Genomic DNA, 52,878 nt, shown 5'->3' on the forward strand with positions numbered 1-52,878 from the left:
ACCATCCCGAACACGACGTTCCCCCGTACGGTTGTGCGATGTTGAGCGGGCGCATCGTACCGACCGCCGCGTTCACCCGTACGCACCGCCCGTCACCCGTACGCAGCGAAGAATCATATTTCACTCACAGTCAGCAGCCGTTTACACCAGGACCCTTGGGACACACGGGCTCTCGACGGATCTGCTGTGCACCAGTACCGTCACAAACCCCCCGCGCGGCGACTATCCACTTGGCGCGCCATCCGCATCATGGACGACCATAGGGGTGCGGAAAGCAAGAAAGACCGCTGTGAGAGGAGGCGTCCATGGGATCGGTACGCAAGGCGAGTGCCTGGCTCGGCCTCGTCGACGACAACGAGGACGAGCGTTACTACGACGACGACTACTCCGACGGGACCGAGCCCGGGGAGGCCTGGGTCACCGACCCACGGGTCAAGGTGGCCGCGGACGTCGCCGAGGAGAGGGGCCGCCGCATCGGCACGGTCACCCCGGACAGCTTCCGGGACGCCCGCGCCGTCGGCGAGCTGTTCCGCGACGGGGTTCCCGTCATCATGAACCTCACCGCCATGGACGCCGCCGACGCCAAGCGCGTCGTCGACTTCGCGGCGGGCCTGATCTTCGGCCTGCGCGGTTCCATCGAGCGGGTGTCCAACCGGGTGTTCCTGCTGAGCCCGGCCGACACCGAAGTGGTCAGCGGGGAGCCGGCCGCGCACCGGTCGGACGGTTTCTTCAACCAGAGCTGAGGCGGGGCCGCTCACCGGCCCCGCCTCCCCGTGAGGTCCCGGTCGGCCGGAACTACCGGAACGCGTCGATTCCGGTGAGCGCCTTGCCCAGCACGAGCTGGTGCATCTCGACGGTGCCCTCATAGGTGAGCACCGATTCCAGGTTGGTCGCGTGCCGCATCACCGGGTACTCGAGCGAGATCCCGTTGGCACCGAGGACGGTGCGGGCCGTGCGGCAGATGTCGATGGCCTCGCGAACGTTGTTGAGCTTGCCGAAGCTGACCTGCTCGGGACGCAGGCGGCCGGCGTCCATGCGCCGCCCCAGGTGGTGGGCGAGCAGAATCCCCTTGTGCAGTTCGACCGCCATGTCGGCGAGCTTGGCCTGCGTCAGCTGGAACCCGCCGATGGGCCGCCCGAACTGCTCCCGCGTCTTCGCGTAGTCGACGGCGGCCTCGAAGCAACTGCGCGCCGCGCCCATGGCGCCCCAGACGATCCCGTACCGGGCGTGCGAGAGACAGCTGAGCGGGCCCCTGAGTCCGGTCGCCCCGGGCAGGACGGCGTCGGCGGGCAGCCGTACGTCGTCGAGGACCAGCTCGCTGGTGACGGAGGCGCGCAGCGACCACTTGTGCTTGATCTCGGGCGCCGAGAACCCCGCGCTGTCGGTCGGCACGACGAACCCGCGGATCCCGTCGTCGGTCCGCGCCCACACCACGGCGACCCCGGCCACGGACCCGTTGGTGATCCACATCTTGCGTCCGCTCAGCACCCAGTCGCCCCCGTCGCGCTTGGCGTAGGTGCGCATCGAGGCGGGGTCGGAGCCGATGTCGGGTTCGGTGAGCCCGAAGCAGCCGATGACCTCGCCGGAGGCCATCCGCGGCAGCCACCGCTGCTTCTGCTCCTCGCTGCCGAAGCGGTGGACGGCGTACATCGCGAGGGACCCCTGCACGGAGACCAGGGACCGGATCCCGGAGTCGGCCGCCTCCAGCTCCAGACAGGCGAGCCCGTACTGGACGGCGCTCGCGCCCGCGCAGCCGTAGCCGTCGAGGGACATGCCGAGCGCGCCGATCCCGCCGAGCTCCCGGGCCAGCTCCCGGACGCCGGGCAGCTCGCCCTTCTCGTACCAGTCGGCGACGTACGGCAGCACGCGGTCGGCGGCCCAGGCGCGCACCGTGTCCCGGACGGCCAGGTCCTCCGGCTCCAGGAGGTCGTCGAGGCCGAGGGGGTCGGCGGGGTCGAAGGGGGGCAGCTTCGCGGACGCGGACATGGGAGACCCTCCGGGACACTTTTACCTAGCGCTGCTAGTCGCGGCTCGGGCCGACGTTACGACGCGGCCCCGCACACGTCCACCCCGGTCCGGCGGACGCGGCTCAGACCTTCAGCCCGGAGGCGCGGGACTCCACCGCCTCCCGGGGCGCGGGCACCTCCACGGCCGTCTCGCACTGCATCGCCCGCGGCAGCCTGAGCGCCATCGCGGCGCCGACCAGCAGCAGGCCCGCGCTGACCAGCAGGGTCACGTGCAGTCCGTGCACGAAGGCGTGGCGCGCCGCGTGGCGCAGGGCCGCCCCGGCGGGCCCGCCGAGCCGGTCGGCCACCTCGTACGCCTCGCCCAGCGAGTGCGACGCCGCCGAGGACGCCGCCGCGGGCACCCCGGGCACGCCGGCGGTGCCGGGCGCGTAGGCCGCGTTCATCACGCTGCCGAGGAGCGCGATCCCTATCCCGGCGCCCAGCTGGTACGAGGTCTCGCCGATCGCCGCCGCCCCGCCGGCCTGCTGCGGCGGCGCCTCGCTCAGCATCGACTCGTAGGCCCCGAACAGGGTGGTCTCCAGTCCGAAGCCCAGCAGGACGAAGCCGGCGAGCAGCAGCGGGGCGTTGTCCTCGCCGCCCATCGCGGTCAGGGACACCACCGCGGCGGCCGTCAGGCAGAAGCCGGAGCAGACCATGCGGCGCGGGCCGAACCGGCGCAGCATCCGCGCGCCCGCGAGGCCCGCCGCCATCGCCGCGAAGGTCAGCGGCAGCAGCCGCAGTCCGGTCTCGAGCGGGGAGAGTCCCAGCACGAGCTGCAGGTACTGGGCGGCGATGAGCTCGAGCCCGACCAGGGCGAGCATCGCCAGCACGATGCACCCCACCGACGTGCTGAACGCCGGTCGCGCGAACGTCCGCAGGTCGATCAGCGGGTGCGCCCGGCGCCGCTGCCGACGGACGAAGACCACCAGCAGCGCGGCGCCCGCGAGGAGCGGCAGCACGGTCCCCACGCTGCCGACGGGTGCGCCGCCGCCGAGCCGCTTCACGCCGAGGACCGCCGCGAACAGTCCGACGGCGGCCAGCAGCGCGCCGACCACGTCCCAGGGGCCGTTGCCGTCGCCCTTCGACTCCGGCAGCAGGATCCGCCCCACCGGCAGGCTGACCAGCATCAACGGGATGTTGACCAGGAAGACCGAGCCCCACCAGAAGTGCTCCAGCAGGAACCCGCCGAGCAGCGGTCCGACCGCCGCGCCCACCGCGGCGACCGCGCTCCAGACGCCGATGGCCAGCGCCCGTTCGCGCCGGTCCGGGAAGACCTGGCGCAGGATGGACAGTGTCGCGGGCATGATCATCGCGCCGCCGACGCCGAGCAGCGCCCGCGCCGCGATCAGCACCTGGGGGGTGTCCGCGAGGGCCGCCGCGCCGGAGGCGACGCCGAACAGGGCGTAGCCGAGCAGGAGCACGCGTCTGCGGCCGACCCGGTCGCCCAGCGTGCCGAACAGGATCAGCAGCGAGGCGCAGACCAGCGGATAGGCGTCGACGATCCAGAGCAGCTCCATCGCGCCGGGCCTGAGGTCCTCGGTGACGGCGGGGACCGCCACGTGCAGCACGGTGGCGTCGACGGCGACCAGCAGCAGGCTGACGCAGAGGACGACGAGCACCACCCAGCGGTTGGCACCGGCCCCGGTCCCCCGACCGCGTGGTGCGGCGGAGGCCGTGGTCGTCCCGGACATGTGCGTACCTCCCAGATGTTCCCTCGCCGCCGGCGGGCTCACGGGGTGGGGGACTCCCCCCGCGACTCGGCCGGAGAGGAGCGGTGGTCTCCGGCCCGCGCATCGGACGGCGAGTGACACGTCAGAGTACGCGAGGGAACGCCCGGGTCGAGTGGCGGGCCTCTCACCCGGGCGGCGGATCGGTGTGGCGTGCGCCACTCCCCTCCGGGGCGCGCCCCGCCCCGCCGGGCGGGCCGGTGCGGCACCCGGTCGATAATCGAGCCCGTGACCGATCTTGACACGCGCGCCGCACCGGCCCGCCTCGGAGCGCTGCGCCGGGCCGCCCCGGCACTCCTCGGGTACGCGGCCGTGCGCGCCCTGGGCCTGGCCGTCCTGGCCCTGTGGAGCGCGGCGCGCGGCAAGGACGCGTACACCTTGCTGACCGCCCGCTGGGACGCGCTCTGGTACACGCGGGTGGCCGAACTCGGATACGGCTACGAGGTGCGGCTCCCGAACGGCGACGTGCACTCCAACCTGGCGTTCTTCCCCCTGCTCCCCTGGCTGGAACGGCTGGTGGCGGCGGTCTCCCCGCTGTCGTACGCCGACGGGGGCTTCGTCGTCGCCCTGCTCGCCTCGCTCGCCGCGGCCTGGGGGATCTTCGCGGTGGCCGACCACGTGTACGGGCCGCGGGCCGGGGTGTGCGCGGTGCTGCTGTGGGCGGTGCTGCCGGTCGGGATCGTGCAGTCGATGGCGTACAGCGAGTCCCTGTTCACCGCGCTCGCCGCGTGGTCGCTGTACGCCGTGCTGACGGGCCGCTGGGTGACGGCGGGTGTCCTGGCGGGCCTGGCCGGGCTGACCCGGCCGGTGGGGCTGGCGGTGGTCGCGGCGGTCTGGGCGGCGGGGATCGTCTCGTTCGTGCGGGATCGCAGCACGCCCGCGCCGCACGGCGCGCGCACCGGGCCGGGCGCTCCCGACGGCACGGAGCTCCGGCGCGCCGCGCCACCGGACGGCGCACGCGCCTCCTCGGGCGCCGCGACCCGTACCGGTGCCGACGGCGCCGCCGCGCCGGCCCGCCCGCGCCGGGTCCTCGGCATGCTCCTCGCCCCCCTCGGCGCCGCCGGTTACGTTCTGTGGGTCGGGCACCGGACCGGGAACGGGCCGCTGGGATACCTCGACGTGCAGGCCGGATGGCGGAACGGGTTCGACGGGGGGTACGCCTTCGCCCGCTTCGTCGCCGAGAAGTTCACGTCGTTCCCGTCCGCCCCGGCGGGGCTCGGGCTGACGCTCGGGGTCGGCCTGGTGGTGTGGCTGTACGTGATCTGCGTACGGCAGCGCCAGCCGCTGCCGCTGCTGGTGTACGCCGGGGTCGTCACCGCGCTCGCCCTGTGCGCGTCGGGTTACTTCGGCTCCAAGCCGCGTCTGCTGCTGCCCGCCTTCCCCCTGCTGCTGCCCCTCGCCCTGGCCCTGGCCCGGCTGCGCACCTCCCGGTCGGCACCGGTCGTGGGGGTGGTCGCGGTGGTCTCGGCGGTGTACGGCGCCTTCTGGCTGAACGGCTCCGGCCCGCCCTGAGCCGCCCGGACGGCCGATGAGCACCGGGAAAATTCCGCACCAGGCCCCGGTGAACGAATTCAAAAGCGCAATAAAACCGTCACCCCGAATGATCAAAGGAATTGAAGGCCGCAGCGCCCGGCAGATTGCGGATTCGCTGGAAATAAACGCTCGCCTGAGAGGAATGCCACATCACATCGTCATCACAAAGCCGCTGATTCGGCGGGAATCTGCGCTCACTCGCTGTAACGTCGATTGGGTGCGTACCGAACGGAAGCCCACCCGTCTGGACCGGGTGTTCGCGAGGCTGGATCGTGAGCCGGAACGACCGGCTCACATCGGCGTGCCGCGGATGAGCCGGCACCGGATGGTGCTCTTCGGCGCCACCCTGGCCTTCTACCTGGCGATCGTGTGGGCCGTGGTGATCACCTCCTGGCTGGTCCGGCTGGACTGGCGGGTGATGTTCTTCCGCCCCTACCAGCAGTGGCCCGAGCTCCACGCCTTCGTCGACTACTACGTGGTGCTCGGCCAGCGCGGCCCGACCGCCGTGATGGTCGCGGCCTGGCTGGGCTGGCGTTCCTGGCGGCAGCACACGCTGCGTCCGCTGCTCGCCCTCGGGGTCTCCCTGCTGTTGCTGAACGTCACCGTCGGCGCCGCGAAGTACGGCATGGGACGGCTCGGACCGCACTACGCGACCGAGATCGGCTCGAACGAGATGTGGCTCGGCGGCGATATATTTCCCAGCGGCCACACCGCGAACGCCGTGGTGACCTGGGGAATCCTGGCCTATCTGGCCTCCACCGGGAGGGCGCGCCGCTGGCTGTCCGCCCTGTCCGCGGTGACCTCGCTCGGCGTGGGGCTGTCCACCGTCTACATCGGCACGCACTGGCTGAGCGACGTGCTGCTGGGCTGGGCCGCGGGCCTGCTGATCCTGCTCGCGCTGCCCTGGTTCGAGCCGCTGATCGCCCGCGCCGAGAGCCGGATCTTCGCCCTGCGCGACCGCTGGCGGGCACGTCGCGGGCGTACGGCACCGGCGGCGGTCCGGCCGGTCGGGGCGCCGGTCGCGCCGGGACCGCCCGCCGGCCTCGGGGAGACCCCGGCCCCCGACCCGGTCCCCACCGGCGAACCGGTCCCCACGGGCCGCGCGGCCGCCCGCCCACACGCCTACCTGGCACCGGGCCCGCACACGACCCGCGCGGAGCGCACCCCGGTCACCCCGGGGGGCAGCCGCCGCCCGCAGCACTCGGAGCGTCACCCGCGCGGCACCACGTCGGCGACCCGTCCCTGACGGGCGGCACGACCGTCCGGTGCGCGCGCATCGGCCCCGGTTCCCCGCGGAACCGGGTCCGATGCGCGTCTCAGCCCTTCCAGGCCCGCGCCACCCGGCCGTCCCTCACCTCGAAGTTCAGCCGTCCCACGCGGTACTCCATGGTGATGATCGCGCCCGGCGGCAGCGCCCGCACCGTCGACCAGCCGCGCTCGCGCGCGAGGTGCTCGGCCCGGTCGGCGGCGAGGCCGACATAGGCGTCCGGACTGTCCTGGGGTTCCGCGGAGGGCGTCGGAAAGGGTGCCATGCGGTCACGCTATGCCCTGCCCGGTGAGCGGGGAAGTCCGCGCCGGGAACACCGGGCCGGATCCCCCGGCGGTCACACTTCTGTCACAAGATCACGACAGGCGTTCGCGCCGGCACCCTCACCCGGACGGGCGATTCCGTACGCCTTCCGCAGGTATTCGAACGCAATTCCCGCGTGTCACGCCACGGCCGCGATGGCCCCCGGCGGAAAGTTCCGGGGGAGATATCCCCGGGACCCCCATTCGCTTTCACCGCCGCGCATGCCCACGGACGCCGACGCACACGGAAAACACCCGGATCCGTCACACGATCCGCCACGCCCTCTGTCGGAACGCACGCAGGGCGAGCATCATGGCGTGGGCCCGGGGGTACGTGTGGCGCGGGCTCGGGCGGGCCCGCGCGCGACGAGCGAAGGGGCGAGCGATGGGGACGCAGACCGTGCAGGCGGCGCGACCGGCGCACCGACGCGGGCGGGTGGTGATCGACTGGCTGACCACCACCGACCACAAGAAGATCGGCCACCTGTACCTGATCACGTCGTTCGTGTTCTTCCTGATCGCCGGCGTGATGGCCCTGGTGATGCGCGCCGAACTGGCCCGGCCCGGTCTGCAGCTCGTCGACAACCAGCAGTTCAACCAGATGTTCACGCTGCACGGCACGATCATGCTGCTGCTGTTCGCGACCCCCAGCTTCGCGGGGTTCGCCAACGAGCTGATGCCCCTGCAGATCGGCGCGCCCGACGTGGCCTTCCCGCGGCTGAACATGTTCTCGTACTGGCTGTTCCTCTTCGGCGGTCTGATCGTGCTCGGTTCGCTGCTGGTGACCGGGGGGCCGGCGGCCTTCGGCTGGTTCGCCTACGCGCCGCTGAACAGCGTGCAGTACTCGCCCGGCCTCGGCCCGGACCTGTGGATCATGGGTCTGGCCCTGTCCGGGTTCGGCACCATCCTCGGCGCGGTCAACTTCATCGCCACCATCGTCGGGATGCGCGCCCCCGGCATGACGATGTTCCGGATGCCGCTGTTCACCTGGAACACGCTGTTCACGTCGATCCTGATCCTGATGGCGTTCCCGGTGCTCGCGGCGGCGCTGCTGGTGCTGGAGGCGGACCGGCGGTTCGGCTCGCACGTGTTCGACGCCGGCAACGGCGGGGCGATCCTGTGGCAGCACCTGTTCTGGTTCTTCGGGCATCCCGAGGTCTACATCATCGCGCTGCCGTTCTTCGGCATCATCACGGAGATCATCCCGGTCTTCAGCCGCAAGCCGCTGTTCGGCTACCTGACGCTGGTCGGCGCCACCATGGCCATCACCGGGCTGTCGGTCGTGGTGTGGGCGCACCACATGTTCGCCACCGGCGCGGTGCTGCTGCCGTTCTTCTCCTTCATGAGCTTCCTGATCGCGGTGCCGACGGGGGTGAAGTTCTTCAACTGGACCGGCACCATGCTCAAGGGCTCGCTGTCCTTCGAGACACCGATGCTGTGGGCCACCGGGTTCCTGGTGTCGTTCCTGTTCGGCGGGCTGACCGGGGTGATCCTGGCGTCGCCGCCGCTGGACTTCCACGTCACGGACTCGTACTTCGTGGTCGGGCACTTCCACTACGTGGTCTTCGGCACCGTCGTCTTCGCGACCTTCGCCGGGTTCTACTTCTGGTGGCCGAAGTTCACCGGGAAGATGCTCGACGAACGGCTCGGCAAGATCCAGTTCTGGACGCTGTTCGTCGGCTTCCACACCACGTTCCTGGTGCAGCACTGGCTCGGCGTCGAGGGCATGCCGCGCCGCTACGCGGACTACCTCGCGGCGGACGGCTTCACCGCGCTCAACACCGTCTCGACCATCGGCTCGTTCCTGCTGGGCGTCTCGACGCTGCCGTTCCTCTACAACGTCTGGAAGACCGCCAGGTACGGCGAGAAGGTCGGGGTCGACGACCCGTGGGGGTTCGGCCGCTCCCTGGAGTGGGCGACCTCGTGCCCGCCGCCCCGGCACAACTTCACGACGCTGCCCCGGGTCCGTTCGGAGTCGCCGGCGTTCGACATGAACCATCCGGAGTACGCGGCCGTGACGCCCCAGCCCGAGCCAAGGCGCGAGCAAGCCGGTCGTGAGCCGTCCTGAGCGCGTCGGTCAGCTCGACCGGTTCCAGCACCTCGAACTCGAAACCGAGCAGCATCACGTGGACGACCATCACGTCGAGGCTCGCGGCGCCGGTGCGCAGGAGGCAGCTCTCCGGTCCCTCCGCCTCGAGCACGCCCGCGGAGGGCGAGATCCGCTCGGCGGCCTCCTCGACGGGCACCAGCAGCCGGACCACGGCGTGCGAGGCGTACACGCGCGTGGAGACGCCCTGGGAGACGTAGGCCGCCAGGTCCTCCGCGGGCGGCTCGCGGGGCACGAAGCGCGGCCCGTGCGGCGGCCTGGGGGTGACGCGGTCGGCGCGGAAGGTGCGCCAGTCCCCGCGGTCGAGGTCCCAGGCGACCAGGTACCAGCGGTGTTCGGAGCAGACCAGGCGGTGCGGCTCCACCGTGCGGCGGGTCACCGTGCCGTCGTGACCGCGGTACTCGAAGCGCAGCCGCTCGGCGTCCCGGCACAGGTGGGCCAGCTCGGTCAGCACGGCCGGGTCGACGGCGTCGGCACGCGGCCCGCGCAGCATCGGCACGGTGAAGGCGTTCAGGGCGCCCACGCGGCGGCGCAGCCGGTTCGGCAGCACCTGCTCCAGCTTGGCCAGCGCCCGTACGGAGGTCTCGCCGATGCCCTCGACGCCCTGGCCGGCGGCGGTGCGCAGCCCCACCGCGACGGCCACGGCCTCGTCGTCGTCCAGCAGCAGCGGCGGCAGCTCGGCGCCCGCCCCCAGCTGGTAGCCGCCGCCGGTGCCGGGGCTGGCGTGGACGGGGTAGCCGAGCTCGCGCAGCCGGTCCACGTCGCGGCGGACGGTACGGGCGCTGACCCCGAGCCGTTCGGCGAGATCGGCGCCGGACCACTCGCGGTGGGCCTGGAGCAGGGACAGCAGGCGCAGCAGACGTGCCGAGGTCTCCAACATGGGGCGAGTCTGCCACCCGTTGCGGACGGCTCCTGTCCGCGAGGGGTCGGGGTTCGTACGCCGGCTGCGGCACCTCGAGGCAGGTGCGGGTAGGTGTCGCAGGCGGTGCCGACGGGCCGGCCGCCGATGTCGGCACGCCCGCGCGGGAGACGCGGGAGGCGCCCGCGTAGCCCAGGACGGTGTGGCGACCAGGGCGGCGGCCTCCTCCTCGTCGACGATCTCGTGCACGCACTCGTTGGTGCCGACGCCGCTGCCGCCGCCGTCGCACGGGCGCACCTCGACGCGGCGGCCGTCGACGCCCCCGCGGGCGTCGAGCCGGTCGGACCGGGCCCGGGCGCCGTCGCGCGGGCCGGTGGAGGCGCCGCCGCCGACCGGGCTGGTGGCGCTGGTGACGACGCCCACGCGGACCGGCTCGGCCGTGCCCCGGGCGGTCGCGGGCGCGCGGTCGCCGCGCTCGAAGTCGCTCTCGGGCAGGCGGCTGCCGCAGGCGGCGGTCAGGGCGAGCAGCGCGGCCGCGACGAACGCCTCAGCAGCCCGGGAGGGCCGGGGCCGAGCCATCGCCGCTCAGTCGCGCCAGCGCGCACAGGGACCTGGCGGACACCTTCCAGGTGCCGTCCTCCTCGACGGCGGTCCCGGAGGCGTCCGGGAGGACGGTGGCGCCCCTGAGGGTCAGGGCGAACGTCACGTCCGCCTCGGTCGGCGAGGTGAACGTGACGTCGGTGACCTTCGCCTCGACCTGCCGGATGCGCTCGTCCCCGCTGAACGCCTCGAGCACGGGGCCCAGCATCCGGCCGTTCTCCAGGAGGGCCTTCTTCTCGTCCAGGGAGGTCTGGGGGGCGAAGAACTTCTCCCAGTTCCGCCGGATCTCCTGTTCGGCCGCCGCCCGGTCCGCGGGCGCGCTGGCCGGTGCGCTCGCCGTCCGGTCCGCCGGCGGTGCGGGGGGCGGGCTGTCGCCACCGCCGTCCCCGCACGCCGCGAGGGCCGGGGCGAGGAACAGGAGCAGGGCGGCCGTGACCGCCGTGCCCCGTCCCGCCGCCCGCCGTGGGCCACGGCCCCTCGCGTTCCTCCGCCTGAGGTCGCTGCCGAGAACCATCTGGTCACCACCGGGTGTCGGGCCGGGCCGTCGGCGCCCGGTGCTCTCAGGGTCGGCTCGCAGGGGGCATAGTGCAACTCACAGGCAGAGTGGGACATGACGGACATCCACCGGCACAGGCACCCACCCCGACGTGTGGGAGCCACGGCGCGGACAGCCCGACTGCGGACCGCGCACCCCGTCCTCCGGGCCGGCCGGGCCGCGCTCGCCGCCACTCGCGTGGAGGAGCCGTACGGCCTGCCGGTGGCGGCGGAACCCGCCGACGCGGACGGGGCCGGACGGTCGGCCGGCGCGCCGGCCGCGGTCAGCGGGGAGCTGCTGAGGGTGCCGGGCGGGACGCTGTGGCACCGCGTGGGCCGCCCGCTGGTCGCGGGGAAGGCGGAGGCGGTCCCGGTGGACGCGGGACCGGTGGCGGACGGCGGTCTGCGGCCCTGCCCGATCTGCGAACCCGCCGAAGCGGCCGGCGGCTGGAGCCCCGTCGACGTCCTCCCTGACGTACGACCTCACGCTCGCCGGACCGTCGGTGGGCGCCGCCGCGGCGCTCTCCGGGATCGGCCTGATCGTGACGTACCGGGCCGCCGGGGCGCTCGGCCTCGCGCACGGGGCGATCGCGGTGGTGTGCGCCGGGGAGGCGGGCGAACTCGGCCGTCCCGGTCGCCCCGCGGGCCACGCGTGCCCCCCGGAACGCCCAGGGCCCCGTCCGGTCGGCCGACCGGACGGGGCCCGTGCCCGGGCGAGGGGGGCGGCTCAGAGATCGAGGCGCAGCCCGGGCACGATCACGTCGGGGTCGGCCCCGACGGTGCTCTTGTTGACGGCGTACAGGTGCTGCCAGGTGGTGCCGTGCCGGGCGGCGACACCGCTCAGCGTGTCGCCCGCGCGGACGGTGTAGTCGCCGCGGGACGCGTCCCGGTCCACGTGCCCGGCCGAACGCGCCGGTCCCTTCGCGGGCCTCGACGCCTTCGCCGGTTCCGACGCCTTCGACGGGGTCTCCTCCGCGGTCACCGGGTCCGCGGCGGGTGCGCTCCCGGACGCCCCCGCGCGTGCCGAGCAGGTCGGCCAGGCGCCCCACCCCTGGGCCCGCTGGACCTTCGTGGCGACCGCGATCTGCTGGGACTTGGTGGCCCGGTCGGCCGTCGGCGCGTAGGCCGTGCCGCCGTAGGCCCGCCAGGTGGAGGCGGAGAACTGGAGTCCGCCGTAGTAGCCGTTGCCGGTGTTGATGTGCCAGTCGCCGCCGCTCTCGCACTGTGCGATGCGGTCCCACACCCCGCCGTCCGCCGCCGTGGCGCTGCCGGTGACGGTCAGCAGTCCGAGCGGCGCGAGCAGGGCGGCGCCGGCCAGGACCGCCGACGCACGGGTCTTGCGAGCGGAGTCGCGGGTGTTATCGGCACATGCGGACATGTAGGTCCTTCCCGAAGGACTCGGGGTCCCCCGAGGCGGAACGCCGCTCGGCGCGCCATGGGGCGCGGGAGCCGCGCTCGCCCCGTCCGCCTTCGGGTCGTGCGGTGGTGCTGCTGCGGTGCGGTCGGCGGACGTACCCGAGCGGTGCTCGTTGCACACGGCGGAGGAATGTAGGGAGCCTCCGGCGTCCGGTTCAACCAACTCCTCGTCGTGCCAGGCCAGTTCGCCATTACCCCGGGTATCGGCGACTTCCGGCCACCCACTTCATTCCTTGATTTCCGGATTTGTCGACCAGTCCGCCCGATGAGCTGTGAGCCACTTCACCCCGTCAACGTCCTTGACGCCGCGAGCAGTTGACGCTGAGTGTCCGGTTCCGGACCGGACGTGACCGTGTGCGCTGGATGGTTCGATTCCGTTCGCTCCGAGGCGTGACTCCCGCCACAGGTCCTCCGTTGTCTTCTGCATGAGCCGGGGACCCACCCGGACCACGGGCCGGGAGCCACCCGGCCTCGCCACGCACCGCATCCCGAGGGAGCCACCCGTGCCGCGCATGCTCGACGTCAGCGACGAGGTACGCGCCGAGATCGGCGACGAAGAAGCCGACCGCCTGCTCGCCGGAGATTCCACCCCGGGCGGTTACGACTGCACCTCCTGCCGCACCCCGGGCGACCCGGAGCAGGAGCGCACCAGCACCGTCCTGTTCATCGGGGACGAGACCGCCGTCCTCGCCTTCGCCCACGCCACCTGCCTGCCCTCGCAGGTCGTCCAGGTCACCGAGGAGCAACTCCGGGGCGCCGTGCGGGCCATCGGCGGCGACACCGCGGGACCGGGAGCGGCCCCGGGAACGGGACCGGGGAAGGTCGCGCCCGAACAGGCCGTGCTCGGTGTGACCAGCGGACTGGTCCTGGTCGCCGGGGAACTGCACCCGGCGCTGGTCGTGGAGCCGACCGCGCCGGTCGCGCGGCCCGGATCGCCCGGTGCGGGCGACGACTTCCTGCCGCTGCTCATCGAGCAGGGCTTCATGCCGCTGACCGAACTGTCGGCCGTGCCGACGGTGCTGCACGGCTGGTCGGTGCTGCTCGCCGCGGGACAGCTGCACGCCGTGCTCCAGCCGGACCCGAACGGCGGCCGGCCGGTGGCCTGGTGGCAGGCGCACCAGCCGCTCCAGGTCACCGAGGGCTGGCGGTCGGCCGCCGGCAAGCACCAGCAGGTGCTGATGTTCGCGGCCCCGGTCGGTTCGATCGGCCGCCAGCCGCGCGAGGACCTGCTGCGCGACGCGCTGGACAAGGCCGCCGCCGACGGGAAGCTGGTCGCCGCGGCCCTGCCGCTCGCCGGCATCTGACCGAACACAACCGGCGAAAGCCGCACAGGGGCCGCATCCCTTGCGTCACGGGGTCGTTTGGACATACGTGCACGCATACGACGTTCCCCGCCGCCAGTCCCTCGCCTCGGTCCCCGCCCCCGGGCGTCCGGCTCAGGTCTCCCGGAGCGGCCTCTCGGCCACGCCGATCTACGACGCCCTCTACACCGAGTACGTCAGGTCCTTCCGCGCGCTGCCGGGCGACCGCAGCGGCGAGGAGGACCTGGGCTTCACCGCCTTCGGGAACATCCCGCACGGTACGGGCCCGTACGGCGGCCACAGCCCGGGGGCGTCCGTCGGCTCCTCCGGGAGCGGCGCGTACGGCGCCTACGGCGCGGGGGCGGGCAGCACCCGTCAGGGCACCGGGCAGCAGCCGCAGTGGCAGCGCGTCGGATCGGTCGGCCGGCACGCGACCGGGATGCGGCACGTGCCGGCCGGGCTGCCGCCGGCTCCGCGCAGGGGTGCCTGACCGGGCACGGCGGACAGCGGAAGGGGCGGCCCCCGAGCGGGGCCGCCCCTTCGCCGTGTCCTCGGCTACTTCTTCCTGCCGCGCTTCTCGCGCACCCGCACCGAGATGTGGATCGGCGTCCCCTCGAAGCCGAACTCCTCGCGCAGCCGGCGCTCGATGAAGCGCCGGTAGCCCGCCTCGATGAAGCCGGAGGCGAACAGCACGAACCGCGGCGGCTTGGTGCCCGCCTGGGTGCCGAACAGGATGCGCGGCTGCTTGCCGCCCCGCACGGGGTGCGGGTGGGCGGCGACCAGCTCGCCGAGGAAGGCGTTCAGCCGGCCCGTCGGGACCCGGGTCTCCCAGCCCTCCAGGGCCGTCTCGATGGCCGGGACCAGCTTCTCCATGTGCCGGCCGGTGCGCGCCGAGACGTTCACCCGGGGCGCCCACGCCACCTGGCCGAGCTCGGTCTCGATCTCGCGCTCCAGGTAGTAGCGGCGCTCCTCGTCGAGGGTGTCCCACTTGTTGTACGCGAGGACGAGCGCGCGGCCCGCCTCCACCGCCATGGTGACGATGCGCTGGTCCTGCACCGAGATGGACTCGGCGGCGTCGATCAGGACGACGGCCACCTCGGCCTTCTCCACTGCGGCGGCGGTGCGCAGCGAGGCGTAGTAGTCGGCGCCCTGCTGGAGGTGGACGCGCTTGCGGATGCCCGCCGTGTCGACGAACTTCCAGGTCTTGCCGCCCAGTTCGATCATCTCGTCGACCGGGTCGCGGGTGGTGCCGGCGAGTTCGTTGACGACGACGCGCTCCTCGCCGGCGACCTTGTTCAGCAGCGAGGACTTGCCGACGTTCGGGCGGCCGATCAGGGCGACCCGGCGCGGGCCGCCGACGGCGGTGCCGAAGGTCTGCGCCGGGGCCTGCGGCAGGACCTCCAGGACCTGGTCCAGCATGTCGCCGGTGCCGCGGCCGTGCAGGGCGGAGACCGGGTACGGCTCGCCCAGGCCCAGGGACCACAGGTAGGCGGCGTCGGCCTCGCCGCTCGGGCCGTCCACCTTGTTGGCGCACAGCACGACCGGCTTGCCGGCCTTGCGCAGCAGCCGCACGACCGCCTCGTCGGTGTCGGTCGCGCCGACCTTGGCGTCGACGACGAAGACCACCGCGTCGGCGGCCTCGATCGCGTACTCGGCCTGCGCGGCCACGGAGGCGTCGATGCCGAGGACGTCCTGTTCCCAGCCGCCGGTGTCGACGACCTTGAAGCGGCGGCCCGCCCACTCGGCCTCGTAGGTGACGCGGTCGCGGGTGACGCCCGGCTTGTCCTCGACGACCGCCTCGCGGCGGCCGATGATCCGGTTCACCAGGGTCGACTTGCCGACATTGGGCCGGCCGACGACGGCGAGCACGGGCAGCGGACCGTGTCCGGCGGCCTCGATCGCGCCCTCGACGTCCTCGAGGTCGAAGCCCTCCTCCGCGGCGAGCTCCATGAACTCCGCGTACTCGGCGTCGCCGAGAGCCCCGTGGTCGTGCTCGTGCGCGCCCTCGTACGCGTCCGAGCCGTCGGGCTGGATGTGGTCGTTCATGAAGTCCGTACCTCGTCGTTCATCGTGGTGGTCGGTGGAGCACCGGACATACGGTGATCCACTACTCAAGTGTCGCTCAGCGCCCGGTGAGGCGCCTGGCGTTTTCCAGGTGCGCGGTGAGCTGCTTCTGGATGCGCTCGGTCGCCTCGTCCAGCGCCTTGCGGGTCCGTCGGCCGCTGCCGTCGCCCGCCTCGAAGGCGTCGCCGAAGACGACGTCGACGCGGGAGCGCAGCGGGGGCAGTCCCTTCATCAACCGCCCGCGCCGCTCGGAACTTCCCAGCACGGCCACCGGCACGATCGGCGCTCCGCTGCGGACGGCGAAGTACGCGAGCCCCGCGCGGATCGAGGCGAAGTCGCCCTCGCCGCGGGTGCCCTCGGGGAAGATGCCGAGGACGCCGCCCTGCTCCAGCACGCCCAGCGCCCGGGAGATCGCGGTGCGGTCGGTGCCGTGCCGGTCCACCTTCAGCTGGCCGATGCCGGTCAGGAACGGGTCGAGCGGGCCGACGAACGCCTCCTTCTTGATCAGGAAGTGCGTCGGCCGGGGCGCCACGCCCATGACCATCGGGCCGTCGATGTTGTGGGAGTGGTTGACGGCGAGGATCACCGGGCCGGCCGCGGGCACCCGCCAGGCGCCCAGCACGCGCGGCTTCCACAGCCCGTACATCAGGCCGACGCCGATGCGCCGCCCGACCTCGGCGCCCCGCGCCGATGGGACGTCGGTCACTTCCCGGCCCGCTTCTCCTCGACGAGGGTGACGACGCACTCGATGACCTGCTGGAGCGTGAGGTCGGTGGTGTCCACCTCGACCGCGTCGTCCGCCTTGGCCAGCGGGGAGGTCTTGCGGCTGGAGTCGGCCGCGTCCCGCTTGATCAGGGCCTCGCGGGTGGCGTGGACGTCGGCGCCCTTGAGCTCCCCGCTGCGGCGGGCGGCCCGCGCCTCCGGGGAGGCGGTGAGGAAGATCTTGAGGTGGGCGTCGGGCAGCACGGTGGTGCCGATGTCGCGGCCCTCGACGACGATGCCGGTGACGGCCGAGGCGGCGATCGTGCGCTGCAGCTCGGTGATCCGGGCGCGCACCTCGGGCACCGCGCTGACCGCGCTGACCTTCGAGGTGACGTCCTGCTCGCGGATCGGGCCGGCCACGTCCACGCCGTCGACCGTGATGGTCGGGCCCTTCGGGTCGGTGCCGGAGACGATCTCCGGCTTGCCGGCGACGGCGGCGATCGCGGAGGGGTCGTCTATGTCGATGCCGTTGTTCACCATCCACCAGGTGATCGCCCGGTACTGGGCGCCGGTGTCCAGGTAGCTCAGGCCGAGCTGCGCCGCCACGGCCTTCGACGTGCTCGACTTGCCCGTGCCGGAGGGGCCGTCGATGGCGACAATCACTGGCGTGGCGCTTTCCACAGTGGGGACCTTCCTGGACCTGGCTGACGGTGGGGGGGCGGGGCGCTGCCGCCCCGCACAAGGTTACTGGGTGCGCGTCCCCCGATCGGCCCATCCCGGGCCCGGGCCCCGCGGCCGTACCGCGCGTCCCGGGACCCGGCACTACTGCCGGATCGCCCAGCCCCGCTCCCGCAGCGCCGCCGTGAGGACGGGTGCCGCCTTGGGCTCGACCATGAGCTGCACCAGGCCGGCCTGCTGCCCGGTGGCGTGCTCGATCCGCACGTCCTCGACGTTGACCCCGGCCCGCCCCGCGTCCGCGAAGATCCGGGCCAGCTGCCCCGGCTGGTCGTCGATGAGCACCGCCACCGTCTCGTAGACCCGCGGCGCGGACCCGTGCTTGCCGGGGACGCGGACCTGACCGGCGTTGCCGCGGCGCAGCACGTCCTCGATCCCCGTGCCGCCCTCGCGGCGCTTGTCCTCGTCGGAGGACTGCAGCGCGCGCAGCGCCCGCACGGTCTCCTCCAGATCGGCGGCGAGGTCCCCGAGCAGGTCGGCGACCGGCCCGGGGTTCGCGGACAGGATGTCGATCCACATCCGGGGGTCGGAGGCGGCGATCCGGGTCACGTCCCGGATGCCCTGCCCGCACAGCCGTACGGCGGCCTCCTCCGCGTGCTCCAGGCGGGCGGCGACCATGCTGGACACCAGGTGGGGCATGTGGGAGACGAGTGCCACGGCGCGGTCGTGCGCGTCGGCGTCCATGACGACGGGCACGGCGCGGCAGTGCGAGACCAGTTCCAGGACGAGGTTCAGCACCTCGGTGTCGGTGTCCCGGGTGGGGGTCAGCACCCAGGGGCGGCCCTCGAAGAGGTCGCCGGTGGCGGCCAGCGGACCGGACTTCTCACGTCCGGACATGGGGTGCGTGCCGATGTAGCACGACAGGTCCAGGCCGCGCGCCTCGAGCTCGCGGCGCGGTCCGCCCTTGACGCTGGCGACGTCGACGTAGCCGCGGGCCAGACCGCGCCCCATCGCGTCGGCGAGCACGCCGGCCACGTGGGCGGGCGGGGCGGCGACGATCACCAGGTCCACCGGCCCGTCGGGGGCCTCGTCCGTGCCGGCGCCGAGCGCGGCGGCCGTACGGGCCTGCTCCGGATCACGGTCGGAGAGGTGGACGGTGACGCCCCGCCGGGACAGGGCGAGGGCGGCGGACGTGCCGATGAGTCCGGTGCCGAGGACGAGTGCGGTTCTCACTGGGCGATGTCCTTGCGCAGGGCGGCCGCGGCGCCGAGGTAGACGTGCGCGATGTCGGCGCGGGGCCGGTCGGACTCGATGTGCGCGAGGACGCGGACCACGCGGGGCATGGCGCCCTCGACGTCCAGTTCCTGGGCGCAGATCAGGGGCACGTCGACGATGCCGAGCCTGCGGGCGGCGGCCGCCGGGAAGTCGCTGTGCAGGTCGGGCGTGGCCGTGAACCAGATGCTGATCAGGTCGTCGGCGGTCAGCCCGTTGCGCTCCAGGACGGCGGTGAGCAGCGCGCCGACCTGCTCCTCCATGTGACCGGCCTCGTCCCGTTCCAACTGGACGGCGCCCCGGACCGCTCGTACCGCCACGACGATGCTCCTTGCTGACGTGCGCTCTGTGCTGTTCGGTCGTCCAGCCTAGCCAGGCCGCGCGCGTCCGGTGCCCGGCGCCCGCCCGCTGAGACGGGTGATGTGCGCGTTTCGGGGCGCTTGGTGGTGAATTGCTTCTCCTTCGGCGCATTCGGTGTCACGATGCAGGGGCTGTGATCTCCATCCCGGTCTCCTTCTCCTCGGAGTGACGACATGAACCACCCCGCGACACGACGCACGGTCCTTCTCGCGGCAGGAGCGACGGGCGCGGCCGCCCTGACCACGGGCTGCGGCGGGAACGACGGCCACAGAGGCGACGGAGGCGGCTCGGGTCCCTCCTCCGGCACCGCCGCACCGGAGGCCCCCGCCGGGCGGGAGCTGGCCACGACGGGCGACATCCCGGTGGGCGGGGGCACGGTCTTCAAGGACGAGAAGGTGGTGGTGACCCAGCCGGAGGAGGGCGACTTCAGGGCCTTCTCGGCGATCTGCACGCACCAGAACTGCCTCGTGGCCGAGGTCTCGGACGGCACGATCCACTGCGCCTGCCACGGCAGCCGGTTCTCCGTCACCGACGGCTCGGTCGAGACCGGCCCCGCCACCAGGCCGCTGCCCGAGGAACGGATCACGGTGGAGGGAAATTCGATCCGCCTGGCGTGATCCGCCGCGTACGCTCCCGCGCATGCGCCCCGAGACCCTGGTCCGCGACCACACCGTTTACGCCTGCGTCATGGGGTCGCGTGCCTTCGGTCTCGCGACGGAGGGCAGCGACACCGACCGCCGGGGCGTGTACCTCGCCCCCACTCCCCTGTTCTGGCGTTTCGACAAGCCGCCGACGCACGTCGAGGGCCCGGCCGAGGAGCAGTTCAGCTGGGAGCTGGAACGCTTCTGCGAGCTGGCCCTGCGCGCCAACCCCAACATCCTGGAGTGCCTGCACTCCCCGCTCGTGGAGTACGCCGACGACACCGGCCGCGAGCTGCTGGCCCTGCGCGGGGCGTTCCTCTCCCGCCGGGTCCACGAGACGTTCACGCGGTACGCCCACGGCCAGCGCCGCAAGCTGGAGGCCCACGTCCGCGCCCTCCCCCGAGCTCTCGACTCCGCTCGAGCAGGGGGGACCCCCACGGCCCCGCGCTGGAAGCACGCGATGCACCTGCTCCGCCTGCTGACGAGCGCCCGCGACCTGCTGCGCACGGGCACGCTCACGATCGACGTCGGCGACCACCGCGAACCGCTCCTCGCGGTCAAGCGGGGCGAGGTCCCGTGGTCCGGGGTCGAGGCGCGGATGACCCGCCTGGAGCGGGAGGTCGAGGAGGCCGCCCGGCGCACCCCGCTCCCGCCGGAACCGGATCACCGGCGCGTGGAGGACTTCCTCGTCCGCGTCCGCCGCGCCTCAGCCCTCCAGGCGGATCCGTACGAGGAAGGCGTGCAGGGCGTCGTGCGCGGTGGGGGCGTCGGGTAGCGCCGAGGCGGCCTGCGCCCCGTCCAGCACGCCGTGCAGCCGCCGGACGTCGTCCCGCACCCGCTCGAGGCCGACGTCCGCCGGCGCGTGCTCCCGCTCTGCCTTCGCCGCGATCAGCTCGGGCAGGTAGGCCGGGACGGCGTCCCCGGGCCCGGCCTCGCCGAGCAGCGTGGGCAGGTGGGCCTGCACCCCGCCGCCGCGCATCAGACGGATGCCGGTCAGCAGCGCCCGGAACGTGTACAGCAGCGGCTTGAGCTCGCCGCTCTTCTCGAACAGCCGCCACTGCGTGGTCGCGAACCCGCGGTAGTGGTGGGCGTGGTGGCGGGTGAGGACACCGGGCGCCAGGGCGACCAGTTCCCGGTGCGCGTCGGTGGTGTGCACGACCAGCGGGGACAGCAACTGCTCCAGCACGTAGCCGTTGCGGCGCAGCATCAGGCGGACGAACTTGCGCAGGTCGTGCGTGACCAGGTCCATCTCGACGCCGTCCCGGTCCCACATCCGGGACCTGGTCTCCTCCGGCTCGCGCAGTCCGACGAGGTCGGCGGCCGGCAGCAGGTGCGTGCCCCGCAGGTCCACGTCGGAGTCGCGGGACGGGAAGCCGTACAGGTGCGCGCCGGAGACGGTGGCGAACAGCACCGGGTCGGGCTGCTCGTCGATCACCGGGGTCAGGTCCAGGTCCAGGGCGTCGATCATGGCTCAAGCGTCCCAGAGTGCTCCCAGCGCCAGCAGGTCGTCCCGGTACTCGATGCGGTCCGCCCAGGCGGACGGCCAGGCGTCCGCGCCCAGGTGCGCGCCCGCGAAGGCGCCCGTCAGGCAGGCGATCGAGTCGGAGTCGCCCGCGGTGCAGGCGGCGCGGCGCAGGGCGGTGAGGGGTTCGTCGACGAAGAGCAGGAAGCAGAGCAGACCGGTGGCCAGGGCCTCCTCGGCGATCCAGCCCTTCCCGGTGGCCAGGCACGGGTCGGTCTCGGGCGAGGCGGTGCGCACGGCGTCCCGGAGGCGCTCCAGGATCTGCAGGCACTCGTCCCAGCCGCGGGCGATGAAGTGCTCGGGGGTGGGGTCCTGGGCGCGGGTCCACAGGTCGCCGAGCCAGAACTCGTGGTAGCGGGTGCGGTTGTCGTAGGCGTAGGAGCGCAGCAGGCCGATCAGGCCGGTCGGCTCGGCACCCTCGGCGAGCAGCCGCACGGCGTGCGCGGTCAGGTCGGAGGCGGCGAGCGCGGTGGGGTGCCCGTGGGTGAGCGCCGACTGCAACTGGGCGGCGCCCGCGCGCTGTTCGTCGCTCAGGCCGGGGACCAGGCCGATGGGCGCGACGCGCATGTTGGCCCCGCAGCCCTTGGAGCCGACCTGGCTGGCGTCCTGCCAGGGCCGGTCCTCGCGGGCCAGCAGGTGGCAGGCCTTGAGGCAGGTGTTGCCGGGGGCGCGGTTGTTCTCGGGCGAGCGCCACCACTCCACGAACTCCTCGCGCACCGGTCGCTCCAGCCGCCTCGGGGCGAGCGGCCCCCGGTCCATCGCCGTGCGCAGTCCCCGCCCCAGGGCCAGCGTCATCTGGGTGTCGTCGGTGACGATCGCCGGCCTCGGCAGGTCCATCTCCCGCCAGGGGCCGAACCTGGCCAGGATCGACGGCACGTCGTTGAACTCCGTCGGGAAGCCCAGCGCGTCCCCGAGGGCGAGTCCGGTGAGCGCTCCCGTGGCGGCGCGCTTGGTGACGGTGGTCGTGGTCATGCGGGGCGTCCTTCCGGAGGCGGCCGGAGCAGCGGCGGGTGGAGGGCGGTGGCGGTGCCCGCGCGGTACAGGGCGGCGGGCTTGCCCCGGCCGCCGGTGAGGCGCGCGGCGCCGGGGACGGCTTCGACGAAGCCCGGGGTGGCGAGCACCTTGCGCCGGAAGTTGGGCCGGTCGAGGACCGTGCCCCACACCGTCTCGTAGACCTGCTGCAGCTCGCCCAGGGTGAACTCGGGCGGGCAGAAGGCGGTGGCGAGGCAGGTGTACTCGAGCTTGGCGCCGATGCGCGTCCGGGCGTCGGCCAGGATCCGGTCGTGGTCGAAGGCGAGCGGCCCGGCCGTGTCGTACGGCGTCCAGCGGGCCTCGGCCGCGTCGGTCCCGGCCCTCAGTTCGGGAGGGTCCGGCAGCAGCGCGGCGAAGGCGACCGACACGACCCGCATCCGGGGGTCGCGGTCGGGTTCGCTGTAGGTCCGCAGCTGTTCCAGGTGCAGCCCGGTCACGTCGGTCAGGCCGGTCTCCTCGGCCAGCTCCCGGCGGGCCGCCGTCTCCGCCGACTCCGTCGGCAGCAGGAAGCCGCCGGGCAGCGCCCAGCGGCCGGCGTACGGCTCCTGCGCCCGCTCGACGAGCAGCACGTGCAGCGCACCCGCGCGGAGCGTGAAGACGGCGAGATCGACGGTGACGGCGAAGGGCTCGAAGGCGTGCTTGTCGTAGCCGCGCACGGCCGACCACCCCCTTAATAGTCATTCAGACTATAAAAGGGGGCGGCGACCCGTGACAACCCTCAGAGATCGACCTCCTGCATCAGCATCCCGACCTCCGTGTTGGACAGCCGGCGCAGCCAGCCCGACTTCTGGTCGCCCAGGGTGATCGGCCCGAACGCGGTGCGCACCAGCTTGTCGACCGGGAACCCGGCCTCCGCGAGCATGCGGCGCACGATGTGCTTGCGGCCCTCGTGCAGGGTCACCTCGACGAGGTAGTTCTTGCCGGTCTGCTCCACGACCCGGAAGTGGTCCGCCCGCGCGTAGCCGTCCTCGAGCTGGATGCCGTCCTTCAGCCGCTTGCCCAGGTCGCGCGGGATGGGCCCGACGATGTGCGCGAGGTAGGTCTTCCTCACGCCGTACCGGGGATGGGTCAGCCGGTGCGCCAGCTCGCCGTGGTTGGTGAGCAGGATGACGCCCTCGGTCTCGGTGTCGAGCCGGCCGACGTGGAAGAGCCGGGTCTCACGGTTGGTGACGTAGTCCCCGAGGCACTGGCGCCCCTCGGGGTCCTCCATCGTCGACACCACGCCGGCGGGCTTGTTCAGCGAGAAGAACTGGTAGGACTGGGTGGCGACGGTCAGGCCGTCGACCTTGACCTCGTCCTTCTCCGGGTCGACGCGACGGCCCTGCTCGAGGACGATCTCGCCGTTGACCTCCACCCGCGCCTGCTCGATCAGCTCCTCGCAGGCGCGCCGGGAGCCGTAGCCCGCGCGCGCGAGGACCTTCTGCAGCCGCTCGCCCTCCTGCTCGGCGCCCGGGAAGGTCTTCGGGAGCCTGACGTCCTTCTTGTCCGCGTACCGCTCGCGGTTGCGCTCCTCGATCCGTGCCTCGTACTCGCGCGAGCGCGCCGGGGCGGTGCGGCCCCGGCCGCCCTTCTGCCCGGACGGCTTCGCTCCGCCGCGCCCGGACTTCGGGCCGTCCTTGGTGGCCCCGGGACCCACGTCGTAGCGGCGCTCCTCGGGGCGGGGCTTGCGGGGGCGGCCCTGCCCCTGCTTCTGGTCCCTGTTGTTGCCGGCACCACGGTAGTTACCGCGTCCGCCGCTCTTTCCGCTGCCGCTGCTTCGCATCAAAATTCCGTCGTCGTCGTGTTCGTCGGGGGACCGTCGTCCGGATCCGGTGCGTCCGGATCGAACGACGGCACGGCTTCCTGGGTCTCGGCCTCGATCGCCTCCGCCTCCGGGAGGAAGGGCGCGAGCTCCGGGAGCTCGTCCAGACCGCGCAGGCCCATCCGCTCCAGGAAGTAGTTCGTCGTCGTGTACAGGATCGCACCTGTTTCGGGTTCCGTGCCCGCCTCCTCGACCAGACCGCGCTGCAGGAGGGTGCGCATCACGCCGTCGCAGTTCACTCCGCGCACCGCGGAGACCCGGCTGCGGCTGACCGGCTGGCGGTAGGCGACCACGGCGAGGGTCTCCAGGGCGGCCTGGGTGAGCCGGGCCTGCTGGCCGTCCAGGACGAACCCCTCCACGGCGGCGGCGTACTCGGGACGGGTGTAGAAACGCCAGCCGCCCGCGACGAACCGCAGCTCGAAGCCGCGCCCCTGCACCGTGTACTCGTCCGCCAGCTCGCGCAGCGCGTCCGCGACCCGGCGTTCCGTCCGCTGCAGTGTCTTCGCCAGGTGCGCCTCGGTCACGGGCTCGTCCACGACCATGAGCACCGCCTCCAGGGCGGGCTTGAGGTCCAGGTCCGCGACGCCGCGCAGCCCGGCGGGTACGTCGGTGGTCTCGTCGCTCACTTCTTCTCCTCCTCGGGCTGCTCGGGCGGCCGGTCGAACTCGTCGGTGACCTTGGGGACGGCGTCCCCGTCGCCGCCGGTCCAGCGCACGGTCAGCTCGCCGAGCGCGGTCTCCTGCTCGAGGGCGACCGCCTTCTCGCGGTACAGCTCGAGCAGCGCGAGGAAACGGGCCACGACGGTCAGGGTGTCGTCGGTGTCCTCGACGAGCGCCCGGAAGTCCGCCTCGCCCAGCTCCCTGAGCCGCGCGACCACGATCCCCGCCTGCTCCTGCACGCTGACCAGCGGCGCGTGGATGTGGTCGACGTACACCTGCGGCTTGGGCCTGGGCTGCATCGCCTTGACGGCGAGCCTGGCGAAGCCCTCGGGGCCGATGCTGATGACGACCTCGGGCAGCAGCTCGGCGTGGTGCGGCTCGAGCCCGACGGTACGGGGGTGGCGTCGGGCCTCCTCGTCGAGCCGCCGGCTGAAGATCTCGGCGATCTGCTTGTACGCGCGGTACTGCAGCAGGCGGGCGAACAGCAGGTCCCGGGCCTCCAGCAGGGCGAGGTCGGCCTCGTCCTCCACCTCGGCGGCGGGCAGCAGCCGTGCCGCCTTGAGGTCGAGCAGCGTGGCCGCCACGACCAGGAACTCGGTCGTCTCGTCCAGGTCCCAGTCCGGTCCCAGCGCGCGGATGTACGCCATGAACTCGTCGGTCACCTTGGACAGGGCGACCTCGGTGACGTCCAGCTTGTGCTTCGCGATCAGCTGGAGGAGCAGATCGAAGGGGCCCTCGAAGTTCGCCAGCCGCACCGTGAACCGGCCGTCGCCCTCCTCACCGCCGGAGACACCGCCCTCGGGCCCCGTCCCGGTCCCGAGGGCGCCCGTCCGCGAACCGGCGGCGCGCGTCTTCGGACCGGCGGCGCCCGCGCCCTGTTCCAGGGTGCCCGCACCCGGCTCCACCGTGCCCGCGCCCGAGCCGGAGGCCCCCGCACCCGGGCTCACCGCCTCCGTCCCCGGCGCGAGGACACCGGACGCGGAGGCGCCGGACAGTCCCACCGCGCCGACCGGGGGCTCCGCCCCGAGGCCCCGGGGCACGGGATCCGGCTCGGCGGACGCGCCCGCCGTACCGGTGCCGACGGCCCGGGCGTCCGGCTCGGACGCCGGTGTCCCGTCCGGCTCGGCCCGAACCGGCGCACCCGGGACGGGCCTCGCGGCCGTCCCCCGGTCGGGTCGCGCGTCCAGGTCGTCCGGGGCCGGCGTGCTCCCCACGGGCGACCCGTCGGGCTCAGACCGCTCGGCCGCCGGCCGCACCGTGCCGCCCGTGCCCGCCGACGGCGGCGCCACCGGACCGGGCGGCGGCCCGGCCGCCCCCTCGGGGCCGTCGGCCGCCTCCTGCGCGCGCGGCGGCCCGGAGGGGGCCGGACGCCCGGCCTGCCGCACGCCGGGTCCGCCCTCCGAAGGCCCCGGCACCGGTGCGGAAGTCCGCTGCGCCGGGCGCACCCCCGGCCCGACCGGCGGGAGCACCCTCCCGGGGGTCCCGGCGCCCGCCCCTTCCGCGGGCGGCGCGAGCGGCGGGCCCGGCTCCGCGGGCACGGCGGTCCCGCCCTCCGGGGTCGCCGGCGGCTCGTCCGGCGGGGTCGTCGGCGGTGCCGCTCCCGGGCCCCGTCCCAGCGCACGCCGGCGGTTCGGCCGGTTGCCGGGGGCGGAAGGGTCGTTCGAGGTCATGGCCTCCGCAGGCTACCGCTACCGCCCGCGAAGTCGGCGTACGAGGATGCTCGCCTCCCCGCGGGTCTCCAGGTCGGCGAGGACCACGGCGACCGCCTCGCGGACGATCCGGCCGCGGTCCACGGCCAGTCCGTGCTCGCCGCGCAGCACCAGGCGCGCGTGCTCGAGGTCCATGAGCTCCTCGGCGGAGACGTACACGGTGATCTTCTCGTCGTGCCGCTCACGGCCGCTGGGCCGGCGCGCCGCCGCTCTCCCGCGCTTGCGCGGGGCCGCGGCCGCGGCGGCTCCTTCCCGTGCCGCCTGGCGCCGCCCGGAGCCCGCCGCGGTGCGGCTGCGGGACTCCCCGGCCTCGGCCGGCCCCGCGTCCGCGGCGACGTGCTCCGCGCCCTCGCCGTCGCCGCCCTGGGCGGGCACCGACTGCGGCGCGGCCTCCTGGGCCGCCGCCGCGTCGCCCTCCCCGGCGGGAGCGGGGACGCGGGCGTCGCCGTTGGCCTGGCGCCTGGGGGTCGACGCCTGGAGCGCCGTCCCCCCTGTCGTGCGGAAGAGTTCGTCGGCCCCGGGCAGACTCACTCGGCGTGACACCGGGCGAGCACCTCCCTGGCGAGCTGGCGGTAGGCGGCGGCACCGACGGAGTTGGAGGCGTACGTGGTGATCGGCTCACCGGCGACCGTGGTCTCCGGGAAGCGGACCGTGCGCCCGATGACCGTGTGGTAGACGTGGTCGTCGAACGCCTCGACCACACGCGCGAGGACCTCGCGGCTGTGCACCGTGCGCGAGTCGTACATCGTGGCGAGGATGCCGTCGAGCTCCAGGTCGGGGTTGAGCCGCTCCTGGACCTTCTCGATGGTCTCGGTCAGCAGGGCCACACCGCGCAGCGCGAAGAACTCGCACTCCAGCGGCACGATCACCTTGTGCGCGGCGGTCAGCGCGTTGACCGTGAGCAGGCCGAGCGAGGGCTGGCAGTCGATCACGATGAAGTCGTAGTCGTCCATGAGCGGCTTCAGCGCGCGCTGGAGCGTGGACTCGCGCGCGACCTCGCTCACCAGCTGGACCTCGGCCGCCGACAGGTCGATGTTGCTGGGCAGCAGGTCCATGTTGGGGACCGCGGTCTTCAGCAGCACCTCGTCGGCCGCCATGCCCCGCTCCATGAGCAGGTTGTAGACGGTGAGGTCGAGCTCCATCGGGTTGACGCCGAGACCGACCGACAGCGCGCCCTGCGGGTCGAAGTCCACGAGCAGCACCCGGCGTCCGTACTCCGCGAGCGCGGCGCCCAGGTTGATGGTCGACGTCGTCTTGCCCACGCCGCCCTTCTGGTTGCACATCGCGATGATCTTCGCCGGGCCGTGGTCGGTCAGCGGGCCCGGGATCGGGAAGTACGGGAGCGGGCGCCCGGTCGGGCCGATGCGCTCACGGCGCTGGCGCGCCGCGTCGGGCGCGAGCGTGGCCGCGTACTCGGGGTCGGGCTCGTACTCGGCGTCGGGGTCGTAGAAATGCCCCTCGGGCAGTTCGTCGTAGTCGGCGAAATGGTTGTGGGGCGCGCCACTTCCGTCGCCGGCCATGGCGTTCACGTGATGGCCATCCATGCTTCGGTGTGCAGTGCGAGTCGCCTGCTGACTCTGGTGGGCTGCGAAGGTGCGCACAGCGACGGAGCCGACAGGAGCGAACCCCGCGGGTCCCTGGCCCCGTGCAGGCATTCCTGGCTGACCACCCCCGGGAGTAAATGTCGACTCATTCACAAGTCGTCTTACCTCCTTGGTGACCAGGAAACTTCTAGACAGGTCAGCGTGGCACCATGCCGACGGTTGGCGACTCTATGGCGTGTCGGGCGTCCGCAGCAACACAATCCACCGGACCCGGCCCGATGTGTCGGCAATGAAACATCCCCCTGTCAAGGGCGTACGGCCGTCGCACGGCAGGTTTCACCGGTGTGCGAATCGGTGGAAGGGTTACGTTCGAGGCGAGTTGTACCGGAATCGAGAAGTGACCATACACACATCCGGCCGGACCTTGTCGGGCAAGGTCCGGCCGGGTATGCGGTGTTGACGGTCGGCGTTGACGTGTCGACTTCACCGGCCGACGAGTTGGTCGACTTGACTCCTGGACGACTCAGCCGAGCAGGGAGGCGAGCTCCACGTGCTCGAGGCCGTGCGCCTCGGCGACCTCCTTGTAAACGACCTTGCCGTCATGGGTGTTGAGGCCCTTGGCGAGCGCGGGGTCGCGGCGCAGCGCCTCCACCCAGCCGCGGTTGGCGAGCTCGACGATGTACGGCAGCGTGGCGTTGGTGAGCGCGTAGGTCGAGGTGTTGGGCACCGCGCCGGGCATGTTGGCGACGCAGTAGAACACCGAGTCGTGGACCTTGAAGGTGGGCTCGGCGTGCGTGGTGGGGTGGGAGTCCTCGAAGCAGCCGCCCTGGTCGATCGCGATGTCGACAAGGACACTTCCGGCCTTCATCCGCGAGACCAGCTCGTTGCTGACCAGCTTCGGGGCCTTGGCGCCGGGCACCAGCACCGCGCCGATCACCAGGTCGGCCTCCAGGCAGGCCTTCTCCAGCTCGAAGGCGTTGGAGACGACGGTCTGGATCTTCGTGCCGAAGACCTTGTCGGCCTCCTTGAGCTTGTTGATGTCCTTGTCCAGCAGGGTCACGTGGAAGCCCAGGCCGATGGCGATCTGCGCGGCGTTCCAGCCGGAGACGCCGCCGCCGATGACGACGGCCCTGCCGGCCAGCACGCCGGGGACGCCGCCGGGCAGCACACCGCGGCCGCCGTGGGCGCGCATCAGGTGGTAGGCGCCGACCTGGGCGGACAGCCGGCCCGCGACCTCGGACATCGGAGCGAGCAGCGGCAGCGCGCGGTTCGGCAGCTCCACCGTCTCGTAGGCGATGGCGGTGGTGCCGGCCTCCAGGAGGGCGTCCGTGCACTCCTTGGACGCGGCCAGGTGCAGGTAGGTGAAGAGGGTCTGGTCCTTGCGCAGGCGGTGGTACTCCTCCGCCACGGGCTCCTTGACCTTCAGCAGCAGGTCGGCGGCGGCCCACACCTCGTCGGCGGTGTCCAGGATCTGCCCGCCCGCGGCGACGTACTCGCCGTCCGGGATCGAGGAGCCGACACCGGCGCCGCGCTCGATGACGACCTGGTGGCCGTTGCGCACCAGCTCGTGCACGCCGGCGGGGGTGATGGCCACCCGGAACTCGTTGTTCTTGACCTCGCGGGGGATGCCGACCTTCACGTCGATCACGGTCCTTGGCTCAGAGGGTATGAGGGGTCTTACTACACATACCCGGGCACACACGGGCACACCGGGAGAGACCGCAGAAGATGGCGCGGCAGAGCCAGTCTAATGAAGGTGTTCCCGCTGTCTAGCCTTCCATTGCATCAATCTTCAGCAGATGTGCTGCGGATTTCGCAGGCGTCAGCTTCTTGTTCCCGTTCGGAGTCGTCCTCCAGGGCCTCCTCGCCCAGCATGCGCCCGGCCGTGCCGCGGTGCAGCGCGGCCGACGCGGGGTCGCCGAGGCGTTCGAAGGAGTCGGCGAGCCGCAGGTGCAGCGCCGCCAGCAGCCGGGTGTCCTCGGCCCGGTGCGCCCACTCCACGGCCTCCCGGCAGGTGCCCAGCGCCTCCTCCGGCCGGCCCGCGTACTCCTGCACCCGGGCCAGTTCGCTGAGCGCCCGCGCCTGTGCGGCCGCGTCCCCGTTCTTGCGGTGCCCGGCGGCGGCCGCGCGCCAGTTGCGCTGCGCCTCGCCGTAGCGGCCGGCGTAGGTGTGGGCGGCGCCGATGCGGCCGTAGAGCCGGGCGGCGTCCGCGCGCTCGTCCCGGGCGAGCCGCTCGGCCAGGGCCCGGCCGAACCAGTCGGCGGCCCGGTCGTAGTCCCCGAGCTCCAGGTGCGCGCCGCCTACGGATTCCATCGCGCGGCCGGTCGCGTACGGGTCGCGTGCCGCGCGTCCCGCGTCCAGCGCGGCCCGGTAGCGCGCCAGGGCGTCGGCCGTGCGGCCGGTGCGGGCGTCGAGGTCGCCGAGGTTCAGCAGGGCCGCCGCCCGCTCGCGGGGCAGCCGCCGGCGCTCGGCGACGTCCAGGACCAGGCCGTGGAGGGCGTACAGGTCGCTCGCGGCCGCCCGGGTGCCGACGTGCGCCACCATGGCCCGCACCAGCTGGGACAGCAGCCGCCGGGCCAGGGTGTCCAGCTCCCCGTCGGCGACCGCGAGCCGGGCCGAGGCCAGCAGGGCGGGCCTGCTCAGGCGCAGCCAGTCGGCGGCGGCCCGGGGGCTGGGGAAGCGCACGGAGCGCGGCATGGCGAGGAGCTTCTCGCGCGCCAGGGGACTGTCGGTCTCGGTGATCGCCCTGCACGACTGGAGCAGCCGCACGGTCCGCTCCAGCATGCGGGCGCGGGCCAGCTGGAGCTCGGCGGGGCGCTCGTGGGTCTCGGCGAGGTCGCGCAGGAGGGAGTGCAGGCAGCCGGGTACCTCGTACTGCGGCAGCGGCGAGGCCACCGCGTGCAGCAGACCGTGGGCGACGAAGCCGTCCAGGGCGGTGCGGGCGGCGTCCACCGAGCAGCCGGCGAGCGCGGAGGCCGTGTGCGGGTCGACCAGGCCGGCCGGGGCGAGGCTGAGCAGGCGCAGTGTCCGGGCGGCGGACGCCGGCAGCGAGGCGTGCACGAGGTGCAGGACGCGGCCGGTCACGGTGGACCGGCCGGTCTGTGCGTGCAACTGCTTGGCGAGGTCGGCGACGGCGGCCTTGGGCCGGGCGGCGAGCCAGCCCCCGGCCAGCACCAGGGCGGCCGCCTCGCCCTCGCACTGCTCGGCGAGTCCCTCGGCGGCCCGGGGGTCGACGGTGATGCGGACCGATCCGGCGGCCCGGGACAGCAGCTCCACCGCGGACTTGGTGTCGAGGCCGCCGAGCGTGCAGGGGCGGACGTCCGCGATGCCGGTCAGCGGGCCCGAGGCCACGGTGACGGCCAGGCAGTCCGGGTTGTCCGGCAGCAGCGCGTCGACCTGTTCGGCGTCGGCCGCGTCGTCGAGCAGGAGCAGCACCCGGCGGTCGGCGAGGGTGGTGCGCAGCGCCTCGGTGAGATCGTCCTCGGGGGCCCCGGCGGGGGCGGGCACCTCCAGCGCGTCGAGCAGCTCCCGCGCGGCGCGCTCGACGGGCACGCGCGTGCCGCCGGGCTCGGTCAGGCGGGCGCGCAGCACCCCGTCGGGGTAGCGGTCGGCGACCCGGCGCACGAGTTCCTCGGCGAGGGCCGTCCGGCCGGAGCCCGGACGGCCGGCGATGAGCAGCACGCGCGCGCGGGGCGCCTTGCGGCCCGAGAGGGTGTCCAGTCCCGCGCGCTCGATGTCGGCGCACAGTTCCTTCAACTCCCTGGTGCGGCCCAGGAATCGACCCTCCACGGCTGCGTCCTGGGAGAGTCGCGCACTGCCCGGGTCCACCGCCTGATCCGTCACGGGCCACACTCCCGTCCCACCGCACGCGCGGGCCCGCCCCGGTGCGCGGGGCGTCGCGCCTGCTCCTCGGCTCACTCGCGAAGAGCCTAGTTCACGCTCTGCTACGTTCCCGGCGGAGCGCCCCGGGCGCATCCCTCGATCGGATCAGCCGATGGTCACATCATCATGACGCGAAAGGCCCGGACGGCATCAGGCCTCGAACGGGCGCGCGGGCCACGGCGCCTGGGCCGGACGCAGCGAGTCCAGCCCGTCCCCGGCCCGCGCGGCGACGAGCGAGAGGACACCCACCACGAGGCAGTTGTTGTGCAGCTCGCCGGCCAGCACCCCGCGCACCAGCTCGTCGACGGACACCCGGGCCAGCTCCATGTCGGCCTCCTCGTCCTCGACCTCGAAGCGCTCGCCCTCGGCCTCGGACAGACCGCGGGCGAGGAAGATCCGTACCGCCTCGTCGCAGCCGCCGGGGGTGGTGTACACGTCGGTCAGCACCCGCCAGTCCTCGGCCTTGACGTGCGCCTCCTCGTACAGCTCGCGCTGGGCGGCGTGCAGAGGGTTCTCGCCGGGGACGTCCAGCAGGCCGGCCGGGATCTCCCAGAGCTTGTGGCGCACCGGGTGGCGGTACTGGCGCAGCACCAGGACACGGTCGGCGTCGTCCAGGGCGAGGACGGCCACGGACCCGGGGTGGACCTGGTAGTCGCGGTGGACCACGGTCCCGTCGGGCATGACCACGTCGTCGGTGCGGACGGAGGTCTTGTTGCCCGTGAAGGGGGTCTCGGTCGCCCGGATCTCCCACTCTTCCGGGATGTCCTTGATCGTCATGCCTGTCCTTCCGAACGTACGGCGGTCGTGCGTGTGCGCTGCGTGGAAAGAGCAGCCGGGGTGCGGACCTTCTGAGGGTCCGCACCCCGGCAACCGTACAACCGGTGTGTTACTTCGAGATCTTCCGCTCGACGGCGGCCTTCACCAGGCCCGCGAAGAGCGGGTGCGGACGGGTCGGACGCGAACGCAGCTCCGGGTGCGCCTGGGTCGCGACCAGGTACGGGTGGACCTCGCGCGGGTACTCGACGTACTCGACGAGCTTGCCGTCCGGGGAGGTGCCGGAGAAGACGATGCCCGCCTTCTTCTCCAGCTCCGCGCGGTAGGCGTTGTTCACCTCGTAGCGGTGGCGGTGGCGCTCCTCGACGTACTCCTTGCCGTCGTACACCTCGCGCACGATCGAGCCCTCGGCCAGCTTGGCCGGGTACATGCCGAGCCTCATGGTGCCGCCCATGTCGCCCTCACCGGCGACGATGTCCAGCTGCTCGGCCATGGTGGAGATGACCGGGTGGGCGGTGGCCGGGTCGAACTCGGTGGAGTTGGCGTCGGAGATGTCCGCGAGGTTGCGGGCCGCCTCGATCACGATGCACTGCAGGCCCAGGCACAGGCCGAGCAGCGGGATCCGGTTCTCGCGGGCGAAGCGGATCGCGCCGACCTTGCCGAGCACGCCGCGGTCGCCGAAGCCGCCGGGGATGCAGATGCCGTCGACGTCGCCGAGCTGTGCCTGGGCGCCGGCCGGGGTCTTGCAGTCGTCGGAGGTGACCCACTTGATCTTCACGCGGGCCTTGTTGGCGAAGCCGCCCGCGCGCAGCGCCTCGGTGACCGAGAGGTAGGCGTCGGGCAGGTCGATGTACTTGCCGACCAGGGCGAGGGTGATCTCGTGGTCGGGGTTGTGGACGCGGTCGAGCAGGTCGTCCCAGGTCGTCCAGTCCACGTCCCGGAAGGGCAGGTCGAGCTTGCGCACGACGTAGGCGTCCAGACCCTCGGCGTGGACGACCTTCGGGATGTCGTAGATCGAGCGGGCGTCGGGGCAGGCGACCACGGCGGCCTCGTCGACGTCGCACATCAGCGAGATCTTCCGCTTGATCGCGGTCGGCACCTCGCGGTCGCAGCGCAGCACGATCGCGTCCGGCTGGATGCCGATGTTGCGCAGCGCCGCGACCGAGTGCTGGGTCGGCTTCGTCTTCAGCTCACCCGAGGGACCGATGTACGGCAGGAGCGAGATGTGCACCACGAAGACGTTGTCCCGGCCGACCTCGTGCCGCACCTGGCGGACGGTCTCCAGGAACGGCAGCGACTCGATGTCGCCGACCGTGCCGCCGACCTCCGTGATCACGACGTCCACCTCGTCCGTCGCCATGCGACGGATGCGGTGCTTGATCTCGTTGGTGATGTGCGGGATGACCTGCACGGTGTCGCCCAGGTACTCGCCGCGCCGCTCCTTGGCGATCACCGTCGAGTAGACCTGGCCCGTGGTGACGTTGGCGGAGCCGTCCAGGTCGCGGTCGAGGAAGCGCTCGTAGTGCCCGATGTCCAGGTCGGTCTCGGCGCCGTCGTTGGTGACGAACACCTCACCGTGCTGGAAGGGGTTCATCGTGCCCGGGTCGACGTTCAGGTACGGGTCGAGCTTCTGCATCACGACGCGCAGACCCCGGGCCTTGAGCAGCATGCCGAGGCTGGAGGCCGTCAGACCCTTGCCGAGCGAGGAGGCGACACCCCCGGTGACGAAGATGTGCTTGGTCGTCGAAGATTTGGGCGGCATGGCCAAGAGGGGGCTCCCGTGGTCGCGGTCTGGAGGGTGCGGTTCCGGGGTTTTCTCGCCCACCGGTCCACGGGCTACCAGCGTATCAGCGCCGCGGCACGATGGCGTCCGCGCACGCTCCGCACACGGACGCGTACCCCTCGCGGCCTCCCCGTCCGCTGCTCACTCGTTCAGCGGAGCCGCGTTCTCCGGAGCGGCACACAGATCATCTACGTGCGTCGTATCCTGCTCGGACACTCACTGACGAGCCCGGCCGGCCGAACGGCACCACCCCCCGCCGGTAAGTTCCGGAACAACGACGGCTCGTCGGTTCGTTGAGCAACAATTGGCGCTTTGCACGACGGCTGAGCGACTGCTGTGCTTCACCGCTCAACGACGCATTGCACAAACCCCTTGACCGCACTAGCGACAGCCCCTCGCGGGGTGACGTGGCCGTTCGACTGGAGTTGCACGTGGCCGGGCGCATCGAAGACTACGCACTCATCGGAGACATGCAGACCGCTGCCCTGGTCTGCCGGGACGGCACGGTGGACTGGCTGTGCCTGCCCCGCTTCGACTCGCACGCCATCTTCGCCGGCCTGCTGGGCACCGAGGAGCACGGCTTCTGGCGGCTCGGTCCCGCGCAGGCCCCCGACGACCGGCCGCCCGTGGCGGCCCGGCGCTGCTACCGCGGTGACTCGCTGATCCTGGAGTCGGAGTGGGACACCCCGCGCGGCACGGTCCGGGTGACCGATTTCATGCCCCCGCGTGACGGCGCCCCGCAGCTGATCCGGGTCGTCGAGGGCGTCTCCGGCCGGGTGCCGATGCGCTCGGCGCTGCGGATGCGGTTCTCCTACGGCCGGATCGTGCCGTGGGTGCACAAGCACGAGGGGCGCACGGTCGCCGTCGCGGGCCCGGACTCCGTGTGGTTCGACACCTCCGTCGAGACCTACGGCAAGTCGCTGACCACGTACGCGGACTTCACGGTCGCGCCGGGTGACCGGATCACCTTCACGATCTCGTGGCAGCCCTCGCACAAGGAGCCGCCGCCGCTGCCGGAGCCGGAGCAGTCCCTGGAGGCGACGGAGGACTTCTGGCGCGAGTGGGTGGAGCACTGTACGTACCACGGCCCCTACCGCGAGGCCGTGATCCGCTCCCTGATCACGCTGAAGGCCCTGACCTACGCCCCGACCGGCGGCATCGTCGCCGCGCCCACCACCTCCCTGCCGGAGGACATCGGCGGCGTCCGCAACTGGGACTACCGCTACACCTGGCTGCGGGACGCGGCGATCACCCTGTCCTCGCTGCTGCGCACCGGCTACCGCGAGGAGGCCCGGGCCTGGCGCGAGTGGCTGCTGCGCGCGGTGGCGGGCGACCCGGAGAACCTGCAGATCATGTACGGCATCGCCGGTGAGCGCGAGCTCGGCGAGGCCGAGCTCGACTGGCTGCCCGGCTACGAGAACTCCAGCCCGGTCCGGGTCGGCAACGGCGCCGCGTCCCAGCTCCAGCTGGACGTGTACGGCGAGGTCACCGAGGCCCTCCACCTGGGCCACATGACCGGCCTGGCCCGCAACGACTACGCGTCCCTGCTCCAGCTGAAGCTGATCCGCTACCTGAAGAAGCACTGGCAGGAGCCGGACGAGGGCATCTGGGAGGTGCGCGGCCCGCGCCGCCACTTCGTGCACTCCAAGGTGATGGCCTGGGTCGCGGTGGACCGCACCATCAAGCTCATCGAGTCCGGCGACGCCGACGGCCCGCTGGAGGAGTTCAAGCGGCTGCGCGACGACATCCACCGGGACGTGTGCGAGAAGGGCTACGACAAGGAGCGCAACACCTTCACGCAGTCCTACGGGTCGAAGGAGCTGGACGCCTCGCTGCTGCTGATCCCGCAGGTGGGCTTCCTGCCGCCGGACGACAAGCGGGTGATCGGCACCGTCGAGGCGATCCAGCGCGAGCTGTCCACGCCCGACGGCTTCATCCTGCGCTACCCCACGGAGGGGAAGGACGAGGGCGTCGACGGCCTCCCGGGCGACGAGGGCGCGTTCCTCGCCTGCTCGTTCTGGATGGCCGACGACCTGGCGATGATCGGCCGCGTGGACGAGGCCCGCAGGCTCTTCGAGAAGCTGCTCTCCCTGCGCAACGACCTCGGGCTGCTGGCGGAGGAATGGGACCCCCGTCTGAAGCGCCAGGTGGGCAACTTCCCGCAGGCGTTCAGCCACGTGCCGCTCATCGACACCGCCCTGCGGCTGACGGCGTCCGGGGCGTACGGGGGCTGAGGGCGTCCGACGGGAGCGTGGCCGTACCCGCCCGGGCTGGGGACGGGCATCAGCCGTTCCCCGGAAGGGGGCGGCCGCGGCTCCCCTCCCGGAGGCGGGCGCGGTGGTGGCCGCGCTGCGCGAGGAACTCACCGGTGGGGTGCCCGCCCCCGGCGATCCGGGCTGCGACGAGGACCGGACCGTCTTCGACGCGATGATCGACCGGCGGCCCGCCGTGATCGCCCGGTGCGCGCGCGGACGACGTGGTGCGGGCCGTGCGCTTCGGCAGGGAGCGGGGCCCGCCCGGGTACCCGGTGCCCTGCCGGGACGCACCGTGGGGGTGCGCCCCTTCGGCGTCCGGGAGGACCCCGCCGCCGACGAACACCGCATCGGGTGGGTGCGGGACGTCCGCGCGGACGTGCGGCCGTGGGGCACCGGGGCGGTCTGCCTCGACTCCGTCGGCGACGAGGGCGCCGACCGGGTGGAGGCCGGCCTGGGCGGGGAGAACACCCGCCGGCCGGCGGAGCCGAAACGGCGGTACGCCCCGGACCACGTGTTCCGGTTCGACCACGGCATCCGGCCTGCTCCAGGGGCGCGGGCGCCGCACGCCGGGCGAGGTGTCCGGCACCGGCTCGCCCGAGTACCGTCCGGCCCATGAACAGCGGCGAGAACAGCGGATACGACACCCGGGGCGCCGGGATCACCGTGCGGCGGGCGCTGGAGCTGCCCGGGCTGCGCAGCGGACTGCCCGAGGTCGTGGCGGGCGCCGACCGGTTGCAGCGCACGGTGCGCTGGGTGCACGCGGGCGAGGTGCCCAACATCGCCTCGCTGCTCAAGGGCGGCGAGCTGCTGCTGACCACCGGATACGGGCTCGGTCACCGCCCGGCCGACCAGCGCGCGTTCGTGCGCACGCTGGCCGAGCGGGGCATCGCGGCGCTCGTGGTGGAGCTGGGCCCGCGCTTCGCCCGGCTGCCCGCCGCCCTCGTCGACACGGCCCGGACGGCGGGGCTGCCGCTGGTCCAGCTGCACCGCGAGGTGCCGTTCGTGACGGTCACCGAGGAGATCCACACCGAGATCGTCAACGGGCACTACGCGCTGCTGCAGCGCGCGGAGGAGGTGCACCGCCGCTGCACCGAGGCGCTGCTGGGCGGCGGCGGGGTCCCCCAGGTCCTGGAGATCCTGGCGGGGTTCACCGGCAACCCGGTCTTCCTGGAGACGACGGACGGACAGCTGCTGTACGCGGCCGGGGAGGGCCCCGAGGGCGCGGATCCGCTCCAGGTGTGGGAGGGGCTGCGGGAGCGGCACCGGGACGATCCGCCGGCCGGTTCGGCCCTGGTGGACGTGCCCGGCGGCGGCCCCGGCAGCGGCGGCGTACGGGCCCGGCTGGTGCTGCTGCCGGTGCGGAGCGAGCCGGCCCCGGTGCATCGCATGGCGGCCGAGCGGATCGCGGGCGTCCTCGCCGTGGTGCTGATGCAGGCCCGCCAGGAGGAGGAACTGGCGGCGCGGGGACGCGGGGACTTCCTCACCGACCTCGCCGAGGGCCGTGTCACCGCCGAGGACGCGCCCGCGCAGGCGCGCGTGCTGGGCTTCGGGCCGGGCGCCGGACCGCTGCTGCCGGTGGTGATGCGGCTCGGCGACGCCCTGTCCCCGCAGGGGGGAGGCTGGGCGGTGCTGGCCCGCGCGGTGGCCGAGGAGCTGGCCTCGCTCGGCGTGCCCGTGCTGCTGGGGGTGCGGCCGGTCGAGGGGCGGGTGCCGCTGCTGCTCGGGCTGCGCTCGGAGGCGGAGCGCCCGGCGATCGCGGACCGGGTGGCGGCGGCGCTGCGGGCCGGGGTGGAGCGGGCGGGCATGCTGCGGCCGGGGGCCCGGCCGCCCGTCGTGGTGATCGGACCGGCCGGCGGCTGGACGGCGGCGTCGGCGGGGCTTCGGCACGCGGCGGAGACGGCGACCGCGGCGCAGGGCCTGCCGGACCGCCCCTGGTACGACGCCCGCCGGCTGGACATCGACCTGCTGCTGTGGCGGCTGCGCGACCACCCGGACCTGGCGGCGTTCGTGGACCGCGCGATCGGTCCCCTCCTGGACCACGACCGCCGCTCCAGACCTCCGCTGCTGCCCACCCTGGAGACCTACCTGGCCCATGCGGGCCGCAAGGCGGAGACGGCCCGCGGACTGCACCTGAACCGGCAGACGCTCTACAACCGGCTCGCCCGCATCGGCGAGTTGCTGGGCGCCGACCTCGACGACCCGCAGACGGTACTGACGTTGAGCCTGGCCCTGCGCGCCCGGCGGCACGTGTCCTGACCCGGCGGCACGTGCTCCGCGCCCGGCACCCGGGGTCAGGCCAGCGGCCGGGGCCGGGTCAACTCGTCGTACACGCTGAGCACCTGGGCGACCGTCTCGTCCTCGGTCGGCCAGGTCGCCGCCTGTCGCGTGCCCCGCTCCTTGAGCAGTTCCCTGCGGTCGGGGTCGTCCAGCAACCGTACGACGGCGTCGGCGAGCGCCCGCGCGTTGCCGTACGGGACGAGCTCGGCGGCGTCGCCGACGAGTTCGGGGATGCCGCCGGCACCGGTCGCGACGAGCGGCACGCGCGCGTGGAGGGCCTCCTGGGCGAACGGCGAGCGCGCCTCCGACCGGCCGGGCAGCAGCGCGAGGTCGGCGGCGGCGAGCAGGTCGGAGACGTCGTCGCGCCGGCCGAGGAGCCGGACCGGCAGTTCCTCGTCCTCGATCCGCCGCTGGAGTTCGCCGCGCAGCTGTCCCTCCCCCGCGACGACGACCAGCGGCACGGGGTCGAGGCGGCTCCACGCGTGCGCGGCGTCCAGCAGCGTGGTGTACCCCCGGCGCCGTTCGAGGGAGCCGACGGCGATGAGCAACGGGCGCCCCGTGGCGCCGAGTTCGGCCCGGATCTTGGGGCGCAGCCGGTCGGGGTCCTCCGGCCCCGGCGGCGTGCGCGTCCCGGGGAGCGAGACCGCGGCCAGCCGCGCGTCCCGCGCTCCCGTGCGGCGCGCCCGGTCGACGAGGGCGGAGGTCGTCCCGAGCACCACGGTGGCCGCCTTGACGACCCGCCGCTCCAGCACCCGCAGGAAGTGGCCGCGCGGACCGTCGGCGTGCGTCCGGTCGTGCCAGGTCACGACGAGCGGGGTACGCCGTCCGCTGAGGGCGAGCACCGTGCGGAAGGAGGCGTGCAGCCCGTGCGCGTGCACCAGGTCGGCGTCCGTGCAGGCCGCCCGCAGCGCGGCCACCGACCCCGGGTCGCTGCTGCGCGGCACGTGCACGTGGTCGGCGCCGGTACCCGTGAAGCCGTAGGTGTGATCCGCATCGGCGGGGGCGCACACCGTGACCCGCACGCCCCGTGCGACGAGCCCCGCGGCCAGCGAGCGCACGTGGGCGCCGCTGGCGGCGTTGCCGCCGCCCAGCACCTGTACGGTGCGCAGCGGCGACCGGCCGTGCGGTGAGTGGCTGCTCACGGGGGTCACGCGGCCGGGCTCCTGGTTCGGGTCGGACGGTCACGAAGAACGTACAGAAGGATCGTGCGGAGGGGGTGTACCGCGCGGTTTCCTCCGCGTAGTCCCGCATACTCCGTCAAGGATGCCAGGACGTACGGGTGTTCCGGGAACGGCGGGAGCACGGGGCCGGGGCTGCACAGGAGGACTTGTCACCCACACGAGTGACGGAGGGGTCGGCTCCGTGACGGGTCGCCGAGCGGCTCACCGACGGACGCCGACGGTTCCGGGGGTTTCCGGGCCGGGGTGCCTCCGGCCCGCGCCCCCGCGGCTCCCGCCCAGCGACCGGGCCGCCGCGCTCACCCGGTCCCCGTACACCGCGGCCGCGACCAGCGCGGCGGCATGGGCGACGAGTCCGGCCCGCCCGGCGCCCGCCACGACCGCGGCCCCGAGGGCCGCGCCCAGCGCGTGCGCCCCCGTGTCCCCGAGCATCGCGCGCTCCCCCAGGTCGTCGGGCAGCACGGCCGCGGCGGCGCCCATCGCGGCGGCGGCCGTCCCGGCTGCCCCGGGGTCCCGGCGCACCAGTCCCGGCGCCCCGAGCGCGAGCACGGCCGCGGCGGCCCGTCCCGGCCGCACGTCCACGAGGTTGACGCAATGGGCCGCCCCGGCGATCACCACTCCCGCGAGCACCTTGTCGAGCGCCCGCTCCTTCAGCGCCGCCCCCGCGGCGAGCCCCGCCGCCGAGATCCCGAACAGCTTGACCGCACCGCTGGTCACCTCGCCGTCCCGGAGCGCACCGAGATGCGCCCGGAACCCCCGGCGCGGGTCACCGGCCCCGGCGACGTCGTCGTACGCCCCGCACGCCCCGGCGACGAGGACGGCCGCTGCGGCGGCGGGCCGCACCCGGCCGGCCGCGGCCGCCACCGCGAGGGCGGCGGCGGGACCCGCGTGCCACCCGACGGTCCGGCCGGCGTGGTTCCTCCGCTCCCAACGGTCCCGGCCGCCGGGCTCCCCGGCCCGCAGCACGGCCGTTCCGGCCCGGGTGAGGGCGGCGGCGAGTCCGAAGGAAGCGGTCCTGCGGGATCGGTCGGCCATCCCGTCAGACTACGCGCGGCCGCGGCTGGGCCCGCGCGCCCCGGCTACACGTCCGCCCGGGCCGTCGCCAGCAGTTCCTCCGCGTGCGCGCGGGCGGTCTCCGAGTCCTCCTGACCCGCGAGCATCCGGGACAGCTCCCGGATGCGCTCCTCGCCCTCGAGCACCTTCACGCCGGACCGGGTGACCGACCCGTCGTTGGTCTTCTCCACCAGCAGCTGCCGGTCGGCGAACGCGGCCACCTGGGGCAGGTGCGTGACGACCACGACCTGCGCCGTCTTCGCCAGCCTCGCGAGCCGGCGCCCGATCTCCACCGCCGCCTTGCCGCCGACACCGGCGTCGACCTCGTCGAAGAGGTACGTCGGCACGGGATCCGTCCCCGCGAACACGACCTCCACGGCCAGCATCACGCGCGACAGCTCACCGCCGGACGCCCCCTTGGCGATGGGCCGGGGCGGCGCCCCGGGGTGCGGGGCCAGCAGCAGTTCGACCTCGTCCACGCCCGAAGGGCCGTAGGCGACCGTGCGCCCGCCGACCTCGACGCCCTCGGGGTCCTCGGTCTGCCGGATGTCGAACGACACGCGCGCGTGCGGCATGGCGAGCGAGGCCAGCTCGGCGGTCACCGCCGCCGCGAACCGCTCCGCCGCCTCCGTCCGCGCGTCCGACAGCTGCTGGGCGAGGGCGCCCAGCTCGACGCGGAGCGCGTCCCGTTCGGCGGTGAGCTCCTCGATCCGCTCGTCGTCGCCTTCCAGTTCGGTGAGCCGGGCGGCGCTCCGCTCGGCCCACGCCAGCACGGCCGCGATGTCCTCGCCGTACTTGCGGGTCAGCCCGGTGAGCGCGGCCCGCCGCTCCTCGACCGCGGCCAGCCGCAGCGGATCGGCGTCCAGGTCGTCGGCGTACCCCGCCAGCTCCCCGGCGACGTCGCGCAGCAGGATGCCGATCTCCCCGATCCGGTCGGTGAGCGCGGCCAGCGCCGGATCGTGGGCCCGCACGGCCTCCAGGGCCCGCTGGGCTCCCGCGACGAGCGTCCCGGCGTCCACGCCCTCGGGGTCCTCCGGGTTGCCCGCGAGAGCGGTGTGCGCGACCGCCGCGGCGGACGCCAGCGCCTCGGCGTGCCCGAGCCGCTCGGCCTCCTCCGCCAGTTCCGCGTCCTCGCCCGCGCGCGGCTCCACGGCGGCGATCTCCTCGAGCCCGAAGCGCAGCATGTCGGCCTCCTGGGCCCGCTCACGCGCGCGCGTGGTGATCTCTTCGAGCTCCGCGGTGACGGCCCGCAGCCGCTTGTACGCCTCGCCGTACTTGCCGAGCGGCACGGCGACCGCGTACCCCGCGTACCGGTCGAGCGCCTGCCGCTGCCGGGACAGCTTCAGCAGCCCCTGCTGGTCGGTCTGCCCGTGCACGGCCACGAGGTCGTCGGCGAGCTCGGCGAGCAGCCCCACGGGCACGCTCCGTCCGCCGACGTGCGCCCGTGAGCGCCCCTCGGCGGAAACGGTACGGCTGATCAGCAGCGTCCCGTCGTCGAGCTCGGCCCCGGCCTCCTCGGCCCGCACGACGGCCGCGGTGTCCCGGGGCACGGTGATACGCCCCTCCACGACCGCGTTCTTGGCGCCGATCCGCACCAGGGCCGCATCCGCCCGTCCACCCAGCAACAAGCCCAGGCTGGTGACCACCATGGTCTTGCCCGCGCCCGTCTCACCGGTGACGGCGGTGAAGCCGGGCGACAGCTCGACGACAGCGTCGTCGATCACTCCGAGCGACCGTATCCGCATCTCCTCCAACACGTTCCAGACCTTACGAGGTTTCGCACGTGGTGTGCGACGCCGCCCCGCCCATCCGGCGCTGCCGCAGGCAGTGACCTGCCGACGGACCACTCGTCGAACGGGCGTTCCCCGCTGTCGCGGGGACGGTCCGGTCGTGTCCGTCCTGAACGGGTTCCGGATGCGTCGCTCCCCGCGTGCGCGGGGTTTCGGGCGCCGCGCCGGGCCGTGCCTAGTGCGGCGCCCCGCGCCACCCCGAGACCGGCAGCGCGAACTTCGCCACCAGCCGGTCCGTGAACGAGGCGTGGTGCAGCCGGGCCAGCCGCACCGGCACGGCTCCGCGCCGCACCTCCACCCGGGCGCCGGGCGGCAGCTCCACCGTGCGCCGCCCGTCGCACCACAGCACGCCCGGCGGGACGTGCGGCAGCACCTCCACCGCCAGCACGGACTCCGGCGAGGTCACCAGCGGCTTGGCGAACAGCGCGTGCGCCGAGATCGGCACCATCAGCAGCGCCTCGACCTCGGGCCACACCACGGGTCCGCCCGCGGAGAACGCGTAGGCGGTCGAACCGGTCGGGGTGGCGCACACGATCCCGTCGCAGCCGAACCCGGTGACCGGCCGCCCGTCGATCTCCAGCACGACCTCCAGCATCCGCTCGGCGGACACCTTCTGCACGGCCGCCTCGTTCAGCGCCCAGTCCGTGTGCACGATGTCGCCGTTGCGGTGCACGACGACGTCGACGGTCATGCGCTCCTCGACCTCGTACGCCCTGCTCACCACGCGGTCGACCACCTTGTCGAGGTCGTCCCGCTCGGCCTCGGCGAGGAACCCGACCCGCCCGAGGTTGACGCCGAGCATGGGCACCCCGGAGGCGCGGGCGAACTCGGCGCCGCGCAGCAGCGTGCCGTCACCGCCCAGCACGATCAGCAGCTCGCAGCCGTCCAGGCACTGCGGGGTGGCCTCCTTGACGGTCCCCACGTCGTCCGGCAGCGGCAGGTCGCGTGCCTCGTCCTCCAGGACCCGCACCCCCAGCCCGGAGCGCAGCAGTCCCTTGACCACGAGCTCGGCGCTGCGAACGGCCGCGGGTCGCCCGGTGTGGGCCAGCAGGAAAACAGTACGAGCTCGGTTCTGTGTCAACGCGGCCCCTCCGCCACTGCACGGTCAACGTCGGCCGGGTCCAGTTCCGGAGCCCCGGACCGCAGCCACAGGAAATATTCGACGTTCCCGGAGGGCCCGGGCAGCGGACTCGCCGTCACGCCCTTCGCCCCGAGCCCCAGCTCCCAGGCCCTGGCCGCCACCTGGCGCACGGCCTCGGCGCGCAGCTGCGGGCTGCGCACCACTCCCCCGCTGCCCAGTCGCTCCTTGCCCACCTCGAACTGCGGCTTGACCATCATCACCAGGTCGGCGTCCGGCTTCACGCACCGCGTCAGGGCGGGCAGGACCAGCCCGAGCGGGATGAAGGACAGATCCCCCACGACAAGATCCACAGGCTCCCCATCGATCGCCTCGAGCGTCAACTCCCGTACGTTCGTACGATCCTTGACGGTGACGCGTTCATCGTTCCGCAGGGACCACGCGAGTTGTCCGTATCCGACGTCCACGGCGACCACGTGCGCGGCCCCGGCCCGCAGCAGGACGTCGGTGAAGCCGCCGGTGGAGGCGCCGGCGTCCAGCGCCCGCCGCCCCTCGACGACCAGTCCCCGCGGCACGAAGACGTCGAGCGCGCCGGCCAGCTTGTGGCCGCCGCGCGACACGTACTCCGGGTCGCCGGCGTCGGCGGCGACGACGATCGCGGCGGCGGTCTCCACCTGCGTGGCGGGCTTGGTCGCGACGGTCTTGCCGACGCTGACCCGGCCCGCGGCGATCAGCTGGCTGGCGTGCTCGCGCGAGCGCGCGAGCTTGCGGCGGACCAGCTCCGCGTCGAGACGGCGGCGTGCGACTCCTGCCACGTTCGGTTCAGCTCCCCTGTCGGTACGGCTGCGGGGGCGCCGGAGGTCCCGGGCGGGCGTCGAGCGCGGTGAGCGCGTCGCGCAGCCCCCGGTGTACATCCTCGTACACCTCGACGTGGCCGTCCGTCGCGAGGTGGTCGGCGTCGGCCAGCCGTTCCAGGTGGGCGTCCACCTCGGCGTTGCCGGTGGGGGTGCGCGGCACGCCCAGGGGGGCCGGGGCGGCGGGACCGCCCTCGGGCGGCGACTGCGGCCCGGCGTGTTCCGGATCCGGCTGCGGCTGCGGGGGCGGCTGCGGGTCCACGGTGGCCGGCTCCGCGCCCTCCGCCCCCGGCACTGCGTCGTTCATGCCCCGACGCTACCGCGAACGTCCGGTGTACCGTCGTCCGCGATGGCCACGATCGAGGAGTGCCGTGCCGCACTCGACAAGCTTTCGGACAGCATGCAGCACGCCGAGGGGGACGTCCGCGCGGCCGCGGCGATGGACCGCTCGGTCAGCTGTCACGTCACCGACCTGGACGTGACCTTCGCGGGCCGGCTCAACGGCGGCCGGATCGAGGTGCACGACACGTTCCCGGGTCCGCCGCGCGAGAAGGCCCAGATAAGGCTCGCGATGGCCGGGGACGACCTGGTGGCCCTGGTCGACGGCCAGCTGCACTTCGCCAGGGCCTGGGGTTCGGGCCGGGTGAGGCTGGAGGCGGGTCTGCGCGACCTGTTCCGGCTCAGGAAGCTCCTGTAGCGACCGCCTTCTCCGCCGTGCCCCGCTCCCCGGCCGCCGCCCGCGCCCTGCGCGCCGCCGGCACGATCAGGGGCGTGCCCGTCTCTGGGTCGTCGATGACCTGGCAGCGCAGCCCGAAGACCTCCTCGACCAGACCGGCGGTGACGATGTCCTTCGGCGCGCCCTGGGCGATGACCTTCCCCCCGCGCAGGGCGATGAGGTGGGTGGCGTACCGGGCGGCGTGGTTGAGGTCGTGCAGCACGGCGACGAGGGTGCGTCCCTGCTCCTCGTGCAGGTCCGCGCACAGGTCCAGGACGTCGATCTGGTGCTGGATGTCCAGGTAGGTGGTCGGCTCGTCGAGCAGCAGCAGCGGGGTCTGCTGGGCCAGCGCCATCGCGATCCACACGCGCTGCCGCTGCCCCCCGGAGAGCTCGTCGACGTAGCGTTCCGCCAGCTCGGCGACCCCGGTCCGCTCCATCGACTCCTGGACGACCCGCTCGTCCTCGGCCGACCACTGGCGCAGGATGCCCTGGTGCGGGTAACGGCCGCGGCCCACCAGGTCGGCGACCGTGATGCCGTCGGGCGCGATCGACGACTGGGGCAGCAGCCCCAGGGTCCGGGCGACCTTCTTCGCGGGCATCGACTGGATGACCTGCCCGTCGAGCAGGACCCGCCCCTCGCTGGGCCTGAGCATCCGCGACAGCGCCCGCAGCAGCGTCGACTTGCCGCACGCGTTGGGCCCGACGATCACGGTGAAGGAGTTGTCCGGTATCTCCACCGACAGCTGCTCGGCGATGACCCGCTGGTCGTAGGCGAGGGTGACGTTCTCGGCGGACAGTCGGTTCACGGTGCTCCTTCGGTCGTCCAGCCCGCTGCTGGCACTGCTCTTGCCGCTCCTGTTCCTCTCGCTCCCGGCGCTCATACGCGGCCCGCCCTGCGCTCGGTGACCAGCAGCCACAGCAGGTAGACACCGCCGAGTACGCCGGTGACCACGCCCACGGGCAGCTGCTCGGCGCCGAACGCCCGCTGCGAGATCCAGTCGGCGGTGACCAGCAGGGCGGCGCCCATGCACAGCGACGCCACCAGGTTCGGCCCGGGCGAACGGGTCAGGCGCCGGGCGAGCTGCGGCGCGGTGAGCGCGACGAAGGAGACCGGTCCGGCGGCGGCGGTCGCGGACGCGGTGAGCAGCACGGCCGCCACCAACAGCAGCAGCCGTACGCGCTCCACCCGCACACCGAGGGCGGACGAGACGTCGTCGCCCATCTCCATCATCCTGAGCCCGCGGGAGTTGGCGAGGACCGACGGGACGAGGACGGCGCACAGGGCGAGCAGCGGCCAGACCTGGTCCCAGTCGCGGCCGTCGAGGGATCCGGTCATCCACACGACCGCACGGGCCGCGTCGACGATGTCGGACTTGGTGAGCAGGTAGCCGTTGACCGCCGTGACGATCGCCGAGACACCGATGCCGACCAGGACCAGCCGGTATCCGTGCACGCCCCGCTTCCAGGCGAGCACGTAGATGGCCAGCCCGGTCACCAGCCCGCCGGCGAGCGCGCCGAGGGCGACCTGGTTGGCGCTGCCGGAGGACAGCACGATCACCGCGAGCGCGCCGGCCGTCGCACCCTGTCCGAGGCCGAGGACGTCCGGACTGCCCAGCGGATTGCGGGTGATGGACTGGAACAGCGCGCCACCGAGTCCGAGCGAGGCGCCGACCAGCAGGCCCACCAGGACCCGGGGCAGCCGCAGCTCGGTGACGATGAACTCCTGGCCGGCGTTGCCCTCGCCGACGAGGGTCCTGAGCACGTCGGCGGCGGGGATCGGGAAGTCGCCGGTGCCGATCAGCACCACACTCGCGGTGAGCGCCGCGAGCAGGAGCAGCACGACGACGGTGAGGGCGCGCACGTCCAGCCGGACCGAGAGACCGCCGGGGGTCCGCACCGCGCGGTTGGTCTTCACAGCTGGGCCGTCCTCCGCCGTCGTACGAGAAAGATGAAGACCGGACCGCCGAGGACCGCCGTGACGATGCCGACCTGGAGCTCCGCGGGCCGGGTCACGATCCGCCCCAGCACGTCGGCCCCGATCAGCAGCACGGGTGACAGGATCGCCGCGTACGGCAGGATCCAGCGCAGGTCGGGCCCGGTGAAGGAGCGCACGACGTGCGGCACCATCAGACCGACGAACACGATCGGCCCGCACGCGGCGGTCGCGGCCCCGCACAGCACGGTCGCGGCGAGCATGGACAGCGCCCGGGTGCGGTTGAGGTCGGCGCCGAGGGCCTTGGCGGTGTCGTCCCCCATGGCCATGGCGTTGAGCGGCCGGGCGAGCGCCAGCGCCAGCACGCAGCCGGCCAGCAGGAACGGCAGGACCTGCCGGATGGTCGAGTCGTTCCCCGAGGACAGCGAACCCACCGTCCAGAAACGCATCCTGCCGAGCGCCGCGTCGTCCAGGATCATGACGGACTGGATGTAGCCGTAGAGCGCGGCGCTGAGCGCGGTACCGGCGAGCACGAGCCGCACCGGCGTCGCACCCCGGCTGCCGCCCAGGAACCACACCAGCGCCCCGACGAACGCCGCACCGAAGAACGCGAACCACACGTATCCGGACAGCGAAGTGACGCCGAAGAAGGTGATGGCGGTGACCACGGCCGCGGACGCGCCCGCGTTGATGCCGAGCAGTCCGGGATCGGCCAGCGGATTGCGGGTGAGCGCCTGCAGCACCGCCCCCGACAGACCGAGCGCCGCGCCGACGAGCAGCCCGAGCACGGTCCGTGACAGCCGGTCGGCGACGACCACGTCGCTGTAGCTGCCGGTGTCCTCGAACAGGCCGTGCCAGACCTGGTCGAAGGACAGGTCCTTGGCTCCGATCGCGAGGCTCGCCAGCGCGACGAGCACCAGGACCACGACGGAGGCGAGCAGCCCGAGGAGGCGCACCGTCCGGCGTCTTGGGGGCGCGGGGGCATCGTCCGCGCGCTGTTCGGGGGGACTCTCGACCAACACGCAGTTAGGTTAGCCTACCCTGCCATTCGATCATGATCCCCGGTTTCCCCAGGATGACGGCCGGGACGCCGGAACCGCAGCTCACAGCCCCAGCCGTGCCAGCGCCTTGCTCCCGTCCAGCTCGCACACCCCGTCACCGGCCGCCGTCCACGCCGCCGCGCACAGCGCACGCAGTCCGTCCATCGCGGTGCCGTCGCCGTCGAGTTCCAGCGCCCCGGCCCCGGCCGTCGCCGTCCAGCCGCCGCACCGGAACCCTCCGCCCGCCGCGACGACCTCCGGCTGGCCGGTGAGCATCCCGCGCAGATCGGCGTCGACGTAGGTCGGCCGGTGCCGCGGCGGCGCGGCCAGCAGCCGCACGCCGTCCGTCACCCCGGTCAGCACCAGCAGCGAGTCGACCCCGCCGTTGAACGCGCCCTCGATGTCCGTGTCCAGCCGGTCCCCCACCACCAGCGGCCGCTCGGCACCCGTGCGCAGGATCGTCTCCCGGTGCATCGGCGGCAGCGGCTTGCCCGCGACCTGCGGCTCGGCTCCCGTGGCGATCCGCACGACCTCCACCGCCGCGCCGTTGCCCGGTGCGATGCCCCGCCCGCTGGGAATCGTCAGGTCGGTGTTGGACGCGAACCACGGCACTCCCCGCGCGACGGCGTAGGACGCCTCCGCGAACCGCCCCCACGGCAGCTCGGGCCCGCCGTACCCCTGCACGACCGCCACCGGATCGTCGTCCGCCGACTCCACCGGCACGAGCCCGCGCTCGCGCAGCGCCGCCCGCAGCCCCTCGCCGCCGACCACCAGCACCCGGGAGCCCTGCGGCACCTGGTCGCCGATCAGCCTCGCCACGGCCTGTGCGGAGGTGATGACGTCGCCGGCGTCCGCCGGTATCCCCAGCTCGGTCAGGTGCGCGGCCACGGTGTCCGGGGTACGCAGGGCGTTGTTCGTCACGTAGGCGAGGTGCATGCCGCCCTCACGGGCCGCCGCGAGCGACTCGACCGCGTGGACGATCGCACTCCCGCCCGCGTACACCACACCGTCGAGGTCGAGCAGCGCCGTGTCGTACGCCTCGCTCAGGGCCCGCCCACTGGCCCCGGGCCTCGTCCTGACGCTCCGGCTCATCTGGCATCGCTCCTCGTTCGACGGCTTTCCCCCGATCATCCCCCATGCCACCGACAGCCGTACGATGCCGGGATGGACACAGCAGGTCACTCGGAAGCAAAGGCGCCCCGGGGCCTGGAACTCACCCCGTTCCGAGGCCTCCGTTACGACCCCGACCGGGTCGGCAGCCTGGCCGCCGTGACATCCCCGCCGTACGACGTCGTCGTCCGCCCGGACGGTCTGCACCACCTTCAGTCGGCCGACCCGTACAACATCGTCCGGCTGATCCTGCCCGAGGCCGACACGCCCGAGGTCCGCAACGCCCAGGCCGCCGCCACCCTGCACCGCTGGCGCTCCGAGGGAGTCCTGACCGCCGACGCCGAGCCCGGGCTGTACGTCTACGAGCAGCGCGACGACGCCGGCATGCTGCAACGCGGCATCATCGGCGCCCTGCGCGTGTCCGAGCCCGGCGAACGGCTGGTCCTGCCCCACGAGGACGTCATGCCGCACATCGTGGCCGACCGCGCCGGCCTCATGCGGGCCACCCGCGCGAACCTCGAACCGCTGCTGCTCACCTACCGCGGCGACGGCACGGCGAACACCACGGCCGGCCTGATCGAGCGCACCGCCGAACAGCCGCCGCTCCTCGCGACCACCACGGAGGACGGCATCCACCACCGCCTGTGGTCCGTCACCGACCCCGCGGACCTGACCGCGGTCGGGAAGGAGCTCGCCGGCCACCAGGCCCTCATCGCCGACGGCCACCACCGCTGGGCGACCTACCGCCGCCTCCGCGCGGAGCGCCCCTCCCCCGGCGCCTGGGACCACGGCCTGGTCCTCCTGGTCGACACGGCCCGCTACCCCCTGCGGGTCCGCGCCATCCACCGCCTCCTGCACGATCTGCCGGTCGCGGACGCACTGGGCGCCCTCGACGGCCTCTTCCGCGTCCGCCGTCTCGACGGCACCCCGCTGTCCGGGGCCATGGACGCCCTGGCCGAGGCGGCCTCCCTGGGCAACGCCTTCCTCCTCGCCGGAGACGGCGACTTCCACCTCGTCGACCGCCCGGACCCGGAGCTACTGGCCCGCACGGTCCCGGCCGACCGGCCCGCGGCCTGGCGCACCCTGGACGCGACGGTCCTGCACTCCACGCTCCTCGCCCACGTCTGGCACGTCCCCGAGGACTCCCCCGCCCGCATCGCCTACATCCACGACACGGCCGCGACGGTCGGGAAGGCGGAACGCGACGGCGGCACGGCCGTCCTGATGCACCCGATCCGCGAGGACGTCGTCCGCGACCTCGCCCGCCAGGGCGTCACGATGCCCCGCAAGTCGACGTCGTTCGGCCCGAAACCGGCCTCCGGCCTCGTCCTGCGCGCACTCGACCTCTGACGCTCCGACGCTCCGACGCTCCGAACGGCACGTGGCACGGGAAGGGGCGGGCCTCGTCGGGAGGCCCGCCCCTTCACACCGTTCCCCGCTCCGGACGGACGTCAGGACGTCGGTCGGTCCTCGCCGCCGTCCTCGTCCGCGCGGACGTCGTCGTCCTCGCCCTCGTCGAGGGCGTCCACGAACTCCACGCCGTCCAGCTCGGCCAGCCGGTCGGAGGCGTCCGTGCTGCCGTCCCGGTCGGCCTCCACGGCCTTGGCGAACCAGTCCCGCGCCTCGCCGGTCCGTCCGGCGGCGAGCAGCGCGTCGGCATAGGCGTAGCGCAGCCGCGCGGTCCACGGCTGTACGGAGTTGGACGCCAGCTCGGAGCTCTGCAGCGTCACGATCGCCGCGTCCAGCTGCCCCATGTCACGCCGGGCGCCGGCCGCCACGAGCCGCATCTCGACCTGCCCGGCCCTGTCGAGCTTCTGCACCTCGGGCGCCCCGGCCATGTCCAGCGCCTTCTCCGGCCGGCCGAGCCCGCGCTCGCAGTCGGCCATGAGCGGCCACAGGTCGACGGTCCCGGTCATCCGCCGCGCGGCCCGGAACTCGGCGAGCGCCTCGGCGTACTTCTGGTTGGCGTACGCGGCGAACCCCGCGGCCTCCCGTACGGCGGCGACGCGCGACGCCAGCCTCAGGGCCACCCTGGAGTAGTCGTACGCGGCCTCGGGGTCCTCGTCGATCAGCCGGGCGACCATCACCAAGTTCTTGGCGACGTCGTCCGCGAGGGTCTTGGGCAGGCTCTGCAGTTCCTGCCGCACGTCCTTGTCGATCTCCTCGCCGGTGACGTCCTCGGGGATCGGCAACCGCTTGATGGGCTCGCGGTCCCGGTCCCGCTCCTCACGGAACCGTCCGCCACCGCGCCGGTCGTCCCGCCCGCGGTACTCACCGGGCCGTCCGCCCCGGTCGTCCCGCCGAGGCCCGCGCCCGCGATCGTCGCGCCCGCGGAAACCGCCGCGCTCGCCACCGCGGCTGTCGTCACGGCGGAAACCACCGCGCTCGCCGCGATCGTCGCGCCCTCGGAAACCACCGCGGTCGCCACCGCGACCGTCCTCCCGCCGGAAGCCGCCCCGATCACCGCGGTCATCGCGCCCACGGTATCCACCGCGCTCGCCACCGCGGCTGTCGTCACGGCGGAAACCACCACGGTCGCCACCGCGGCTGTCGTCGCGCCGGCCGTACCCCCGGTCGTCGTCACGGCGGAAACCGGAACGCTCCCGCTCACCGTCCCGCCGGTCGTCCCTACGGTCGTCCCGCCCACGGTATCCACCGCGCTCGCCACCGCGGCTGTCGTCACGTCCGCGGTATCCACCGCGCTCGCCACCGCGGCTGTCGTCACGTCCGCGGTATCCACCGCGCTCGCCACCGCGGCTGTCGTCGCGTCGGCCGTACCCCCGGTCGTCGTCACGGCGGAAACCGGAACGCTCCCGCTCACCGTCCCGCCGGTCGTCCCTGCGGTCGTCCCTGCGGTCGTCCCGCCCACGGTATCCACCGCGGCTGTCGTCACGTCCGCGGTATCCACCGCGCTCATCACTGCGGCTGTCGTCACGGCGGAAACCACCACGGTCACCGCCCCGGCTGTCGTCGCGTCGGCCGTACCCCCGGTCGTCGTCACGGCGGAAACCGGAACGCTCCCGCTCACCGTCCCGCCGGTCGTCCCTGCGGTCGTCCCGCCCACGGTATCCACCGCGGCTGTCGTCACGTCCGCGATATCCACCGCGCTCGCCACCGCGGCTGTCGTCGCGCCGGAACCCACGATCACGGTCACCGCCCCGGTCGCGGTCACGGTCGTCACGGCGGAAAGAGGGACGGTCGCCGTCCTTACGGAACCCCCGGTCACGGTCGTTGTCTCGACGCGGGCCGCCGCGCTGGCCGCCACGGTCGGAACGGTCACCACTGTCCCGTCGTCGCTGGTCGCGCTCCGGTCGCTCGTCGGGAGAGTTGGTGGACATCGGTGACTCCTGTCTTCGGTACCGCAAGCATAAATAAAAAAGGACCCTTGGTCCCAGCTGAACGCTGGGACCAAGGGTCCTTCCAAAGATTGTTCGGCGGCGTCCTACTCTCCCACAGGGTCCCCCCTGCAGTACCATCGGCGCTGTAAGGCTTAGCTTCCGGGTTCGGAATGTAACCGGGCG

The 52,878-nt window shown here is 73.5% G+C and carries 47 protein-coding genes, 1 rRNA gene and 3 pseudogenes (1 of these 51 cut by a window edge); 13 read left to right on the forward strand and 38 right to left on the reverse strand.

Annotated elements, in window-relative coordinates:
* On the reverse strand, nt 1-5 hold the start of the coding sequence (locus tag FHS37_RS24300) for a DUF5685 family protein (RefSeq protein ID WP_184824765.1). The gene continues 1,156 nt to the left of window position 1, outside the view; 5 of the gene's 1,161 nt are visible here — the first part of the coding sequence; it begins with the start codon at nt 3-5; its stop codon lies off the left edge, out of view.
* A gap of 300 nt (nt 6-305) precedes the next feature.
* Here FHS37_RS24300 and FHS37_RS24305 point away from each other — a divergent pair, with 300 nt between their 5' ends.
* On the forward strand, nt 306-743 hold the full coding sequence (locus FHS37_RS24305; RefSeq protein ID WP_184824767.1) for a cell division protein SepF: 438 nt from the start codon (nt 306-308) through the stop codon (nt 741-743).
* 52 nt (nt 744-795) lie between these two features.
* On the opposite strand, the gene FHS37_RS24310 is transcribed toward FHS37_RS24305, so the two are convergent.
* Entirely contained in the window at nt 796-1,986 is a 1,191-nt protein-coding gene (locus tag FHS37_RS24310) for an acyl-CoA dehydrogenase family protein (protein WP_184824769.1), read from the reverse strand.
* 103 nt (nt 1,987-2,089) lie between these two features.
* A complete protein-coding gene (locus FHS37_RS24315; RefSeq protein ID WP_184824771.1) occupies nt 2,090-3,697 on the reverse strand; it encodes an MFS transporter in 1,608 nt (535 codons plus the stop codon).
* 264 nt (nt 3,698-3,961) lie between these two features.
* Between FHS37_RS24315 and FHS37_RS24320 the strand changes: the two genes are divergently transcribed.
* Both FHS37_RS24320 and FHS37_RS24325 read left to right on the forward strand, forming a co-directional pair.
* Nucleotides 3,962-5,245 (forward strand): glycosyltransferase family 39 protein, encoded by a 1,284-nt coding sequence (locus FHS37_RS24320; RefSeq protein ID WP_184824773.1) that lies wholly within the window; start codon nt 3,962-3,964, stop codon nt 5,243-5,245.
* Nucleotides 5,246-5,483: 238 nt separating this feature from the next.
* On the forward strand, nt 5,484-6,512 hold the full coding sequence (locus FHS37_RS24325) for a phosphatase PAP2 family protein (RefSeq protein WP_184824775.1): 1,029 nt from the start codon (nt 5,484-5,486) through the stop codon (nt 6,510-6,512).
* Nucleotides 6,513-6,582: 70 nt separating this feature from the next.
* On the opposite strand, the gene FHS37_RS24330 is transcribed toward FHS37_RS24325, so the two are convergent.
* On the reverse strand, nt 6,583-6,798 hold the full coding sequence (locus tag FHS37_RS24330) for an I78 family peptidase inhibitor (protein ID WP_184824777.1): 216 nt from the start codon (nt 6,796-6,798) through the stop codon (nt 6,583-6,585).
* Nucleotides 6,799-7,220: 422 nt separating this feature from the next.
* Here FHS37_RS24330 and ctaD point away from each other — a divergent pair.
* Nucleotides 7,221-8,783: pseudogene (gene ctaD, locus FHS37_RS24335) on the forward strand (aa3-type cytochrome oxidase subunit I); the annotation flags it as partial.
* Here ctaD and FHS37_RS40835 read toward each other — a convergent pair.
* The 4 genes and pseudogenes from FHS37_RS40835 to FHS37_RS24350 all read right to left on the reverse strand — a co-directional run bounded on the left by FHS37_RS40835 (nt 8,782) and on the right by FHS37_RS24350 (nt 12,313).
* Complete coding sequence (locus tag FHS37_RS40835) at nt 8,782-9,822, reverse strand: helix-turn-helix transcriptional regulator (RefSeq protein ID WP_308439456.1); 1,041 nt, start codon at nt 9,820-9,822, stop codon at nt 8,782-8,784. The pseudogene ctaD and the gene FHS37_RS40835 overlap by 2 nt on opposite strands.
* Before the next feature lie 171 nt (nt 9,823-9,993).
* A pseudogene (locus tag FHS37_RS40840) lies at nt 9,994-10,380 on the reverse strand (ABC transporter substrate-binding protein); the annotation flags it as partial.
* Nucleotides 10,349-10,915, reverse strand: coding sequence for an MTB12 C-terminal domain-containing protein (locus FHS37_RS24345; RefSeq protein ID WP_184824781.1), 567 nt, complete (start codon nt 10,913-10,915; stop codon nt 10,349-10,351). The pseudogene FHS37_RS40840 and the gene FHS37_RS24345, both read right to left, overlap by 32 nt.
* Nucleotides 10,916-11,662: 747 nt before the next feature.
* Nucleotides 11,663-12,313 carry a LysM peptidoglycan-binding domain-containing protein gene (locus FHS37_RS24350; RefSeq protein WP_184824783.1) on the reverse strand — a complete coding sequence of 217 codons (651 nt, stop codon included), beginning with the start codon at nt 12,311-12,313 and terminating at the stop codon, nt 11,663-11,665.
* 541 nt (nt 12,314-12,854) lie between these two features.
* On the opposite strand from FHS37_RS24350, the gene FHS37_RS24355 reads away from it, so the two are divergent.
* Both FHS37_RS24355 and FHS37_RS24360 read left to right on the forward strand, forming a co-directional pair.
* Nucleotides 12,855-13,655, forward strand: a complete 801-nt coding sequence (locus FHS37_RS24355; RefSeq protein WP_184824785.1) for a DUF8842 C-terminal domain-containing protein — start codon at nt 12,855-12,857, stop codon at nt 13,653-13,655.
* Nucleotides 13,656-13,722: 67 nt separating this feature from the next.
* Entirely contained in the window at nt 13,723-14,142 is a 420-nt protein-coding gene (locus FHS37_RS24360; protein ID WP_184824787.1) for a hypothetical protein, read from the forward strand.
* A 65-nt stretch (nt 14,143-14,207) separates the two neighbouring features.
* Here the strand turns inward: FHS37_RS24360 and der are convergent, their stop codons facing one another.
* The 5 genes from der to aroH all read right to left on the reverse strand — a co-directional run bounded on the left by der (nt 14,208) and on the right by aroH (nt 18,685).
* Nucleotides 14,208-15,698, reverse strand: coding sequence for a ribosome biogenesis GTPase Der (gene der / locus FHS37_RS24365; RefSeq protein ID WP_184824789.1), 1,491 nt, complete (start codon nt 15,696-15,698; stop codon nt 14,208-14,210).
* Nucleotides 15,699-15,774: 76 nt separating this feature from the next.
* On the reverse strand, nt 15,775-16,422 hold the full coding sequence (locus FHS37_RS24370; protein ID WP_184824791.1) for a lysophospholipid acyltransferase family protein: 648 nt from the start codon (nt 16,420-16,422) through the stop codon (nt 15,775-15,777).
* Entirely contained in the window at nt 16,419-17,099 is a 681-nt protein-coding gene (gene cmk / locus FHS37_RS24375; RefSeq protein ID WP_184824793.1) for a (d)CMP kinase, read from the reverse strand. The genes FHS37_RS24370 and cmk overlap by 4 nt, the downstream gene beginning before the upstream one ends.
* A 141-nt stretch (nt 17,100-17,240) precedes the next feature.
* On the reverse strand, nt 17,241-18,326 hold the full coding sequence (locus FHS37_RS24380; protein WP_184824795.1) for a prephenate dehydrogenase: 1,086 nt from the start codon (nt 18,324-18,326) through the stop codon (nt 17,241-17,243).
* Nucleotides 18,323-18,685 (reverse strand): chorismate mutase, encoded by a 363-nt coding sequence (aroH, locus tag FHS37_RS24385; protein WP_184824797.1) that lies wholly within the window; start codon nt 18,683-18,685, stop codon nt 18,323-18,325. Before aroH ends, FHS37_RS24380 begins: the two co-directional genes overlap by 4 nt.
* A 213-nt stretch (nt 18,686-18,898) precedes the next feature.
* On the opposite strand from aroH, the gene FHS37_RS24390 reads away from it, so the two are divergent.
* Both FHS37_RS24390 and FHS37_RS24395 read left to right on the forward strand, forming a co-directional pair.
* Nucleotides 18,899-19,342, forward strand: coding sequence for a Rieske (2Fe-2S) protein (locus FHS37_RS24390; protein ID WP_184824799.1), 444 nt, complete (start codon nt 18,899-18,901; stop codon nt 19,340-19,342).
* A 22-nt stretch (nt 19,343-19,364) separates the two neighbouring features.
* Nucleotides 19,365-20,141 carry a nucleotidyltransferase domain-containing protein gene (locus FHS37_RS24395; protein ID WP_184824801.1) on the forward strand — a complete coding sequence of 259 codons (777 nt, stop codon included), beginning with the start codon at nt 19,365-19,367 and terminating at the stop codon, nt 20,139-20,141.
* On the opposite strand, the gene FHS37_RS24400 is transcribed toward FHS37_RS24395, so the two are convergent.
* The 12 genes from FHS37_RS24400 to pyrG form a co-directional block, all read right to left on the reverse strand.
* Nucleotides 20,073-20,834, reverse strand: a complete 762-nt coding sequence (locus FHS37_RS24400) for a nucleotidyltransferase domain-containing protein (RefSeq protein WP_184824803.1) — start codon at nt 20,832-20,834, stop codon at nt 20,073-20,075. The genes FHS37_RS24395 and FHS37_RS24400 overlap by 69 nt on opposite strands.
* A 3-nt stretch (nt 20,835-20,837) precedes the next feature.
* Nucleotides 20,838-21,860, reverse strand: coding sequence for an ADP-ribosylglycohydrolase family protein (locus FHS37_RS24405; protein WP_184824805.1), 1,023 nt, complete (start codon nt 21,858-21,860; stop codon nt 20,838-20,840).
* Nucleotides 21,857-22,576, reverse strand: coding sequence for an NUDIX hydrolase (locus FHS37_RS24410; protein ID WP_184824807.1), 720 nt, complete (start codon nt 22,574-22,576; stop codon nt 21,857-21,859). The genes FHS37_RS24405 and FHS37_RS24410 overlap by 4 nt, the downstream gene beginning before the upstream one ends.
* Nucleotides 22,577-22,638: 62 nt before the next feature.
* Nucleotides 22,639-23,682, reverse strand: a complete 1,044-nt coding sequence (locus tag FHS37_RS24415; RefSeq protein WP_184824808.1) for a pseudouridine synthase — start codon at nt 23,680-23,682, stop codon at nt 22,639-22,641.
* Nucleotides 23,682-24,347 (reverse strand): SMC-Scp complex subunit ScpB, encoded by a 666-nt coding sequence (scpB, locus tag FHS37_RS24420; RefSeq protein ID WP_184824810.1) that lies wholly within the window; start codon nt 24,345-24,347, stop codon nt 23,682-23,684. The genes FHS37_RS24415 and scpB overlap by 1 nt, the downstream gene beginning before the upstream one ends.
* Entirely contained in the window at nt 24,344-25,594 is a 1,251-nt protein-coding gene (locus FHS37_RS24425) for a segregation and condensation protein A (protein WP_229889763.1), read from the reverse strand. Before FHS37_RS24425 ends, scpB begins: the two co-directional genes overlap by 4 nt.
* A gap of 474 nt (nt 25,595-26,068) precedes the next feature.
* Nucleotides 26,069-26,632, reverse strand: a complete 564-nt coding sequence (locus tag FHS37_RS24430) for a hypothetical protein (RefSeq protein WP_184824814.1) — start codon at nt 26,630-26,632, stop codon at nt 26,069-26,071.
* Complete coding sequence (locus FHS37_RS24435; RefSeq protein ID WP_184824816.1) at nt 26,617-27,744, reverse strand: ParA family protein; 1,128 nt, start codon at nt 27,742-27,744, stop codon at nt 26,617-26,619. The genes FHS37_RS24430 and FHS37_RS24435 overlap by 16 nt, the downstream gene beginning before the upstream one ends.
* A 412-nt stretch (nt 27,745-28,156) precedes the next feature.
* Nucleotides 28,157-29,281, reverse strand: coding sequence for an alanine dehydrogenase (ald, locus tag FHS37_RS24440; protein WP_184824818.1), 1,125 nt, complete (start codon nt 29,279-29,281; stop codon nt 28,157-28,159).
* A gap of 137 nt (nt 29,282-29,418) precedes the next feature.
* On the reverse strand, nt 29,419-31,476 hold the full coding sequence (locus FHS37_RS24445) for a tetratricopeptide repeat protein (RefSeq protein WP_184824820.1): 2,058 nt from the start codon (nt 31,474-31,476) through the stop codon (nt 29,419-29,421).
* Nucleotides 31,477-31,665: 189 nt separating this feature from the next.
* Nucleotides 31,666-32,292: an NUDIX domain-containing protein gene (locus FHS37_RS24450; RefSeq protein WP_184824822.1), complete on the reverse strand. Its 627-nt coding sequence runs from the start codon at nt 32,290-32,292 to the stop codon at nt 31,666-31,668.
* Between the two features lie 109 nt (nt 32,293-32,401).
* Nucleotides 32,402-34,051: a CTP synthase gene (gene pyrG / locus FHS37_RS24455; RefSeq protein WP_184824824.1), complete on the reverse strand. Its 1,650-nt coding sequence runs from the start codon at nt 34,049-34,051 to the stop codon at nt 32,402-32,404.
* A gap of 452 nt (nt 34,052-34,503) precedes the next feature.
* Between pyrG and FHS37_RS24460 the strand changes: the two genes are divergently transcribed.
* The 3 genes and pseudogenes from FHS37_RS24460 to FHS37_RS24470 all read left to right on the forward strand — a co-directional run bounded on the left by FHS37_RS24460 (nt 34,504) and on the right by FHS37_RS24470 (nt 38,583).
* On the forward strand, nt 34,504-36,306 hold the full coding sequence (locus FHS37_RS24460) for a glycoside hydrolase family 15 protein (RefSeq protein ID WP_184824885.1): 1,803 nt from the start codon (nt 34,504-34,506) through the stop codon (nt 36,304-36,306).
* Nucleotides 36,307-36,581: 275 nt separating this feature from the next.
* Nucleotides 36,582-36,871, forward strand: a pseudogene (locus FHS37_RS39820) (FAD-binding protein); the annotation flags it as partial.
* Nucleotides 36,872-36,939: 68 nt separating this feature from the next.
* Nucleotides 36,940-38,583, forward strand: a complete 1,644-nt coding sequence (locus tag FHS37_RS24470) for a PucR family transcriptional regulator (protein WP_184824828.1) — start codon at nt 36,940-36,942, stop codon at nt 38,581-38,583.
* A 35-nt stretch (nt 38,584-38,618) separates the two neighbouring features.
* Here the strand turns inward: FHS37_RS24470 and FHS37_RS24475 are convergent, their stop codons facing one another.
* The 6 genes from FHS37_RS24475 to FHS37_RS24500 form a co-directional block, all read right to left on the reverse strand.
* Entirely contained in the window at nt 38,619-39,755 is a 1,137-nt protein-coding gene (locus tag FHS37_RS24475; RefSeq protein WP_184824830.1) for a glycosyltransferase family 4 protein, read from the reverse strand.
* A 231-nt stretch (nt 39,756-39,986) separates the two neighbouring features.
* Nucleotides 39,987-40,817, reverse strand: coding sequence for a hypothetical protein (locus FHS37_RS24480; RefSeq protein ID WP_229889762.1), 831 nt, complete (start codon nt 40,815-40,817; stop codon nt 39,987-39,989).
* A gap of 44 nt (nt 40,818-40,861) precedes the next feature.
* Entirely contained in the window at nt 40,862-42,580 is a 1,719-nt protein-coding gene (recN, locus tag FHS37_RS24485) for a DNA repair protein RecN (RefSeq protein ID WP_184824887.1), read from the reverse strand.
* A 220-nt stretch (nt 42,581-42,800) separates the two neighbouring features.
* Nucleotides 42,801-43,706 carry an NAD kinase gene (locus FHS37_RS24490; protein ID WP_184824832.1) on the reverse strand — a complete coding sequence of 302 codons (906 nt, stop codon included), beginning with the start codon at nt 43,704-43,706 and terminating at the stop codon, nt 42,801-42,803.
* Nucleotides 43,703-44,518 carry a TlyA family RNA methyltransferase gene (locus FHS37_RS24495; protein ID WP_184824834.1) on the reverse strand — a complete coding sequence of 272 codons (816 nt, stop codon included), beginning with the start codon at nt 44,516-44,518 and terminating at the stop codon, nt 43,703-43,705. Before FHS37_RS24495 ends, FHS37_RS24490 begins: the two co-directional genes overlap by 4 nt.
* A gap of 7 nt (nt 44,519-44,525) precedes the next feature.
* On the reverse strand, nt 44,526-44,864 hold the full coding sequence (locus tag FHS37_RS24500) for a hypothetical protein (protein ID WP_184824836.1): 339 nt from the start codon (nt 44,862-44,864) through the stop codon (nt 44,526-44,528).
* A 42-nt stretch (nt 44,865-44,906) separates the two neighbouring features.
* On the opposite strand from FHS37_RS24500, the gene FHS37_RS24505 reads away from it, so the two are divergent.
* A complete protein-coding gene (locus tag FHS37_RS24505) occupies nt 44,907-45,254 on the forward strand; it encodes a sterol-binding protein (RefSeq protein ID WP_184824838.1) in 348 nt (115 codons plus the stop codon).
* On the opposite strand, the gene FHS37_RS24510 is transcribed toward FHS37_RS24505, so the two are convergent.
* From FHS37_RS24510 to FHS37_RS24525, 4 genes are all read right to left on the reverse strand, one after another.
* A complete protein-coding gene (locus tag FHS37_RS24510; RefSeq protein WP_184824840.1) occupies nt 45,238-46,155 on the reverse strand; it encodes an ABC transporter ATP-binding protein in 918 nt (305 codons plus the stop codon). The genes FHS37_RS24505 and FHS37_RS24510 overlap by 17 nt on opposite strands.
* On the reverse strand, nt 46,152-47,189 hold the full coding sequence (locus tag FHS37_RS24515) for a FecCD family ABC transporter permease (protein ID WP_184824842.1): 1,038 nt from the start codon (nt 47,187-47,189) through the stop codon (nt 46,152-46,154). The genes FHS37_RS24510 and FHS37_RS24515 overlap by 4 nt, the downstream gene beginning before the upstream one ends.
* Entirely contained in the window at nt 47,186-48,229 is a 1,044-nt protein-coding gene (locus FHS37_RS24520; protein WP_184824844.1) for a FecCD family ABC transporter permease, read from the reverse strand. The genes FHS37_RS24515 and FHS37_RS24520 overlap by 4 nt, the downstream gene beginning before the upstream one ends.
* An 81-nt stretch (nt 48,230-48,310) precedes the next feature.
* Nucleotides 48,311-49,339, reverse strand: a complete 1,029-nt coding sequence (locus FHS37_RS24525; protein WP_184824846.1) for an HAD hydrolase-like protein — start codon at nt 49,337-49,339, stop codon at nt 48,311-48,313.
* Between the two features lie 72 nt (nt 49,340-49,411).
* Between FHS37_RS24525 and FHS37_RS24530 the strand changes: the two genes are divergently transcribed.
* Nucleotides 49,412-50,707 (forward strand): DUF1015 domain-containing protein, encoded by a 1,296-nt coding sequence (locus FHS37_RS24530; RefSeq protein ID WP_184824848.1) that lies wholly within the window; start codon nt 49,412-49,414, stop codon nt 50,705-50,707.
* Nucleotides 50,708-50,808: 101 nt separating this feature from the next.
* On the opposite strand, the gene FHS37_RS38895 is transcribed toward FHS37_RS24530, so the two are convergent.
* From FHS37_RS38895 to rrf, 3 genes are all read right to left on the reverse strand, one after another.
* On the reverse strand, nt 50,809-51,549 hold the full coding sequence (locus FHS37_RS38895) for a tetratricopeptide repeat protein (RefSeq protein ID WP_190012409.1): 741 nt from the start codon (nt 51,547-51,549) through the stop codon (nt 50,809-50,811).
* The gene (locus FHS37_RS38900; RefSeq protein ID WP_221500193.1) at nt 51,441-52,622 is read right to left on the reverse strand and encodes a hypothetical protein; all 1,182 of its coding nucleotides are present in this window, start codon (nt 52,620-52,622) and stop codon (nt 51,441-51,443) included. Before FHS37_RS38900 ends, FHS37_RS38895 begins: the two co-directional genes overlap by 109 nt.
* Nucleotides 52,623-52,786: 164 nt before the next feature.
* A 5S ribosomal RNA gene (gene rrf / locus FHS37_RS24540) occupies nt 52,787-52,878 on the reverse strand; the annotation flags it as partial.

This window comes from Streptomyces griseomycini, assembly GCF_014203535.1.
Classification (GTDB): Bacteria; Actinomycetota; Actinomycetes; order Streptomycetales; family Streptomycetaceae; genus Streptomyces; species Streptomyces griseomycini.

Excerpts from the sequence above, each read along its gene's own strand:
- FHS37_RS24305 (WP_184824767.1), top strand. The coding sequence starts at position 306 with ATGGGATCGGTACGCAAGGCGAGTGCCTGGCTCGGCCTCGTCGACGAC.
- FHS37_RS24310 (WP_184824769.1), bottom strand. The coding sequence starts at position 1,986 with ATGTCCGCGTCCGCGAAGCTGCCCCCCTTCGACCCCGCCGACCCCCTC.
- FHS37_RS24315 (WP_184824771.1), bottom strand. The coding sequence starts at position 3,697 with ATGTCCGGGACGACCACGGCCTCCGCCGCACCACGCGGTCGGGGGACC.
- FHS37_RS24330 (WP_184824777.1), bottom strand. The coding sequence starts at position 6,798 with ATGGCACCCTTTCCGACGCCCTCCGCGGAACCCCAGGACAGTCCGGAC.
- FHS37_RS40835 (WP_308439456.1), bottom strand. The coding sequence starts at position 9,822 with ATGTTGGAGACCTCGGCACGTCTGCTGCGCCTGCTGTCCCTGCTCCAG.
- FHS37_RS24345 (WP_184824781.1), bottom strand. The coding sequence starts at position 10,915 with ATGGTTCTCGGCAGCGACCTCAGGCGGAGGAACGCGAGGGGCCGTGGC.
- FHS37_RS24350 (WP_184824783.1), bottom strand. The coding sequence starts at position 12,313 with ATGTCCGCATGTGCCGATAACACCCGCGACTCCGCTCGCAAGACCCGT.
- der (WP_184824789.1), bottom strand. The coding sequence starts at position 15,698 with ATGAACGACCACATCCAGCCCGACGGCTCGGACGCGTACGAGGGCGCG.
- FHS37_RS24390 (WP_184824799.1), top strand. The coding sequence starts at position 18,899 with ATGAACCACCCCGCGACACGACGCACGGTCCTTCTCGCGGCAGGAGCG.
- FHS37_RS24395 (WP_184824801.1), top strand. The coding sequence starts at position 19,365 with ATGCGCCCCGAGACCCTGGTCCGCGACCACACCGTTTACGCCTGCGTC.
- FHS37_RS24400 (WP_184824803.1), bottom strand. The coding sequence starts at position 20,834 with ATGATCGACGCCCTGGACCTGGACCTGACCCCGGTGATCGACGAGCAG.
- FHS37_RS24405 (WP_184824805.1), bottom strand. The coding sequence starts at position 21,860 with ATGACCACGACCACCGTCACCAAGCGCGCCGCCACGGGAGCGCTCACC.
- FHS37_RS24415 (WP_184824808.1), bottom strand. The coding sequence starts at position 23,682 with ATGCGAAGCAGCGGCAGCGGAAAGAGCGGCGGACGCGGTAACTACCGT.
- FHS37_RS24435 (WP_184824816.1), bottom strand. The coding sequence starts at position 27,744 with ATGCCTGCACGGGGCCAGGGACCCGCGGGGTTCGCTCCTGTCGGCTCC.
- FHS37_RS24450 (WP_184824822.1), bottom strand. The coding sequence starts at position 32,292 with ATGACGATCAAGGACATCCCGGAAGAGTGGGAGATCCGGGCGACCGAG.
- pyrG (WP_184824824.1), bottom strand. The coding sequence starts at position 34,051 with ATGCCGCCCAAATCTTCGACGACCAAGCACATCTTCGTCACCGGGGGT.
- FHS37_RS24470 (WP_184824828.1), top strand. The coding sequence starts at position 36,940 with ATGAACAGCGGCGAGAACAGCGGATACGACACCCGGGGCGCCGGGATC.
- FHS37_RS24480 (WP_229889762.1), bottom strand. The coding sequence starts at position 40,817 with ATGGCCGACCGATCCCGCAGGACCGCTTCCTTCGGACTCGCCGCCGCC.
- recN (WP_184824887.1), bottom strand. The coding sequence starts at position 42,580 with ATGCGGATACGGTCGCTCGGAGTGATCGACGACGCTGTCGTCGAGCTG.
- FHS37_RS24500 (WP_184824836.1), bottom strand. The coding sequence starts at position 44,864 with ATGAACGACGCAGTGCCGGGGGCGGAGGGCGCGGAGCCGGCCACCGTG.
- FHS37_RS24505 (WP_184824838.1), top strand. The coding sequence starts at position 44,907 with ATGGCCACGATCGAGGAGTGCCGTGCCGCACTCGACAAGCTTTCGGAC.
- FHS37_RS24510 (WP_184824840.1), bottom strand. The coding sequence starts at position 46,155 with ATGAGCGCCGGGAGCGAGAGGAACAGGAGCGGCAAGAGCAGTGCCAGC.
- FHS37_RS24525 (WP_184824846.1), bottom strand. The coding sequence starts at position 49,339 with ATGAGCCGGAGCGTCAGGACGAGGCCCGGGGCCAGTGGGCGGGCCCTG.
- FHS37_RS24530 (WP_184824848.1), top strand. The coding sequence starts at position 49,412 with ATGGACACAGCAGGTCACTCGGAAGCAAAGGCGCCCCGGGGCCTGGAA.